This is a genomic window from Streptomyces sp. NPDC030183 (assembly GCF_055573455.1).
Window position 1 is genome coordinate 169,270 of record NZ_JBVIBK010000002.1, and the last position, 55,490, is coordinate 224,759.

General features: G+C 72.2%; 53 protein-coding genes, 1 tRNA gene and 1 pseudogene (1 of these 55 running past the window's edge). 31 read left to right on the plus strand and 24 right to left on the minus strand.

The annotated features are described in order from the left end of the window. Nucleotides 1-391 carry the 3' portion of a wHTH domain-containing protein gene (locus tag ACZ4Z2_RS03615; RefSeq protein ID WP_468071938.1) on the plus strand. Its footprint begins 3,659 nt before the window's first position, so the window shows 391 of its 4,050 coding nt (coding positions 3,660-4,050); its start codon lies beyond the left edge, outside the window; the stop codon is at nucleotides 389-391. A gap of 39 nt (nucleotides 392-430) precedes the next feature. Here the strand turns inward: ACZ4Z2_RS03615 and ACZ4Z2_RS03620 are convergent, their stop codons facing one another. Further along, nucleotides 431-949, minus strand: coding sequence for a GNAT family N-acetyltransferase (locus tag ACZ4Z2_RS03620; RefSeq protein WP_468071940.1), 519 nt, complete (start codon nucleotides 947-949; stop codon nucleotides 431-433). A gap of 191 nt (nucleotides 950-1,140) precedes the next feature. Between ACZ4Z2_RS03620 and ACZ4Z2_RS03625 the strand changes: the two genes are divergently transcribed. Then, the gene (locus tag ACZ4Z2_RS03625; RefSeq protein WP_468071942.1) at nucleotides 1,141-2,139 is read left to right on the plus strand and encodes a sigma-70 family RNA polymerase sigma factor; all 999 of its coding nucleotides are present in this window, start codon (nucleotides 1,141-1,143) and stop codon (nucleotides 2,137-2,139) included. A gap of 824 nt (nucleotides 2,140-2,963) precedes the next feature. On the opposite strand, the gene ACZ4Z2_RS03630 is transcribed toward ACZ4Z2_RS03625, so the two are convergent. Next, a complete protein-coding gene (locus ACZ4Z2_RS03630; RefSeq protein ID WP_468071944.1) occupies nucleotides 2,964-3,941 on the minus strand; it encodes a helix-turn-helix transcriptional regulator in 978 nt (325 codons plus the stop codon). Nucleotides 3,942-4,003: 62 nt separating this feature from the next. On the opposite strand from ACZ4Z2_RS03630, the gene ACZ4Z2_RS03635 reads away from it, so the two are divergent. From ACZ4Z2_RS03635 to ACZ4Z2_RS03655, 5 genes are all read left to right on the plus strand, one after another. Then, nucleotides 4,004-5,605 (plus strand): MFS transporter, encoded by a 1,602-nt coding sequence (locus tag ACZ4Z2_RS03635; protein WP_468071946.1) that lies wholly within the window; start codon nucleotides 4,004-4,006, stop codon nucleotides 5,603-5,605. 224 nt (nucleotides 5,606-5,829) lie between these two features. Next, complete coding sequence (locus ACZ4Z2_RS03640; protein ID WP_468071948.1) at nucleotides 5,830-6,621, plus strand: DeoR/GlpR family DNA-binding transcription regulator; 792 nt, start codon at nucleotides 5,830-5,832, stop codon at nucleotides 6,619-6,621. Further along, on the plus strand, nucleotides 6,618-7,565 hold the full coding sequence (gene pfkB, locus ACZ4Z2_RS03645; RefSeq protein ID WP_468071950.1) for a 1-phosphofructokinase: 948 nt from the start codon (nucleotides 6,618-6,620) through the stop codon (nucleotides 7,563-7,565). Before ACZ4Z2_RS03640 ends, pfkB begins: the two co-directional genes overlap by 4 nt. Nucleotides 7,566-7,731: 166 nt before the next feature. Beyond that, a complete protein-coding gene (locus tag ACZ4Z2_RS03650) occupies nucleotides 7,732-9,879 on the plus strand; it encodes a PTS fructose transporter subunit IIABC (RefSeq protein ID WP_468071952.1) in 2,148 nt (715 codons plus the stop codon). Nucleotides 9,880-10,065: 186 nt separating this feature from the next. Beyond that, a complete protein-coding gene (locus ACZ4Z2_RS03655) occupies nucleotides 10,066-10,344 on the plus strand; it encodes a hypothetical protein (RefSeq protein ID WP_468071954.1) in 279 nt (92 codons plus the stop codon). 68 nt (nucleotides 10,345-10,412) lie between these two features. Here the strand turns inward: ACZ4Z2_RS03655 and ACZ4Z2_RS03660 are convergent, their stop codons facing one another. The 5 genes from ACZ4Z2_RS03660 to ACZ4Z2_RS03680 all read right to left on the minus strand — a co-directional run bounded on the left by ACZ4Z2_RS03660 (nucleotide 10,413) and on the right by ACZ4Z2_RS03680 (nucleotide 15,657). Then, a complete protein-coding gene (locus tag ACZ4Z2_RS03660) occupies nucleotides 10,413-11,171 on the minus strand; it encodes a DUF6227 family protein (RefSeq protein ID WP_468071955.1) in 759 nt (252 codons plus the stop codon). Nucleotides 11,172-11,340: 169 nt separating this feature from the next. Then, nucleotides 11,341-12,561: a L,D-transpeptidase gene (locus ACZ4Z2_RS03665; protein ID WP_468071957.1), complete on the minus strand. Its 1,221-nt coding sequence runs from the start codon at nucleotides 12,559-12,561 to the stop codon at nucleotides 11,341-11,343. Between the two features lie 157 nt (nucleotides 12,562-12,718). After that, complete coding sequence (locus tag ACZ4Z2_RS03670; RefSeq protein ID WP_468071959.1) at nucleotides 12,719-13,129, minus strand: hypothetical protein; 411 nt, start codon at nucleotides 13,127-13,129, stop codon at nucleotides 12,719-12,721. 89 nt (nucleotides 13,130-13,218) lie between these two features. After that, nucleotides 13,219-14,295, minus strand: a complete 1,077-nt coding sequence (locus tag ACZ4Z2_RS03675) for a P1 family peptidase (RefSeq protein WP_468071961.1) — start codon at nucleotides 14,293-14,295, stop codon at nucleotides 13,219-13,221. Nucleotides 14,296-14,367: 72 nt separating this feature from the next. Further along, nucleotides 14,368-15,657, minus strand: coding sequence for a low temperature requirement protein A (locus ACZ4Z2_RS03680; RefSeq protein ID WP_468071963.1), 1,290 nt, complete (start codon nucleotides 15,655-15,657; stop codon nucleotides 14,368-14,370). Between the two features lie 136 nt (nucleotides 15,658-15,793). Here ACZ4Z2_RS03680 and ACZ4Z2_RS03685 point away from each other — a divergent pair, with 136 nt between their 5' ends. Beyond that, nucleotides 15,794-15,976, plus strand: coding sequence for a hypothetical protein (locus ACZ4Z2_RS03685; protein ID WP_468071964.1), 183 nt, complete (start codon nucleotides 15,794-15,796; stop codon nucleotides 15,974-15,976). A 31-nt stretch (nucleotides 15,977-16,007) separates the two neighbouring features. On the opposite strand, the gene mscL is transcribed toward ACZ4Z2_RS03685, so the two are convergent. From mscL to ACZ4Z2_RS03715, 6 genes are all read right to left on the minus strand, one after another. After that, nucleotides 16,008-16,484, minus strand: coding sequence for a large conductance mechanosensitive channel protein MscL (mscL, locus tag ACZ4Z2_RS03690; protein ID WP_468071966.1), 477 nt, complete (start codon nucleotides 16,482-16,484; stop codon nucleotides 16,008-16,010). Between the two features lie 123 nt (nucleotides 16,485-16,607). After that, nucleotides 16,608-17,192: a hypothetical protein gene (locus tag ACZ4Z2_RS03695; RefSeq protein WP_468071968.1), complete on the minus strand. Its 585-nt coding sequence runs from the start codon at nucleotides 17,190-17,192 to the stop codon at nucleotides 16,608-16,610. 402 nt (nucleotides 17,193-17,594) lie between these two features. Further along, nucleotides 17,595-18,485, minus strand: coding sequence for an S-methyl-5'-thioadenosine phosphorylase (locus ACZ4Z2_RS03700; RefSeq protein WP_468071970.1), 891 nt, complete (start codon nucleotides 18,483-18,485; stop codon nucleotides 17,595-17,597). A 98-nt stretch (nucleotides 18,486-18,583) separates the two neighbouring features. Then, nucleotides 18,584-18,907: an FmdB family zinc ribbon protein gene (locus ACZ4Z2_RS03705; RefSeq protein ID WP_468071971.1), complete on the minus strand. Its 324-nt coding sequence runs from the start codon at nucleotides 18,905-18,907 to the stop codon at nucleotides 18,584-18,586. A 69-nt stretch (nucleotides 18,908-18,976) separates the two neighbouring features. Then, complete coding sequence (locus ACZ4Z2_RS03710) at nucleotides 18,977-20,248, minus strand: MFS transporter (protein WP_468071973.1); 1,272 nt, start codon at nucleotides 20,246-20,248, stop codon at nucleotides 18,977-18,979. A gap of 276 nt (nucleotides 20,249-20,524) precedes the next feature. Further along, a complete protein-coding gene (locus tag ACZ4Z2_RS03715) occupies nucleotides 20,525-22,165 on the minus strand; it encodes a potassium/proton antiporter (RefSeq protein ID WP_468071975.1) in 1,641 nt (546 codons plus the stop codon). Between the two features lie 233 nt (nucleotides 22,166-22,398). On the opposite strand from ACZ4Z2_RS03715, the gene ACZ4Z2_RS03720 reads away from it, so the two are divergent. After that, on the plus strand, nucleotides 22,399-25,221 hold the full coding sequence (locus ACZ4Z2_RS03720) for a penicillin acylase family protein (protein ID WP_468071977.1): 2,823 nt from the start codon (nucleotides 22,399-22,401) through the stop codon (nucleotides 25,219-25,221). Nucleotides 25,222-25,288: 67 nt separating this feature from the next. Here the strand turns inward: ACZ4Z2_RS03720 and ACZ4Z2_RS03725 are convergent, their stop codons facing one another. Then, entirely contained in the window at nucleotides 25,289-25,897 is a 609-nt protein-coding gene (locus ACZ4Z2_RS03725) for a 5-formyltetrahydrofolate cyclo-ligase (RefSeq protein ID WP_468071979.1), read from the minus strand. Between the two features lie 102 nt (nucleotides 25,898-25,999). Between ACZ4Z2_RS03725 and galU the strand changes: the two genes are divergently transcribed. The 7 genes from galU (at nucleotide 26,000) to ACZ4Z2_RS03760 (ending at nucleotide 31,867) form a co-directional block, all read left to right on the plus strand. Beyond that, a complete protein-coding gene (gene galU, locus ACZ4Z2_RS03730) occupies nucleotides 26,000-26,902 on the plus strand; it encodes a UTP--glucose-1-phosphate uridylyltransferase GalU (protein WP_468071981.1) in 903 nt (300 codons plus the stop codon). A 5-nt stretch (nucleotides 26,903-26,907) separates the two neighbouring features. Continuing rightward, nucleotides 26,908-28,230: a molybdotransferase-like divisome protein Glp gene (gene glp, locus ACZ4Z2_RS03735; protein WP_468071983.1), complete on the plus strand. Its 1,323-nt coding sequence runs from the start codon at nucleotides 26,908-26,910 to the stop codon at nucleotides 28,228-28,230. A 130-nt stretch (nucleotides 28,231-28,360) separates the two neighbouring features. Then, nucleotides 28,361-28,843: a cyclic pyranopterin monophosphate synthase MoaC gene (moaC, locus tag ACZ4Z2_RS03740; RefSeq protein ID WP_468071985.1), complete on the plus strand. Its 483-nt coding sequence runs from the start codon at nucleotides 28,361-28,363 to the stop codon at nucleotides 28,841-28,843. Next, complete coding sequence (locus ACZ4Z2_RS03745) at nucleotides 28,840-29,466, plus strand: MogA/MoaB family molybdenum cofactor biosynthesis protein (RefSeq protein ID WP_468071987.1); 627 nt, start codon at nucleotides 28,840-28,842, stop codon at nucleotides 29,464-29,466. The genes moaC and ACZ4Z2_RS03745 overlap by 4 nt, the downstream gene beginning before the upstream one ends. 20 nt (nucleotides 29,467-29,486) lie before the next feature. Continuing rightward, on the plus strand, nucleotides 29,487-30,116 hold the full coding sequence (locus ACZ4Z2_RS03750; RefSeq protein WP_468071989.1) for a GNAT family N-acetyltransferase: 630 nt from the start codon (nucleotides 29,487-29,489) through the stop codon (nucleotides 30,114-30,116). Nucleotides 30,117-30,316: 200 nt separating this feature from the next. After that, nucleotides 30,317-31,669 carry a divisome protein SepX/GlpR gene (gene sepX / locus ACZ4Z2_RS03755; RefSeq protein ID WP_468071991.1) on the plus strand — a complete coding sequence of 451 codons (1,353 nt, stop codon included), beginning with the start codon at nucleotides 30,317-30,319 and terminating at the stop codon, nucleotides 31,667-31,669. A gap of 124 nt (nucleotides 31,670-31,793) precedes the next feature. Then, a tRNA-Ala gene (locus ACZ4Z2_RS03760) sits at nucleotides 31,794-31,867 on the plus strand. A gap of 177 nt (nucleotides 31,868-32,044) precedes the next feature. On the opposite strand, the gene ACZ4Z2_RS03765 is transcribed toward ACZ4Z2_RS03760, so the two are convergent. The 4 genes from ACZ4Z2_RS03765 to ACZ4Z2_RS03780 form a co-directional block, all read right to left on the minus strand. After that, nucleotides 32,045-32,452, minus strand: coding sequence for a site-specific integrase (locus ACZ4Z2_RS03765; protein ID WP_468071993.1), 408 nt, complete (start codon nucleotides 32,450-32,452; stop codon nucleotides 32,045-32,047). A 48-nt stretch (nucleotides 32,453-32,500) separates the two neighbouring features. Further along, complete coding sequence (locus ACZ4Z2_RS03770) at nucleotides 32,501-33,145, minus strand: GAP family protein (protein WP_468071995.1); 645 nt, start codon at nucleotides 33,143-33,145, stop codon at nucleotides 32,501-32,503. Nucleotides 33,146-33,529: 384 nt separating this feature from the next. Further along, nucleotides 33,530-33,922: a hypothetical protein gene (locus ACZ4Z2_RS03775; protein ID WP_468071997.1), complete on the minus strand. Its 393-nt coding sequence runs from the start codon at nucleotides 33,920-33,922 to the stop codon at nucleotides 33,530-33,532. 170 nt (nucleotides 33,923-34,092) lie between these two features. Continuing rightward, complete coding sequence (locus ACZ4Z2_RS03780; RefSeq protein ID WP_468071999.1) at nucleotides 34,093-34,569, minus strand: GNAT family N-acetyltransferase; 477 nt, start codon at nucleotides 34,567-34,569, stop codon at nucleotides 34,093-34,095. 70 nt (nucleotides 34,570-34,639) lie between these two features. Between ACZ4Z2_RS03780 and ACZ4Z2_RS03785 the strand changes: the two genes are divergently transcribed. Continuing rightward, a complete protein-coding gene (locus ACZ4Z2_RS03785; protein WP_468072001.1) occupies nucleotides 34,640-35,464 on the plus strand; it encodes an exodeoxyribonuclease III in 825 nt (274 codons plus the stop codon). A 31-nt stretch (nucleotides 35,465-35,495) separates the two neighbouring features. Here the strand turns inward: ACZ4Z2_RS03785 and ACZ4Z2_RS03790 are convergent, their stop codons facing one another. Further along, a complete protein-coding gene (locus ACZ4Z2_RS03790; protein ID WP_468072335.1) occupies nucleotides 35,496-36,158 on the minus strand; it encodes a MerR family transcriptional regulator in 663 nt (220 codons plus the stop codon). 203 nt (nucleotides 36,159-36,361) lie between these two features. Between ACZ4Z2_RS03790 and ACZ4Z2_RS03795 the strand changes: the two genes are divergently transcribed. From ACZ4Z2_RS03795 to ACZ4Z2_RS03810, 4 genes are all read left to right on the plus strand, one after another. Beyond that, the gene (locus ACZ4Z2_RS03795; protein WP_468072003.1) at nucleotides 36,362-37,981 is read left to right on the plus strand and encodes a flavin-containing monooxygenase; all 1,620 of its coding nucleotides are present in this window, start codon (nucleotides 36,362-36,364) and stop codon (nucleotides 37,979-37,981) included. Then, nucleotides 37,978-38,916 (plus strand): alpha/beta fold hydrolase, encoded by a 939-nt coding sequence (locus ACZ4Z2_RS03800; protein ID WP_468072005.1) that lies wholly within the window; start codon nucleotides 37,978-37,980, stop codon nucleotides 38,914-38,916. Before ACZ4Z2_RS03795 ends, ACZ4Z2_RS03800 begins: the two co-directional genes overlap by 4 nt. Next, a complete protein-coding gene (locus tag ACZ4Z2_RS03805; RefSeq protein WP_468072007.1) occupies nucleotides 38,913-39,818 on the plus strand; it encodes an SDR family oxidoreductase in 906 nt (301 codons plus the stop codon). Before ACZ4Z2_RS03800 ends, ACZ4Z2_RS03805 begins: the two co-directional genes overlap by 4 nt. A gap of 81 nt (nucleotides 39,819-39,899) precedes the next feature. Next, complete coding sequence (locus tag ACZ4Z2_RS03810) at nucleotides 39,900-40,139, plus strand: hypothetical protein (RefSeq protein WP_468072008.1); 240 nt, start codon at nucleotides 39,900-39,902, stop codon at nucleotides 40,137-40,139. Nucleotides 40,140-40,202: 63 nt separating this feature from the next. Here the strand turns inward: ACZ4Z2_RS03810 and ACZ4Z2_RS03815 are convergent, their stop codons facing one another. After that, nucleotides 40,203-43,496 (minus strand): S41 family peptidase, encoded by a 3,294-nt coding sequence (locus ACZ4Z2_RS03815; protein ID WP_468072010.1) that lies wholly within the window; start codon nucleotides 43,494-43,496, stop codon nucleotides 40,203-40,205. A gap of 232 nt (nucleotides 43,497-43,728) precedes the next feature. Here ACZ4Z2_RS03815 and ACZ4Z2_RS03820 point away from each other — a divergent pair, with 232 nt between their 5' ends. The 5 genes and pseudogenes from ACZ4Z2_RS03820 (at nucleotide 43,729) to ACZ4Z2_RS03840 (ending at nucleotide 48,292) form a co-directional block, all read left to right on the plus strand. Beyond that, on the plus strand, nucleotides 43,729-44,364 hold the full coding sequence (locus ACZ4Z2_RS03820; RefSeq protein ID WP_468072012.1) for a TetR/AcrR family transcriptional regulator: 636 nt from the start codon (nucleotides 43,729-43,731) through the stop codon (nucleotides 44,362-44,364). 2 nt (nucleotides 44,365-44,366) lie between these two features. Next, nucleotides 44,367-45,382, plus strand: a pseudogene (locus ACZ4Z2_RS03825) (MMPL family transporter); the annotation flags it as partial. Between the two features lie 172 nt (nucleotides 45,383-45,554). Further along, nucleotides 45,555-46,637: an epoxide hydrolase family protein gene (locus ACZ4Z2_RS03830; protein WP_468072014.1), complete on the plus strand. Its 1,083-nt coding sequence runs from the start codon at nucleotides 45,555-45,557 to the stop codon at nucleotides 46,635-46,637. A gap of 111 nt (nucleotides 46,638-46,748) precedes the next feature. After that, nucleotides 46,749-47,258, plus strand: a complete 510-nt coding sequence (locus ACZ4Z2_RS03835; protein ID WP_468072016.1) for a DinB family protein — start codon at nucleotides 46,749-46,751, stop codon at nucleotides 47,256-47,258. Between the two features lie 137 nt (nucleotides 47,259-47,395). After that, nucleotides 47,396-48,292, plus strand: coding sequence for an intradiol ring-cleavage dioxygenase (locus ACZ4Z2_RS03840; RefSeq protein WP_468072018.1), 897 nt, complete (start codon nucleotides 47,396-47,398; stop codon nucleotides 48,290-48,292). 78 nt (nucleotides 48,293-48,370) lie between these two features. Here ACZ4Z2_RS03840 and ACZ4Z2_RS03845 read toward each other — a convergent pair whose 3' ends face one another. The 4 genes from ACZ4Z2_RS03845 to ACZ4Z2_RS03860 all read right to left on the minus strand — a co-directional run bounded on the left by ACZ4Z2_RS03845 (nucleotide 48,371) and on the right by ACZ4Z2_RS03860 (nucleotide 51,412). Further along, on the minus strand, nucleotides 48,371-49,936 hold the full coding sequence (locus ACZ4Z2_RS03845; RefSeq protein ID WP_468072020.1) for a zeta toxin family protein: 1,566 nt from the start codon (nucleotides 49,934-49,936) through the stop codon (nucleotides 48,371-48,373). Beyond that, a complete protein-coding gene (locus tag ACZ4Z2_RS03850) occupies nucleotides 49,933-50,235 on the minus strand; it encodes a hypothetical protein (protein ID WP_468072021.1) in 303 nt (100 codons plus the stop codon). The genes ACZ4Z2_RS03845 and ACZ4Z2_RS03850 overlap by 4 nt, the downstream gene beginning before the upstream one ends. Nucleotides 50,236-50,321: 86 nt before the next feature. Continuing rightward, entirely contained in the window at nucleotides 50,322-51,035 is a 714-nt protein-coding gene (locus tag ACZ4Z2_RS03855) for a histidine phosphatase family protein (RefSeq protein ID WP_468072023.1), read from the minus strand. Nucleotides 51,036-51,067: 32 nt separating this feature from the next. After that, nucleotides 51,068-51,412 carry an SsgA family sporulation/cell division regulator gene (locus ACZ4Z2_RS03860; protein WP_468072025.1) on the minus strand — a complete coding sequence of 115 codons (345 nt, stop codon included), beginning with the start codon at nucleotides 51,410-51,412 and terminating at the stop codon, nucleotides 51,068-51,070. A 264-nt stretch (nucleotides 51,413-51,676) separates the two neighbouring features. Between ACZ4Z2_RS03860 and ACZ4Z2_RS03865 the strand changes: the two genes are divergently transcribed. From ACZ4Z2_RS03865 to ACZ4Z2_RS03885, 5 genes are all read left to right on the plus strand, one after another. After that, nucleotides 51,677-52,744 (plus strand): energy-coupling factor ABC transporter permease, encoded by a 1,068-nt coding sequence (locus tag ACZ4Z2_RS03865; RefSeq protein WP_468072026.1) that lies wholly within the window; start codon nucleotides 51,677-51,679, stop codon nucleotides 52,742-52,744. A 1-nt stretch (nucleotide 52,745) separates the two neighbouring features. Then, the gene (gene cbiQ, locus ACZ4Z2_RS03870; RefSeq protein ID WP_468072028.1) at nucleotides 52,746-53,507 is read left to right on the plus strand and encodes a cobalt ECF transporter T component CbiQ; all 762 of its coding nucleotides are present in this window, start codon (nucleotides 52,746-52,748) and stop codon (nucleotides 53,505-53,507) included. After that, nucleotides 53,495-54,274, plus strand: a complete 780-nt coding sequence (locus ACZ4Z2_RS03875; protein WP_468072030.1) for an energy-coupling factor ABC transporter ATP-binding protein — start codon at nucleotides 53,495-53,497, stop codon at nucleotides 54,272-54,274. The genes cbiQ and ACZ4Z2_RS03875 overlap by 13 nt, the downstream gene beginning before the upstream one ends. A gap of 14 nt (nucleotides 54,275-54,288) precedes the next feature. Further along, nucleotides 54,289-54,762, plus strand: a complete 474-nt coding sequence (locus ACZ4Z2_RS03880) for a MarR family winged helix-turn-helix transcriptional regulator (protein ID WP_468072032.1) — start codon at nucleotides 54,289-54,291, stop codon at nucleotides 54,760-54,762. Between the two features lie 182 nt (nucleotides 54,763-54,944). Beyond that, the gene (locus tag ACZ4Z2_RS03885; RefSeq protein ID WP_468072034.1) at nucleotides 54,945-55,427 is read left to right on the plus strand and encodes an organic hydroperoxide resistance protein; all 483 of its coding nucleotides are present in this window, start codon (nucleotides 54,945-54,947) and stop codon (nucleotides 55,425-55,427) included. Nucleotides 55,428-55,490 lie beyond the last annotated feature (63 nt).

Consider the following 55,490-nt stretch of genomic DNA (forward strand, 5'->3'; position numbering starts at 1 on the left):
GCTGACCACCGCGTACGAGCTGGACCGGCCCGTCACCGAGATCGAGGTCTGCCTGGAGTCGTACGGACTGCGCGTCCCCGCCTTCGCAGGGCGGCACTCGGTCGACCGGGAGGGTCTGTGGGACGACCTCAGACTGCTCACCAAGCACCTGTCCGGCCCAGATCTGGATCGCGACGCTCGATTCCCGCCGACCCCGACGTTCTGGCTGGACCCGGCGCAGCCAGTCCCCCTCGAACACCTCTGCGCCGCCTCCGCCGCGCTGGGCATCTCCCTCCCGGAGGTGGTCGCCCGCCTCCGCGGCCTCGGCTTCGACGTCCCCGACGCCGCCCACACCATCCGCGCCGCCATGGCCAAGCTGCCGCGACTGCCACGGGCACAGGGTCAGGCCTGAGCACGGGAACAGACCCCCACCATTTGAGGGAAGCCCTAGCTAGAGCTCCTTCTCGTACCAGGCCACGTCCCAGTAGCGGCCGAACTTCCGCCCGACCTCCCGGTACGTCCCCACGTGGCGGAAGCCGAAGCGTTCGTGGAGGCGGGTGGACGGCTCGTTCGGCTGGGCGATGCCGGCGTAGGCGCGGTGCACGTCCTCGGTCGCGAGCGCCTCGAACAGGGCCTTGTACAGCAGCGTGCCCACGCCCCGTCCGCCCGCGTCGGGGGCGAGGTACACGGAGACCTCGACGGACGTGTCGTACGCCGCCTTCGCACGGAACGCGCTGCTCGTGGCGTAACCGAGGATTCGCTGTGAATCCTCCGTGGTGGCAACTATCAGGCGATGCCGACCGTCTACAAGGTGGGAGAGCAGCCACGGACGGCGCTCCTCCGGAGTGAAGGCGGCGGTGTCGAATGTGATGGGCGTCTCACGGACGTAGTGGTTGTAGATGTCGGTGAGGGTGGCGAGGTCGGCCTCGACTCCTGGTCTGACCTGCACCTCTGCAGACCCCGCGGACATCACGCCTCCTCCTGTGGCCGCACAGGGTACTGCAAGATCAGAAAAATAGTGGGCCTGCTTGGGAATTCTGTCCTGATTCCAGTCGTTGTTTCCTTCGGAAGCCGGGCACTCGGGAGAGTGTCCGAGCGGCCTTGTCAAGACACGTAGGACCAGACACGACCCTGCCAGCCCACCATCGCAAGGGAGCACGCATGGCAACCCGTGCCGTCGCCGCTCGTCGTTCGCCCGCCACCGGCGGGAGCGACGCGGCAAGCAGCGTTCGCGCCTCTGGCGGCGAGATCGCCGACCGCGACCTGGTCGGCATGTACCTCGACGAGATCGCGCGCACACCGCTGCTCGACGCCGCCAAGGAAGTCGAGCTGTCCCAGATCATCGAGGCAGGTGTGTTCGCGCAGCAGATCCTCGACGGCGAGGAGGAGGCGAGGGCGGACGCCACCCGTGAGGAGCTGGAGGCCCTCGTCGCCGACAGTGAGCGGGCCAAGGACATCTTCATCCGGTCGAACCTCCGACTCGTCGTGGCCGTCGCCCGGCGGTACCCGCGCAGCGGTCTGCCCCTGCTCGACCTCATCCAGGAGGGCAACGCGGGCCTGGTCCGCGCGGTCGAGAAGTTCGACTACCGCAAGGGCTTCAAGTTCTCGACGTACGCCACCTGGTGGATCCGTCAGGCCATCACCCGCTCCATAGCCGACCAGTCGCGCACCATCCGGCTGCCCGTCCACCTGGTCGAGGAGCTGGGCCGGATCCGGCGGGTGCAGCGCGAGTTCAACCGGGAGCACGGGCGCGACCCCGAGCCCCAGGAGATCGCCGCGGAGCTGGGCTCCACCCCGGAGCGCGTCAGCGACGTCCTCGACTGGGCCCGCGACCCGGTCTCCCTGAACATGTCGGTGGACGACGAGGGCGAGACCCAGTTCGGCGACCTGCTGGAGGACACCTCCGCCGTCTCGCCCGAGCAGTCCGTGCTGACCCTGCTGCGCAGCGAGGAGCTCGACAGTCTCATCGGGCGGCTCGACCAGCGCACGGCCTCCATCATCAAGATGCGGTACGGCATCGAGGACGGCCGCGAGCGCACGCTCACCGAGGTCGGCAAGGAGCACGGGCTCACCCGTGAGCGGATCCGCCAGATCGAGAAGCACGCGCTGCTCGAACTGAAGAAGCTCGCGCGCGACACGGGCTTCGACGCGGCGGCCTGACCCGCCCGGCCGGGCCACGACGCGGCGGCCCGATCACGACGGCCGCCGCGCCCCGCCCCGCCCGTCCGCCCCCACCGCCCGCAGCCGGGACAGGCCCGGTCCCCGATGGCCCGGCGCCCCCTTCCGGTCGGCGGTCGCGCGTACCCCCGCCCCCCGTACCGGTGCGCCCGCCCCGCCCGTCCCTCCACCGCCGGCCCGGTCCCGGATGGCCCGGCGCCCCCTTCCGGCCGGCGGTCGCGCGTACCCCCCGCCCCCCCCGTACCGGTGCGCCCGCCCGGTCCGTCCGTGTCCGTCCCGCCCGAGGTCCGCCGGTGCGCCCGCCCGGTCCGTCCGGTGTCCGTCCGGCCCGAGGTCCGGCCGTGCGCCCGCCCGGCCCCACTCCGGCCCTACGTCCGCCGGTTCGACGGCCCGGTCCCTGTCCGATCCGACGTCCGCCGGTTCGACCGCCCGGTGCACGTCCGGCCCGCCGCGCTGATCGTGCCCCGGCGCACGGCCGTACGTCGGCCATCGGCCACACCTTGGCCGTACTACGTCGCTTCAACCCCCCGTTCCCGGGGCACAAGACTTGCGGGCCCACGACTCCACCGGGCCCGGAGCCGAACGGCCCGGGACCCGGAGACACAAGTTCCGGGAGCCGGGGGCGCCAGAGGTCACCTCGCCACCGAGGTCACCTCACCACCACCGAAGCCAACTGAAGCCGAGTCCCGACGCTCTCCCCCCAGTGCCGGGACTCCTCGCAGCCGGGCTTCGGCGCCTCCCCCCCCCGGCGCCGGAGCCCGGCTCCTTTTCCGCCGCGTCACCCGTCGGCTCGCTCGCCGCCCGTGTCACCCGTCCCCCGGCCCGCCCGCCGCTCGCGTCAGTCGTGCGCCCAACTCCCTCACGTACGCCGCCAGTTCCGGCGGTTCCTGGACCGTGAACTCGCAGCCCAGTACGGCGAGCCGTACCGCGAGCCACTCCACGGAGTCGCGGGCCGAGGCCCGCAACCGGCAGCTGTGCTCGTCGACAGGCTCGGGCGTGCCGAACCAGGCCGGCAACTTCGCCGCGACGACCTCCCGCGGCGCGGCGAACGTCACCTCGAACGTGTACGTCTCCTGCCGGCGGTGCATCGACTGCTTCAGATACTCCGCCGCGTTCCCCGTCGGCAGCTCGCGGGGCGCGAACCGGGCGCCGGTGGCGAAGGGGTCCTGAACGCGGTCGACGCGGAAGGTGCGCCAGTCGGCGCGGTCGAGGTCGTAGGCGACCAGGTACCAGCGACGGCCGGTGGAGACCAGCCGGTACGGCTCGCAGTGGCGCCGTGAGTCCGCGCCCTCGCCGGAACGGTAGGCGAAGCGGAGCCGCTCGTGGCCCGCCACCGCCGACGCCATCACGGTCAGCGTCTCCGGCGCCACCGTCGCCCCGTCACCGACGGTCAGGAGGGTGGTGGCGGCCTGGAGCGTGGACACCCGGTGCCGCAGCCGCGAGGGCAGTACCTGCTCCAGCTTGGCCAGCGCCCGCACGCTGGCCTCGTCCACGCCCTCCACGGCGTGTCCGGCCCCGGCCCGCAGGCCCACCGCGATCGCCACGGCCTCCTCGTCGTCCAGCACCAGCGGGGGCATGGCCTTCCCCGCCACCAGCCGGTAACCGCCGTCCGCACCCATGGACGCCTGCACGGGATAGCCCAGCTCCCGCAGCCGGTCGATGTCCCGCCGGACCGTCCGCCGGGACACCCCCAGCCGGTCGGCCAGCTCACCGCCGGGCCACTCACGGGGCGTCTGGAGCAGGGAGAGGAGCTGGAGCAGCCGGGCCGGGGTGTCTGTCGTCATGAGTTCGAGGATGCCGCACCACTAGGACACGATCTGACCTACTGGGGTCCTACCTTCATGACATGACCTCAACCACGAACGCCCTGAAGGGGCGCGACACCCGTACGGCGCCCGACGTGTCCTCCGCGTCGTCCGAGGGCGCCGACCGCAGGCGGTGGATCGCCCTCGCCATCGTCATGACCGCCGCCTTCATGGACCTCGTGGACGTCACGATCGTCAACATCGCGATCCCCTCCATCCAGCGGGGCGAGGCGGCCACGGTCAGCCAGATCCAGTGGATCACCGCCGGTTACGCCCTCGCCTTCGCCGCCGGGCTCGTCACCGGCGGCCGGCTCGGCGACATCCACGGGCGCCGGCGGATCTTCCTCCTCGGCATCGGCGGTTTCACCGTCGCCTCCGCGCTCTGCGGCCTCGCCGCGAACCCGGAGATGCTCGTCGCCGCGCGGATCGCGCAGGGCGCGACGGCCGCGCTGATGGTGCCGCAGGTGCTGTCGATCGTCCACGCCACCTTCCCCGCGCACGAACGCGGCAAGGTGTTCGGGCTGTTCGGCGCGATCGTCGGCCTCGGCGCCGTCTCCGGCCCGCTGCTCGGCGCCCTCCTCATCGAGTGGAACCCGCTCGGCCTCGAATGGCGCGCGATCTTCCTGATCAACCTTCCGGTCGGCGTCGCCGGCCTCGTCCTGGGCCGCCGCTTCATCAGCGAGTCCAAGGCCCCGCACGCCCTCAAGCTGGACCTCGTCGGCGTCGCCCTCGTCACCGGCGGTCTGCTGATGCTGCTCTACCCGCTCACCCGCGGCCACGAGCTGGACTGGCCGCTGTGGGGGTACGCCCTGATGGCGGGCTCGCTGGTGGTGTTCGCGGCGCTGGTGGCGTACGAGCGGCGCAAGGCGGCGCGCGACGGCTCGCCGCTGATCGAACTGTCGCTGTTCAAGGTGAAGAGCTTCGCGGCCGGTATCGCCGTGCAGACCGTGTTCGGCATCGCGCTCGGTGTGTTCTTCCTGGTCTGGACCCTCTACCTCCAGACCGGCCTCGGCTGGAGCGTCCTGAAGGCGGGCCTGACGGGCGTCCCGTTCTCCGTCTCCGTCTCGGTCGCGGCCGGCATGTCGGTCCAGAAGCTCGTCCCGCGCTTCGGCCGCAAGGTCCTCCAGGCGGGCGCGCTGCTGATGGCGGCCGGTGTGCTGCTCTACCTGTGGGAGTCCGAGCGGTACGGCCTCGCCATCACCCCGTGGCAGATGGCGCTCCCGCTGATCGTGATGGGCGCGGGCATGGGGCTCATCGTCGCCCCGCTGACCGACGCGATCCTCTCCGGGGTGCCGCGTGAGCACGCCGGTTCCGCGTCCGGCCTGATCAGCACGGTGCAGCAGATGGGCAACGCGCTCGGTCTCGGCCTGGTGGCCGTGGTCTTCTTCGGCGCCATGGACGACCACCTCCTTCCCGCCGAGATCCGCCCGGCCTTCGTCAACGCCTTCGAGTACGCCCTCGGCTGGGTGGCCGCGGTGCTCGTCGCGATCTTCCTGCTGATGTTCGCCCTCCCGGCCCGCCCCGGGACCGCGGACGGAGAGGCTCAGGAGGGTGAGGCCCAGGCCGAGGCCGAGGCCGAGGCCGAGGCCGAGGTCGAGCCCGGAGGCGAAGCGGCGGAGCGCGAGCCGCAGTTGGCCCACTGACCGACGAGGACGACGACCGCCGCTGAGCGGTGACGACGGCCCGGCACTCCCATGGGTGCCGGGCCGTCGTGCTGTTCCCGAGCGAGCGAGGGACCGGTGTCGACGGCGCAGCCCCTGGCCCCGTTTGTGTCCGAGTCATGCCCGGACCTGTTTACTTTTCGGACATCCGGGCGTAGCCTCCGAGCGAAACCACAGAATCGGGCATCAGTCGGAGGCGAACGGACATGTATGCACCGGAGCGGCAGCAGGAGATCCTCCGGCTCGCCCGCGACGGCGGCCGGGTGGACGTGGTGTCGCTGGCGGAGGAGTTCCAGGTCACGGCCGAGACCATCCGGCGCGATCTGAAGGCCCTGGACCGCGCCGGCCTCGTCCAGCGGGTGCACGGCGGTGCCATCCCCGTGGGACGACTGGACTTCGAGCCCGACCTCTCCGAACGCGAGGGCACCGCCGCCGACGAGAAGGACCGCATCGCGCAGGCCGCCCTCGCCGAACTGCCGGTCGACGGCACCGTCGTCCTCGACGCCGGTACGACCGTCGCCCGCCTCGCCGCCGCCATCCCGCTGGAGGCCACGCTCACCGCGGTCACGCACAGCCTGCCGATCGCTGCCCGCCTCGCCGACCACCCCGGCATCCAGCTCCACCTGGTCGGCGGCCGCGTCCGCCACCGCACCCGCGCCGCCGTGGACGCCTGGGCGCTGCGCGCCTACGGCGAGATCCGCGCCGACGTGCTCTTCGTGGCGGCCAACGGCTTCTCCACCGACCGCGGTCTGACCACCCCCGACCTCGCCGAGGCCGCGGTGAAGCGGGCCGCGATCGCCGCCGCCCGCCGGGTGGTGCTGCTCGCCGACTCCTCCAAGTGCGGTCAGGAGCACTTCGCCCGCTTCGGCGCCCTGAGCGACGTCGACCTGCTGATCACCGACACCGGCCTCAGCCCCGAGGACGCCCTCGCCATCGAACGCGACGGCACCGAAGTCCTGCGCGTCCCGGGCACGAGCACGGGGAAAGACCGCGCATGATCCTCACCGTCACCCCCAACCCGTCCCTCGACCGCACCTACGAGGTCCCCTCCCTCGACCGCGGCGAAGTCATCCGGGCCACCGGCGAACGCATGGACCCGGGCGGCAAGGGCGTCAACGTCTCCCGCGCGGTCGCCGCCGCCGGACAGCGCACCGTGGCCGTCCTGCCGCTGGGCGGCGCGCCCGGCGCCCTGGTCGCGGACCTGCTCGACGCGCAGGGCATCGAGGTGGCGCGGGTTCCCGTGGCCGGGGCGACCCGCTCCAACATCGCCCTCGCCGAGGCGGACGGCGTCCTCACCAAGATCAACGCACCGGGCCCGGAACTCTCCGCCGCCGAGCGGGAACTGCTCCTGGAGACCGTCCGCGCCCAGTCCGCCCACGCCTCCTGGATCGCCTGCTGCGGCAGCCTCCCGCGCGGCCTCGCCCCCTCCTGGTACGCCGAACTCGTCGCCCGTGCGCATGCCGCGGGCGCCCGGATCGCCCTGGACACCTCCGGCCCGGCCCTGCTCGCCGCGCTCCGCGAACGGCCCGACGTGGTCAAGCCCAACGCCGAGGAACTCGCCGAAGCCGTGGGCCGCCCGCTCGCCACCGTCGGCGACGCCGTCAAGGCCGCGGAGGAGCTGCGGGAGATGGGCGCCGGCGCGGTCCTGGCCAGCCTCGGCGCCGACGGGCAGGTCCTCGTGAACGCCTCCGGTGCCTGGTTCGGCAGCGCCCGCGTCGACGTCGTCCGCAGCAACGTCGGCGCCGGCGACTCCTCCCTCGCCGGCTTCCTCGTCGCCGGTGGCGACGGCTCCGACGCCCTCGCCTCCGCCGTCGCCCACGGAGCCGCCGCCGTCCAGCTCCCCGGCAGTGTCATGCCGACCCCGGCCGACCTCGACCCCTCCGCGGTGACGGTGACGGCCGAGGTGCCGGTGGACCGCGTCCTGAAGGAGCCGGTGTCATGAGCGTGGTCCTGCCGCTCCCGGCGGCGTCGAGCCGTGACGGAATCGGGTTATCGTCCGCCACTCCACTCCCTCTCCCCACCCTCCTCCCTCTCCCCACCCCCCACACTTCCGTCCCCACCCCCGCCCACCGCACCCCCCGGGCGATACGCGTGCGAAGGAGCCCGCGATGAGCGAGATGATCACCGCGGACCTGGTCGACCTCGACCTGTCCGCCGAGACGAAGGAAGCGGCGGCGCGTGCCCTCGCCGAGCGCATGGTGGCCAAGGGCCGGGTCACCGACCTGGACGGCTTCCTCGCCGACGTGGCCGCCCGCGAGGCGCAGATGCCGACCGGTCTCGACGGCGGCATCGGCATCCCCCACTGCCGTAGCGAGCACGTCACCGAGCCCACCCTGGCCTTCGGGCGCAGCGCCACCGGTATCGACTTCGGTGCCGCCGACGGCCCCGCCGACCTGATCTTCCTGATCGCCGCCCCGGCGGGCGCGGACGACGCCCACCTCACGATCCTCTCCTCCCTCGCCCGTCAGCTCATGAACGCCGAGTTCACCGACGCCCTGCGCGCGGTGGACGACGCGGCCCGCGCCGCCGCCCTCATCCGGGGCGACGCGGAGACCGAGGGCACCGATGACTCCGCGGCGGCGTCGGGCGGAACGGCCTCCCCCGACGCCGCCGCGGGCAGCACCACCCAGGCGGCGACGACCACGTCCACGGCGGCGCCCGTGGCCTCGCCCGAGCCCGAGCCCGAGCCGCAGGCGCCCGTGGCCTCGCCCGAGCCCGAGCCGCAGGCGCCCGCGGCCTCTCCCGAGCCCGCCCCCGCCGGCCGCCCCTTCCGGATCGTCGCCGTCACCTCCTGCCCCACCGGCATCGCGCACACCTACATGGCCGCCGAGTCGCTGGAGAACGCGGGCCGGGACGCCGACGGCGTCGAGATCGTCGTCGAGACTCAGGGCTCGGCCGGCTTCACCCGGCTCGACCCGGCGGTCATCGCCGCCGCCGACGGCGTGATCTTCGCCCATGACGTCCCCGTACGGGAGAAGGAGCGGTTCGCCGGGAAGCCCACCGTGGACACCGGTGTGAAGGCCGCCATCAACCGCCCCGCCGAACTGATCGCCGAGGTCCGCGGCAAGGCCGAGCGTGGCGAGGTCACCGCCGCCGCCCGCCCCGGCACCCCCGTGGAACGCGCGGGCGAACCCGGCGAGGGCTACGGCACCAAGCTGCGCAAGTGGCTGATGACGGGCGTGAGCTACATGGTTCCGTTCGTCGCGGCGGGCGGTCTGCTGATCGCCCTCGGCTTCGCGATCGGCGGCTACCAGATCAACGAGGCCAAGTCGGTCACCGAGCACTTCGACTGGGGCCAGGTCGACAGCTGGGGCGCCCTGCTCTTCCAGATCGGTGCCGCCGCCTTCGGCTTCCTCGTCCCGGTCCTCGCCGGGTACATCGCCTACGGCATGGCCGACCGGCCCGGTCTCGTGCCCGGTTTCGTCGGCGGCGCGATCTCCGTGACGATCGGCGCGGGCTTCCTCGGCGGTCTCGTCGCCGGTCTGATCGCCGGTGGTGTGGTCCTCGCGATCCAGCGGATCGAGATCCCGCGGGTGCTGCGCGGCATCATGCCGGTGGTGGTGATCCCGCTGGTGTCGACGGCGGTGGTCGGATTCCTGATGTTCGTGGTGATCGGCAAGCCGATCTCCGAGGCGCAGAAGGGTCTGACCGACTGGCTGAACGGCCTCTCCGGCACCAACGCCGTCCTCCTCGGTGTCCTGCTCGGCCTGATGATGTGCTTCGACCTCGGCGGCCCGGTCAACAAGGTGGCCTACGCCTTCGCCACCGCCGGTATCGCCGTCCAGGACCCCAGCGACTCCGCGATGAAGATCATGGCCGCGGTCATGGCCGCCGGCATGGTCCCGCCGCTCGGCATGGCCCTGGCCACCACCGTCCGCAAGAAGCTGTTCACCAGCGCCGAACGCGAGAACGGCAAGGCGGCCTGGGTGCTGGGCGCCTCGTTCATCTCCGAGGGCGCCATCCCGTTCGCGGCGGCCGACCCGCTGCGCGTCATCCCGGCCTCCATGGCGGGCGGCGCGGTCACCGGCGCGCTGACCATGGCCTTCGGTTCGACCCTGCGCGCCCCGCACGGCGGCATCTGGGTCACCTTCCTGATCGGCAACCCGTTCCTGTACCTGCTGGCCATCGCGGTCGGTACGGCGGTCACGGCCGGCCTGGTCATCGTCCTGAAGGGCATGCGCAAGACCGGGCCGGGCGCGGCCGCCGAGGCCGCTCCCGCCGCCGAGACGCAGACGAAGGAGCCGGTCGCGGCCTGAGCCCCGCGACCTTCCGCCGGCCGCAGTCCCCTCGGGGGCTGCGGCCGGTCGCGTTCGGCCGCGAGCCCGGTGAGCCCCGTGCGCCCCATTGGGCGCCTTTACGACCCCTGTGACTTGTACGCCGTACCTGCGAGATACGTCACCATCCGGGCTCAAAGTCCCGTCTGGTGGTGTCTACTGGAGGGCATGCCTGAGCACGTGTCGATCCTCCAGTTGGTGGGCGTGGCCACCCTCGCCGTCGCGGCGGTCATCTGGGTCGCCGTGCTGGCCCGCGTTCTGCGCCGGGACGGCGAGGCGCATCGCGCCCGCTTCAGGGAGTTGGCCCGGCGCCGTGGTGGGCGCCTTCGCGGCCTGCCCCACCAGCGCCGCAAGGGCCCGCACGTCGAGCATGTGGAGCTGACCCCGGCCGAACAGGACGCCTTCGCGTTCCTGGCCCGCCAGTTCAGCGATGACCGCATGGCCTGAACGACCGCACGGCCTGAACAACCGCGTCCGGCCCGTCACGGCCGGGGCCGACGCCGGCCGCGGCGGCCCTACCCGAGTAACCCCGCCCGGCGCTCCATCGCGTCCCGGGCCGCGTCCTCCGTCGTGTAGACCTCGCACATATGGCGACCGTCCGGGGTGGCCGTGTGCTCCACCTCCCACAGGGAGATCTCCTGCCCGTCCGTGAGCAGGAACGCGTGCTCGTACAGCGAGAAGCTCAACCCGGGCCGACTGCCCCGGCGGGACCGGTCGGGGCGGCCGAATGCCTGGGTGATCTCGTGCGCGAACGCGGTCCGCAGCAGCAGGGTGGCGATCTCGTCGCCCGGAGGGTCAGGGTTCTCCGCCCGCCGCAGCAGCCGCCGCGCATGGTCCGCGGAGTCGTCCGGTGTGTACGCGTGGCGCGGTTCGGGGAACGCCGCCAGCTCCACGATCGCGGGCAGTTCGAAGTCCGGGGCGTCCGGGGGTAGCGGCAGCCGCGCGGTGGCGGCCCGCAACTCCTCCTCGTCCGTGTACACCTCGTGCTGGGTGTCACTGCCGGGTGTCGTGTTGTGCACCAGCTCCCACAGGGTGACCGCGGAGCCGTCGGCGAGCAGCCACGTGTGCCGGTACGTCGCCCGGTGCAGCCCCGAGCTGTAGTGCGCGGAGTGCAGTGAGCTGTCGTGCGCGAGGGCGCAGTCGAGCTGCCGCAGCGTCTCGTCGGGCAGTTCGAAGGAGTTCAGGGCGCGGCCGAGGAGCCGCGCGAGGTGCTCCTCCGGAGACTCGGGCGACTCGGCTGGTTCGTACGCTGCCGTCTCGTACGGAACGCTCAAGGTTTCTCCCGGCGTTGCTGCATGTCACCTTGTGGGTGCATACCGTAGCCCCTCGGTCGGACATCATGTCCGGGAACCGAGAAAACGTACGCACCCAAAACGACCGGGCCGCGCGGTTGGTTCCCGCGCGGCCCGGCGAACTCCCTGACGGAGCCTCGGAACTCCGAGGTCAGAGGACGCTTCCGGCCTTCCAGTCGCTCCACGACATGTTCCAGCCGTTGAGGCCGTTGTCCGGCGCGACCGTGTCGTCGGGGGAGTTCTTGACGATCACCACGTCACCGGTGAGCGAGTTGTCGAAGAACCACTTGGCGATCGTGTCGCCGTTCGCGCCCCGGACGTCCGCCAGGCCGACGCAGCCGTGGCTGGTGCCCTGCCGGCCGAAGGGCGGGTTGCCCCGGTTGTACCAGTAGTTGCCGTGGAGGAAGGTGCCCGACGAGGTCAGGCGCATCGCGTGCGGCACGTCAGGGATGTCGTACTCCCCGCCGAAGCCGACCGTCGAGCCGTTCATCCGCGTCTGCTTGAACTTCTCCGAGATCACCATCTGCCCGTTGTACGTCGGGTTGTCGGCGCTGCCTGCCGAGATCGGCACGGTCTTGATCGTCTTGCCGTCCCGAACGACCTTCATCGTCTGGGTGTTGACGTCGACCGTGGAGACCTGCGAGCGCCCGACGGTGAAGGTCACCGTCTTGTCCTGCACCCCGTACAGCCCGTTCGCGCCCTCGACGCCGTCCAGGTCGATCTTCATCGTGACCTTGGAACCGGCCTTCCAGTACTCCTCGGGCCGGAAGTCGAGCCGCTGCGCCCCGAACCAGTGCCCGACGACCTCCTGCCCGCTGCTCGACGTCACCTTGATGTGCGACTGCACGGCCTTCTTGTCCGTGATCGCCTTGTCGAACGTGAACGACACCGGCATGCCCACGCCGACCGTGGTCCCGCTGTCCGGCGTGTAGGTGCCTATGAAGCTGTTGGCGGTCGAGACGGTCGTGAAGATGGAGTTGGCGGCCGACGTCTTCCCCGCCCCGTTCTTCGCCGTCGCGGAGATCTGGTACTTCGTGCCCCGCTCCAACTGCCCCTTCGGCTTCCATGAACGCCCGTCGGCCGCGATCTCGCCCGGAACCTCCGTGCCGGCCTCCGTCGCGGTCATCTTCACCTCGGTCAGCTTGCCGCCGCTGACCTTCACACCGGTCGAGTTGATCGACGCGCCCGTCGAACCGTCCTTCGCCGAGATCGTGATCCGCGCCGCCGAGTCCTCGGCCGACGTCTTCTTGTCGCCCCCGCCCTTGTTGTCGGCCTGGGCGTCCCCGCCACAGCCGGTCAGGGTCAGCGCGCCGGCCACCAGCACGGCACAGGCCCCCATCACACGCCGCACAGCAATCTTCGGCCTCGTCACGATCTGCTCCACCTTCTACGCGTCCACGTGATCTACGTCATCCGCTCCCGTACGCGGAGAAAGAGCGACCGGCGGCCGAGAGGGTTCCCCACTTCCGCCCCGCACGGCATCACGTGACAGAACCGGGACAATCACCCTCCCGCGCGAACGCGAACCTCTACGCTCCCCTCACCACCCTGTCCCGGTACGCCCGCCACGCCTCGAACGACGACCGCCCCGACTCCGCGGTGAGAAAGCCCCCCGACCCGGTCTCGACGGCCCTCGCCCCCAACACGTCCGTCACCGCCAGCGCCGCGCGCACCGCCCCCTCCCCACCGCCGTGGAAGATCAGCCCGACGCCGGTGACCGGAGTGTCATCGGCTGCGGTGGTCGTGGTGGAGAGCGAGAACCCCGGTCCCTCGTACTCTCCCCACCCGTCCTCCCCGAACGTGATCCCCGGCAACACCCCGGCCAGGGCCGCCCGGACCTCCCGCCCCGTGCCGATGACCGGCGGCTCCCAGCCGGCCTCGATGTCGGCCGGTGACCCGGCCTCGGGCGGGAACCGATAGACGTAGACATCCCAACTCATGGCCGCAACCTGGCCACCCCCACTGCCAATCCGGCCGACCGCCCTCCGCGACGGTGCTCCCACCTCCCACCCGCGGACGCCCCCTACGCCTACTCGCTCCCGTACAACTCCCCGTACGACGGCCACGTCCCGCCCGGGCCATCCACCGACTCGGCCGCCCGCACCGCCCGGACGATCGCCCGCGTCACCAAGTCCGCGCTCGCCGCCAGGAGTTCGTTCAGGGCGAGTGGACCGGAGTCCGGGGCGAGCGGGCGGGCGCCGGTGGCCAGGGTGAGCACCGTGTCGCCGTCGTTCAGCAGATGCACGGGCCGCACCGCGCGGGCGATGCCGTCGTGCGCCGTGCCGGCCAGCTTCTGGGCCTGCGCGCGGGTCAGTTCGGCGTCGGTCGCGACGACCGCCAACGTCGTGTTCAGCGGGGGAGGCGGGCTCTTCGCCGCGGCCTCGGCGATCCTGCGGCGCGCCCCCTCGTGCACCTCCGCCGCCGGATACACCACCCGCCCCTGGAACAACTCCCCGTACAACACCCCCGTCTCCGGATCCATCACCGACCCCGCGGCATTGGCCACCACCAGCGCGGCCACCGTGATCCCCGAGCCGAGCACGGTGCTCGCGGTGCCCACACCGCCCTTCAGCAGCCCGACCGTCGCCCCCGTCCCGGCGCCCACGCACCCCTCCGCCACCGGGGCACCCAGCCCGCTCGCGGCCGCAGCCTCCACCGCGGCCCGGCCGGTCGCCGCGTCCGGTCTGGCCCGGAAGTCGCCGCCCCGGCCCAGGTCGAAGACACAGGCCGCCGGCACGACCGGCACGACATGCGCCGGATCGGGGCCGACCCGCACCCCGCGCCGACGCTCCTCCAGCCAGGCCATCACACCCGACGCCGAGTCCAGCCCGTACGCGCTGCCGCCGGTCAGCACCACCGCCTCGACCTTCTGCACCAGGTTGCGCGGGTCGAGCGCGTCCGTCTCCTTGGTGCCGGGCCCGCCACCGCGCACATCCACGGCCGCCACCGCCCCGCCCTCCGGAGCCAGGACGACGGTGGTACCGGTCAGCCACCCGCCACCGGCCCGGGTCGCGTGCCCGACCCGCAGCCCGAGCACATCGGTGAGGGCGTCCACGGGACGGGGGCGGTCGCCGGTGCGGTGTATGCCAGGGGTCTCAGATGTCATGCGTGTCCTCGTCCGCAACCAGGGGCGCGGGATCGTCGGTGGCCGTGCGGCCCGGCCGTGGCTCGGGTGTCCTCACCGCCGGTCCGGCGCGGCCGTCCTCGCCCCCTCCGCACCGGCCGCGCGTGCGCTGAGAGTCACTCCGATCGCCACCGTCCCGGCCGCCACGAGCCCCGCCGCCAGGACCGCCCAGCGACCCAGGAACGTGCACAGCACCACCGCCAGCGCGGCCAGCGGCAGCACGGCCTGCTGGGCTCTGCCCACCTTGGAGTGGCGGGCGTGCAGCGCCCACACCGAGAGGAGGTACAGCGCCGTCGGCAGCGTCACCGCGGCGGCCGCCGCCGGCGTCGAGAGGTGCGCCTTGTGGACCGCCTCCTCCACCGCGACCTCCAGACCGGCGCCGATCGCGGCCGCCGACGCGAAGATCAGATAGTGGCCGTAACCCCACAGGAAGCTCTCCTTGTTGGAGCGCAGATGGCCGTGGATCGGCACCGTGAAGTAGATCCACCACGCGGAGAACACGATCAGCAGCCCGCCCAGGGCGATCGGCAGCAGCTCGCCCAGCGCGTCGTTCTCGTCCGCGGCCGACTTCACGGCGACCGTGGCGGCCAGGATCGTCTCGCCGAGCACGATGATGGTGAACAGGCCGTACCGCTCGGCGATGTGATGCGGATGCCAGGACGTGCTGAAGTCCTTCTCCGCGTACACCGGGACGCACAGCTCCACGACCGCCATCCCCAGGAACAGCCACGGTCTGGCCGGTTCCGGCAGGACGAGCAGACCCAGCCAGCCGACCTGGCACAGCGCCACGCCGGCCGCGTACCGCAGGGCCATGACCCGTTCGCCGCCCTCCGCCGACCGGGCCACCCGCAGCCACTGCGCGGTCATCGCCAGCCGCATGATCGCGTAACCGAGCCAGACCAGCAGGAAGTCGTGGTCCTCGAAGGCTCGGGCGATCCCCGCGGCGAGCACCAGCACACCGAATATCTGGACGAGGGTCACGACCCGGTAGAGCACGTCGTCGTTGTCGTACGCCGAGGCGAACCAGGTGAAGTTCATCCAGGCCCACCAGATCGCGAAGAACACCATCGCGTAGTCGACGATGCCCTCGGTCACATGCGCCTCGGCGACGGCGTGCACCAGTTGGACGCCCGCCTGGGCGACTGCGACGACGAAGCACAGGTCGAAGAAGAGCTCCAGCGGTGACGCGACGCGGTGCTCCTCCCCGCGCCCCCGGGCGACGAGCCGGCGCAACGGGGGCCGGCCGGTCCCGGCGGGGGAGACGGATGCCGGGGCCGGGGCAGAGCCGGGGCCGGGGCCGGGTTCCCGCGCTGGGGGCGTCGCGGGCGTGGAACTGGACGTCATGGCGCCAAGCACACCAGAAAACCCGGGGGAATTCTCGCTCGGATGTTCATGAGTGCGTGTGCGGGCCGGGAGAGTGCGCCCAGAGGTCGGGGGACTGCCCTGGGGCTGTTCACCCCCGCGCCCGTACCCTGGAGGCATGAGTAACGCTCCCGCCCCCGAACCGCGTGACCCCAAGGCCGCGCTGGTCTTCGACGACCCGCTCAGCCGGCCCTCGTCCGACGACACGGACCACGGCTGGGGCGAGCGGCCCGGCGACGGCGGCGACAGCGCGGCCGACCTCAAGCGGTTCCTCGACGAGAAGCCGCCCCACCACCTCTGACACCGCCGGGCGGACGCCGCCGCCCGTGGGGTCACTCGCGGTCGTGGCCCGAGCCGCGCTGCGCCACCAGGGCGTCGCGGATCTCCTTGAGGACCTCCAGCTCCGTCACCTCGATGACCTCGTGGGTGCCCTCCTTCGCCTTCCGGCGGGCCTCCTGCCGGGCCAGGTACTTGGCCATGGGCAGGACCATCAGGAAGTAGACGACGGCCGCGGTGATGACGAAGGTCAGCGTGGCACCGAGCACCGAACCCCAGGCGATCTGGATGCCGCTCGTCACGGTGCCGTCCTTGGCGACCACACAAGGGGCCTTCAGACAGCTGGCGTAGCTGTCGAGGTTCTTGGTGCCGAACGCCCCCACCAAGGGGTTGATGATGCCCTTCACCACGGAGTTGACGATGTTCGTGAAGGCCGCGCCGATGACCACGGCGACGGCCAGGTCGACGACGTTCCCCCGCATCAGGAAGGCCTTGAAGCCCTCCCAGACGCTCGGCTCCTTCTTCTCGCTCACCACGGGGCCTCTCTGCGCTGGTTGTGGAGCAAACGACTCCGCAACCTACGCCAGCGCCCACTCCGACTGTCCCATGGGGTCCCACCAACGAGGGACTTGACCTGAGAGCAGGATCCGGGTGCCTCACCACAGGGTCACCGCCAGGCGGGAGGTCGCGCCCGCACCGGCCAGGCGGGCCGCCGTGGAGCGGGGCACGGACAGAACGATCAGGGCGCCGCTCTCCGTGGCGCTCGCCGCCGGAACCTTGGTGACGCGGGCGCCCCGCGCGACCACCCGGGCGTCGGCGCGGCCGGTGGCGGACTCCTCCGCGGCGATCACGTCGACGCGGTCGCCGGGGCGCAGCAGCCGTACTGTCGCGCCGTCGGCGATGCGTACCGGTGCGGTGACCGTGCCGGTGGTGGTCCGCCGCTCGGGGACGGGGTCGGCCACCGGGTGCCCCCTGACGCGTTCCGCCTCCCTCGGTCCGGCTCCGGTCGCCAGCAGGGCGGCGGCGGTCACCGCCAGGCCGGCCGCCACGGCTCGCCGCCGGCACCGGGCGAGGCGCCGCAGCCGCTGGGCGCCGCCGGGCACCCGCAGCGGGGCGAAGTGCGGGACCTCGCAGGTGGGCGGCGCGTCGGTGCCGGGCGGCCCGGCGGCCCAGGAGGGAACCCCCACCGAGGCCGAGCGGGGCGAGTGCGCGGAGGAGTACGTGGACGAAGGGAGGGACATGGGGCACCACCTGCTGTGTGGGATCGGCTTGCGGTCCCACGATGAGGCTTCGCCGCCGAGCCCGCCGGAGCCTGTGGATCATCCACCGCCTGTGGAAAACCCCGTCACCCGAACGAGGCGTTCCAACAGCGCCCCCTCGCCTTCAACCTCAGCCGCGCCCCAGCTTCAGCCCCCGCCCCGGTCTCCAACCCGATCGGACTTCGACCCGCCCCGGTCTTCGACCCGCTCCGGTCTTCGACCCGCCCCGGTCTTCGACCCGCGCGCCAGTCTTCAGCCAGCGCCCCGATCACAGCCCGCGCCCCCAACCCCAGCCGTCCCCCCAACCCCAGCCGACAGCCCCCCAACCCCAGCCGACAGCCGTCCCCCCAACCCCAGCCGCGCCCCCGGCCCCCGCCACCCCCGTCACGGCAGCTCGAACCCGGGGTCCATTCCGCCCAGCCCCGTCGTGCACAGGCAGTCGCGCGTGTCGGTCGGCGGCAGTGCGGTGATCGTGTCGAAGAGGACGCCGCGGAGGCGGTCGATGTTCGCGGCGAAGACCTCCAGGACCTCCTCGTGGGAGACGCCCTCGCCGGTCTCGGCGCCGGCGTCGAGGTCGGTGACGAGGGTCAGGGACGTGTAGCAGAGCTCCAGCTCGCGGGCGAGGATCGCCTCGGGGTGGCCGGTCATGCCGACGACGGACCAGCCCTGGGCCTGGTGCCAGAGGGACTCGGCGCGGGTGGAGAAGCGGGGGCCCTCGACGACGACGAGCGTGCCGCCGTCCACCGGCTCCCAGTCACGGCCGCGGGCCGCTTCGAGGGCCGCCTTGCGCCCGGCGGGGCAGTACGGGTCGGCGAGCGAGACGTGGACGACGTTCGGGATCGTGCCGTCGGGACGGGGCAGGCCGTCGAAGTAGGTCTGCTCCCGGGACTTCGTGCGGTCCACCAGCTGGTCCGGCACCAGGAGCGTGCCGGGCCCGTAGTCGGGGCGCAGCCCGCCCACCGCGCACGGGCCGAGCACCTGGCGCGCCCCCACCGACCGCAGCGCCCACAGGTTGGCGCGGTAGTTGATCCGGTGCGGCGGCAGATGGTGGTCGCGGCCGTGGCGCGGGAGGAAGGCGACCCGGCGGCCGGCGACCTCGCCGAGGAAGAGCGAGTCGCTCGGCGGCCCGTAGGGGGTGTCCACCTGTATCTCGGTCACGTCGTCGAGGAAGGAGTAGAACCCCGACCCGCCGATGACACCGATCTCTGCTCGGCCGGACCCCGGCTCTCCCGCCGACGTGGCCACCGCGTTACCCAGTTGCTCCGTGTTCGCCATGCCCGCACCCTAACCGGGCAGGGGGACGCCGAAGACCCTGCCGTCGGCGAACGACGGCAGGGCCCGGAAGGAGGCACCGCGCGAGTACCGCGCGCGTACTACGCGGCGGAGGTGCTGCTGGAGCTGCTGGTCGAGGACGAGCCGGAGGACGACGACTTCGCGTCGGACGACGACGTCGAGGACGCGGCCTTCGAGTCCGAGGAGGACGACGACTTCGACGACGCCGGGCTGCTGCTCGACGACGAGCCGCGGCTGTCGTTGCGGTAGAAGCCGGAGCCCTTGAAGACGATGCCGACCGCGGAGAACACCTTCTTGAGGCGGCCGTTGCAGCTGGGGCACTCGGTCAGGGCGTCGTCGGTGAACTTCTGCACCGCTTCGAGGCCCTCACCGCATTCGGTGCACTGGTACTGGTACGTCGGCACTGGTCTTCCTCCTGGCACTCTCACTCGATGAGTGCTAACGACGGTCCATAGTGACCTATTCCCCCGCCGTCAGTCCACTGTCACCGGCACTCGGTGACCGACGACACGTGCGACGGTACGGCTCCGGGGCCGTGCCACCAGCCGTGACCGCAGCGCCAGCAGGGTCACCAGTGCCAGTGCCGTACCGGCCATCGGCACCAGGAACCCGGCGCCGCCCCACAGCCGGTCCTCCAGCTGTCCGGCGGCCGTGACGGCGGCCGCCTGACCGAGCGCGACCGCGCCGGTCAGCCAGGTGAACGCCTCCGTGCGGGCGCCCGCCGGGACCAGGCTCTCGACGAGGGTGTAGCCGGTGATCAGCGCGGGCGCGATGCACATGCCGACCAGGAGCCCCAGGGCGGCGAGCAGGATCACCGAGTCGGCGGTCCACAGGGCGGAGGCCACGAGCGCGAGGGCGGCGTACCCGGCGATCAGGCGTCGCCGGGGGGACGCCTTCCAGGCGATCGCGCCGCAGACGATGCCGGAGAGCATGTTGCCGGCGGCGAAGACGCCGTAGAGGACGCCGTTCATGCCGGGTTGGCCGATCGACTCGCTGAAGGCGGCGAGCGAGACCTGCATACCTCCGAAGACGGAACCGATGCCCAGGAAGGCGACGATCAGGACGCGCACACCGGGGACGGACAGCGCGGAGACGTGCTCCACGCGCGCGTGGGACGCGGGTACGACCGTGGGCTGTGTGCCCCGCTGCGCGGCGAACAGCAGTCCGCCGATCAGCGTGAGCGTGGCCTCGGTGACCAGACCGGCGGCCGGGTGCACGGCCGTGCACAGCGCGGTCGCCAGCAGCGGGCCGAGCACGAAGGTCAGCTCGTCCGTGACGGACTCGAAGGCCGCCGCCGTGGACATCAGGGGCGAGTCCCCCAGCCTGACGCCCCAGCGGGCCCGCACCATGGGCCCGATCTGCGGCACCGAGGCACCGGTCGGCACGGCGGCCGCGAACAGCGCCCACAGGGGGGCGTGGGCGAGCGCCAGCGCCGTCAGGGAGAGGGCCGCCGCGCCGTGGACGAGGATGCCCGGAAGCAGGACCGCGCGCTGGCCGTAGCGGTCGGCGAGCCGGCCGCTGTACGGGGCGAACAGCGCCATGGAGACACCGGTCACGGCGGCGACGGCGCCCGCCGCCCCGTACGAACCGGTGGTGTGCTGCACCAGCAGCACGATGGAGAGGGTCAGCATCGCGAACGGCTGGCGTGCCGCGAAGCCGGGGAGGAGAAACGTCCAGGCGCCGCGGGTGCGCAGCAGCTGCCCGTATCCCGGGCGGGACGTCTTCGAGGTGACCGTGGATGCCACGGCCCGTGCCTTTCCGCCGCCTGGTAGCGCGGCCCCCAGGTCGCGGGGGCCGGGCGCCGAGAGCTGTCCTCTTGCGCTACTGCGGTAGATGCCGACGCCCACGGAAGGGGGCGATCCGGCCGCCATACGGTCGCGCCAGCTCTGCGTCAGGCAGAGTTGGTCCGATCAAGTGCGCCTTCATCGTACAGGGCGAACCGGCGGCTCACCTGTGAAAATGAGCACTTTCGGCGGCCGGACCTCCGAATCAGGACGGTGTGAACGGTTCGAAATCTGTTCTCAACGCCCCGTCGAGCGACCGGATCGGCCGCCGCCGCCACCGGCGTTGCCGTTGCCGTTGCCGTTTCCCGTGCCCAGCCATCCGGCCAGCTTGCCGCCCTGGCCCACGGCCCGCAGGCGGCGCTCCGCGCTGTCGCGGACGGGGTCGGTGGCGACGACGAGGAGCTCGTCCCCGCGGCGCAGCACCGTGGACGGCAGCGGCACGAAGGACGTGCCGTCGCGGACGACGAGGGTGACGGCCGAGCCCTTGGGCAGCCGCAGCTCGTTGACCTCGACGCCGTGCATCCGGGACTTCTCCGGGATGGCGACCGACAGCAGGTGGCCGCGCAGCCGCTCCAGGGGCGCCGACTCGATGCCGAGGTCGGCGGCCTCGTCACCGCTGCCGCCGAGCCGCAGCTTGCGGGCCAGCCAGGGCAGGGTCGGGCCCTGGACCAGGGTGTAGACCACGACCAGCACGAAGACGATGTTGAATATCCGGCGGCTGCCCTCGACGCCGTTCACCATGGGGATGGTCGCCAGGATGATGGGCACAGCGCCGCGCAGCCCGGCCCATGACAGCAGTGCCTGCTCCCGCCAGGGCACCCGGAACGGCACCAGGGCGACGACGACGCTGAGCGGACGCGCCACCATGGTGAGCACCAGGCCGATGACGAGCGCGGGCCAGATGTCGTCGACCATCTCGTGCGGGGTGACGAGCAGGCCGAGCAGGACGAACATCCCGATCTGGGCGATCCAGCCGACGCCCTCGGCGAAGCCTCGGGTGGCGGGCCAGTGCGGCAGCTTGGAGTTGCCGAGCACCATGGCGGCCAGGTAGACGGCGAGGAAGCCGCTGCCGTGGGCGAGCGCGCCGGCCGCGTAGGCGGCTACGGCGATGGCCATGACGGCGATCGGGTAGAGACCGGAGGCGGGCAGGGCCACGTGCCGCAGGCCCCACGAGCCGAGCCAGCCCACCGCGAGGCCGATGGCGGCGCCGATCGCCAGCTCCAGGGCTATCGTGCCGATCAGTACGTACCAGTGCTCCACCGGTCCTGCCGTGGAGAGCGCGGCGACGAGGATGACCACCGGGGCGTCGTTGAAGCCGGACTCGGCCTCCAGCGTGCCCGTCACGCGCGCGGGGAGGGGGATCTTGCGCAGCACGGAGAAGACGGCCGCCGCGTCCGTGGAGGACACGACCGCGCCGATGATGAGCGACTGCCGCCACTCCAGCCCGATCAGGTAGTGCGCGCCCGCCGCCGTCACCCCGACGCTCACCGCGACCCCGACCAGCGCCAGTGTGCTGGCGGCCGACAGGGCCGGCTTGATCTCCTTCCACTTCGTGCCGAGGCCGCCCTCCGCGAGGATCACGACGAGGGCCGCGTAGCCGATGACCTGGGTCAGTTCGGCGTTGTCGAAGTGGATGTCCCCGATGCCGTCCTGGCCCATGGCGATGCCGATGCCCAGGTAGACGAGCAGGCTGGGGAGCCCGCTGCGCGACGAGATCCGGACCGCGGCGACGGCGACCAGGAGGACGAGCGAGCAGACGAGCAGGAGCTGGTTGAGGTCATGGACAGTCAGAGGGTCGTACCTTTCTCGCCGAACCGCACGTGGTTCCAGGTGGTGGGCTGCCGAGCACCTGAAGCGGGCACGTGCGCGTGAGGGCATACGAAGCCGATCACGGGAACCGTGCTGCCGGGGTTACTTCAGTGCAAGTACTTCGTTACCTTACCTAACTCTTGACGATTTCTTGACGCTTCCGAGTGCATGATCGAACGTCCGTCTGCGCCAGTTCCCGACTCCGCGTCAAGTCGTGTCGGGCCCTGCGCCTATGGTTGCTCCAGCGTTCAGTACAAAGCACAGCCCGACCTGCCGCTCGTGTTAGGACAGCAAGGACAGCGATGCCCCCCAACACCACCGCCTCCTCCGGCCAGCAGTCCGGCAAGTCCGGCAGGAAGAAGGGGCGCAAAGTACGCCTTCTGCTGATCGTCCTGGTCCTGGCCCTCATCGGCGGCGTCGGCTTCGGGGCGTTCTGGTCCATCAGCACGGTCCGCGCCTCGTTCCCGCAGACCAAGGGCTCCATAACCCTGGAGGGCCTGTCCGGCCCGGTCGACGTCAAACGCGACGGCTACGGGATCCCGCAGATCTACGCCTCCACCGACGAGGACCTGTTCATGGCGCAGGGCTACGTCCAGGCGCAGGACCGGTTCTACGAGATGGACGTGCGCCGCCACATGACGGCCGGCCGCCTCTCGGAGATGTTCGGCGAGGGCCAGGTCGACAACGACGAGTTCCTGCGCACCCTCGGCTGGCACCGCGTCGCCGAGGAGGAGTACAAGTCCACGATCTCGGCCGAGACGAAGAAGTACCTCGACGCGTACGCCAAGGGGGTCAACGCCTACCTCGCCGGCAAGGACGGGGACGAGATCTCCCTGGAGTACGCGGCCCTCGGCTTCGCCAACGACTACAAGCCCGAGCAGTGGACCCCGGTCGACTCCCTGGCCTGGCTGAAGGCCATGGCCTGGGACCTGCGCGGCAACATGCAGGACGAGATCGACCGCGCCCTGATGACGAGCCGCCTCGGCCCCAAGCAGATCGCCGACCTGTACCCGCAGTACCCGTACGACCGCAACAAGGCGATCGTCCAGGAGGGCACGTACGACGAGCTCACCAAGACCTGGACCGACGGCTCGGGGACCTCGCAGAACGCCGGTGGCGCCACGCAGGGCACGGGCGGCACGGGCACCGGCACAGGCACGGGCGCCGGTGGCACGGGCGGCACGGGCACCGGCACCGCGGGCACCTCCGCGGGCACGTCCTCCGGCTCCTCGGCCGTCCAGACCCAGCTGACGGGCCTCTACGAGGTCCTGGAGGACCTGCCCGAGGCCGTCGGCGTGAACGGCAACGGCATCGGCTCCAACTCCTGGGTCGTCGCCGGCAGCCACACCATCACCGGCAAGCCGCTGCTCGCCAACGACCCGCACCTGTCGGCCTCGCTGCCGTCCGTCTGGTACCAGATGGGCCTGCACTGCAAGTCGGTCTCGCAGAAGTGCCAGTACGACGTCGCCGGCTACACCTTCGCCGGGATGCCCGGCGTGGTCATCGGCCACAACCGGGACATCTCCTGGGGCATGACCAACTCCGGCGTCGACGTCACCGACCTGTACCTGGAGAAGCTCACCGGCGACGGCTACCAGTACGGCAGCAAGGTGCTGCCCTTCGAGTCCCGCGAGGAGACCATCCAGGTCGCCGGCGGCTCCGACAAGAAGATCGTCGTCCGCACCACCAACAACGGGCCCCTGCTGTCCGACCGCAGCAGCGAACTCGTCCAGGTCGGCAAGAAGGCCACCGTCGACCGGGACGCCCCGGACCGCGGTGACGGCTACGGCATCGCCCTGCGCTGGACCGCGCTGGAGCCCGGCACCACCATGGACGCCGTCTTCGCCATGAACAAGGCCGCCGACTGGAACGGCTTCCGCAAGGCCGCCGCCCTGTTCGACGTGCCCTCGCAGAACCTGATCTACGCCGACACCAAGGGCCACATCGGCTACCAGCTGCCCGGCAAGATCCCCACCCGCGGCAAGGGCGACGGCTCGATCCCCGCGCCGGGCTGGGACACGAGGTACCGCTGGAACGGCTACATCGACCAGGACGAACTGCCCTACGAGTACGACCCGAAGCGCGGCTACATCGTCACCGCCAACCAGGCCGTCGTCGACAAGAAGTACCCCTACACCCTCACCACCGACTGGGGCTACGGCACGCGCGCGCAGCGCATCACCAGCCTGATCGAGTCGAAGATCAAGGGCGGCGGGAAGATCTCCACCGAGGACATGCGCCAGATGCAGATGGACAACAGCAGCGAGATCGCCAAGCTGCTGGTGCCGCTGCTGCTGAAGATCGACGTCAAGGACAAGCACGTCCGCGAGGCGCAGAAGCTCCTGGAGGGCTGGGACTACACCCAGGACGCCGACTCGGCGGCCGCCGCGTACTTCAACTCGGTCTGGCGCAACATCCTCAAGCTCGCCTTCGGCAACAAGCTGCCCAAGGAGCTGCGGGTCAAGGGCCAGTGCCTGTCGGTCGAGCCGGTCGACAGTACCGGGCCCGCCGACGAGGACCGCCGGGTCCGCGAGTGCGGCAGGCGCGACGCCGACCAGGCGCAGCCGGACGGCGGCGACCGCTGGTTCGAGGTGGTCCGCCGGATCATCGACGACCAGGACAACGACTGGTGGTCCACGCCGAAGCTGCGCAACCAGGACGCCGCCGACACCCGCGACGAGCTGTTCGCGCGGGCCATGCGCGACGCCCGCTGGGAGCTGACCGCCAAGCTCGGCAAGGACATCGACACCTGGAGCTGGGGCCGGCTGCACCGGCTGTTCCTGAAGAACCAGACGCTCGGCACCGAAGGCCCCGGCTTCCTGAAGTACATGCTCAACCGCGGCCCCTGGAAGCTCGGCGGCGGCGAGGCCACGGTCAACGCCACCGGCTGGAACGCGGCGGGCGGCTACGAGGTCGTGTGGGTGCCGTCGATGCGGATGATCGTGAACCTCGGGAACCTCGACAAGTCCAAGTGGATCAACCTCACCGGCGCGTCCGGGCACGCGTACAACGCGCACTACACCGACCAGACCGGCAAGTGGGTCAAGGGCGAACTGCTCACCTGGTCCTTCTCGGACAAGGCCGTCCAGGGAAGCACGAGCGACACGCTGCTGCTGAAGCCGTGACCGGCTGACCGAGCGGAACAGAAGAGCGGCCCCCACGCACGCGTGGGGGCCGCTTCTTCATGTCAGGTCATCGGAAGCGGCGCACCCCCGAAGGGGTCACCGCCGCGTGCACCGGGCGGTCGTGGGGCTCCTCCGGGACCCGGTCCACGACCTCCGTGTCGTACAGCAGCACCACCAGCGCCGGGTCGGCCCCCGCGCGCTCCAGTCGGGCGAGGACACGGTCGTAGGAGCCGCCGCCCCTGCCCAGCCGCATCCCGCGCGCGTCCACCGCGAGCCCGGGCAGGAGGACCACGTCGGCGGTGGTCACGGCGTCGGGGCCGAGGTGCTCGCCGGTGGGCTCCAGGAGGGCCATGCGACCGCCGCCGTGCCGCACGCGCGCGAGGGAGCCCTCGCCCTCGTACACGCCCCAGTCGAGGTCGTTGTCCGGCAGAAGGGCCGGAAGCAGGACGCGCGCCCCGCGTGCGCGGAGCGCGTCGAGGAGCGCGAGGGTGCCGGGTTCGCGCCCTACGGAGACATACGCCGCGACCGTGCGCGCGTGCGCCAGCTCGGGCAGGTCGAGGGCCCGACCGGCCAGGGCCTGGGCCGTTTTCCTGACGTCATCGTCCGTCAACCCGTTCCTCACCGCGAGGAGCTCTCTGCGCAACGTTCGCTTGGGAGGCTCCGCTTCGCGACCCATCTGACTCACAGGTTGCCCCAGTACCCTTCTAATCTGCTCATATGAGAGCGAATTAACCGGAGCCACAGAATCTTCCTAAAGGCACCGGATATGGTTGCGGACATGACTGAGGCGAACCCCAGGATCAGTAAGGCTGTCATTCCCGCCGCGGGTCTCGGTACTCGCTTTCTTCCCGCCACCAAAGCCACTCCGAAGGAGATGCTGCCGGTCGTGGACAAGCCGGCGATCCAGTACGTGGTCGAAGAGGCCGCGGCAGCAGGGCTCGACGACGTACTGATGATCACCGGCCGCAACAAGCGCCCCCTCGAGGACCACTTCGACCGCAACCACGAGCTCGAGTCGGCCCTGGAGAGGAAGGGCGACGGCAGCAAGCTCGCCAAGGTCCAGGAGTCCAGCGACCTCGCGACCATCCACTACGTCCGCCAGGGCGACCCCAAGGGCCTCGGCCACGCCGTCCTGTGCGCCGCCCCCCACGTCGGCAACGAGCCCTTCGCGGTCCTCCTCGGCGACGACCTGATCGACCCCCGTGACCCCCTCCTCCAGCGCATGGTCGAGACCCAGGAACAGCACGGCGGCAGCGTCGTCGCGCTCATGGAGGTCGCCCCCGAGCAGATCCACCTCTACGGCTGCGCCGCCGTCGAGGGCACCGACGAGGGCGACGTCGTCAAGGTGACGGGCCTGGTCGAGAAGCCCGACCCGGCCGACGCCCCGTCGAACTACGCGATCATCGGCCGCTATGTCCTCGCCCCGCAGATCTTCGACGTCCTGCGCAAGACGGAGCCCGGCCGCGGTGGCGAGATCCAGCTCACCGACGCCCTCCAGCAGCTCGCCGCGGACGAGAAGGTCGGCGGGCCCGTGCACGGCGTGGTCTTCAAGGGCCGCCGCTATGACACCGGCGACCGTGGCGACTATCTGCGTGCCATTGTCAGACTCGCGTGCGAACGTGAAGACCTGGGCCCGGACTTCCGGACCTGGCTTCGTAGTTTCGTAGCCGAGGAGATGTAGCCACTTTGAGCAGCGCCGCGACCCGCGCCACCGGCCGGGACCACCTGTGGTCGGTGACCGAACACCTGGAGGACGTCCTCGCCACCGTCCGCCCCCTGGAACCCATCGAGCTGCAGCTCCTCGACGCCCAGGGCTGCGTCCTGGTCGAGGACGTCACGGTGCCGGTGTCGCTGCCGCCGTTCGACAACAGCTCCATGGACGGGTACGCGGTGCGGGTCGCGGACATCGCGGGCGCGAGCGAGGAGTTCCCGGCCGTGCTCACGGTCGTCGGGGACGTGGCGGCGGGCGCGGCCGAGCAGCCCCATGTGGGGCCCGGCGAGGCCGCCCGCATCATGACCGGCGCCCCCCTGCCGCCCGGCGCCGAGACCGTCGTCCCCGTGGAGTGGACCGACGGCGGCCTCGGCGAGGGCCCCGTCTCGGGGATGCGCGCCCGCGGCGCGAGCCCCGACGACGCCACCGGCCAGGTCGCCGTCCACCGCGCCGCCGAGGCGCGCGCGCACGTACGCGCGAAGGGCAGCGACGTGAAGGCCGGGGAGCGCGCCCTAGCCGCGGGCACCGTCCTCGGCCCTCCGCAGCTCGGACTGCTGGCCGCCATCGGCCGGGCGTCGGTACGTGTACGCCCGCGCCCGCGCGTGGTGGTGATCTCCACCGGCAGCGAACTGATCCCCCCGGGCGGGCAGTTGGGCACCGGCCAGATCTACGACTCCAACAGCTTCGCCCTCACCGCAGCCGCCCGCGACGCCGGCGCGATCGCCTACCGCGTCGGCGCCGTCGCCGACGACGCCGAGACCCTCCGCTCCACCATCGACGACCAGCTCGTCCGCGCCGACCTCGTGGTCACCACCGGCGGGGTCAGCGTCGGGGCGTACGACGTCGTCAAGGAGGCCCTGGAGTCCGTCGCCGACGAGGACGAGGAGGGCGCCGGCATCGAGTTCCGCAAGCTCGCCATGCAGCCCGGCAAGCCCCAGGGCTTCGGCACCATCGGCCCCGACCACACCCCGCTGCTGGCCCTCCCGGGCAACCCGGTGTCGTCGTACGTCTCCTTCGAACTGTTCGTGCGGCCCGCCATCCGCACCCTGATGGGCCTGGAGGACGTGCACCGTCCGACCACCACGGCGACCCTCCGGGCACCCAAGGCGCTGACCTCGCCCGCCGGGCGCCGGCAGTTCCTGCGCGGCACGTACGCCGAGGGACAGGTCACCCCCGTCGGGGGCGCCGGATCGCACCTGGTCGCGGCCCTGGCGCAGGCCGACGCGCTGATCGTGGTCCCCGAGGACACCGAGTCCGTCGAGCCCGGCACGGAGGTCGAGGTCGTCCTGCTGGGCTGAGGTCCCGCGGAGGCGATCCGCGGCCCCAGCGGTCCTGCTCGGCCGAACCGCCGGGGGTGGCGTACCGTGTCGCGCACAACAGGCCGCGCGCCGCACCGCGACGGGCCCCGACCGGGAGCGCCACACCACGATGAGTACGCCGCAGGACCGACTGACCCACATCGACGAGGCGGGCGCCGCACGCATGGTCGACGTCTCCGGGAAGGACGTGACCGCGCGCACCGCCCGCGCCAGCGGCCGGGTCCTGGTCTCGCCGAAGGTGGTCGAACTGCTGCGTGGCGAGGGCGTCCCCAAGGGCGACGCCCTCGCCACCGCCCGTATCGCCGGGATCATGGGCGCCAAGCGCACGCCCGACCTCATCCCGCTCTGCCACCCGTTGTCCGTGTCCGGGGTCGAGCTCGATCTGTCGGTCGCGGACGACGCCGTCGAGATCCTGGCCACCGTGAAGACAACGGACCGCACGGGCGTCGAGATGGAGGCCCTCACCGCCGTCTCCGTGGCCGCGCTCACCGTGATCGACATGGTCAAGGCCGTCGACAAGGGGGCGGTCATCACGGACGTGCGCGTCGAGGAGAAGACGGGCGGCAAGTCGGGCGACTGGAGCCGGTCATGAGCGACACCCCGCACCCGGCGTCGGGCCCCGCCTCGGCCTCCGCCTCCGCCGGGGGCCCTCCCGCCCCGTACCGCGCGCTCGTCGTGACCGCCTCCAACCGGGCCTCCGCCGGGGTCTACGAGGACAAGGGCGGACCGCTGATCGCCGAAGGGCTGGCCCGGTTCGGGTTCGCCGTGGAGGGGCCGCAGGTCGTGCCCGACGGGGACCCCGTGGAGGCGGCGCTGCGCGCGGGCGTGGACGCCGGGTACGACGTCATCGTGACGACCGGCGGCACGGGCCTCTCGCCCACCGACCGCACCCCCGAGGCCACCCGCGCGGTCCTCGACCACGAGGTGCCCGGCATCCCCGAGGCGATCCGCGCCCACGGCCGGGACAAGGTGCCCACCGCAGCGCTCTCCCGGGGCCTCGCCGGTGTCGCCGACCGCACCCTGATCGTGAACCTGCCGGGTTCCACGGGCGGCGTACGGGACGGTCTGGCCGTCCTGGAACCGCTGCTGACCCACGCAGTCGACCAGATCCGTGGCGGGGACCACCCGAGGCCGGCCGGCGACGGGGACGCCCCCACCGCCCTCGCGGCCGAGGACCACGGGCGGCCCGCCGGACCCCGTGGGGGTGCGAGCTGAACAGCCCATCCTGGCCCGTAGTGCTGGTGGACGGCGATGTGGTCCTCCGGCCCATAAGGATGCGCGACCAGCGGGCCTGGCGCGAGGTCAACCGGCGCAACCGGGACTGGCTGCGCCCCTGGGAGGCGACCATCCCGCCGCCCACCCCGAGCGGGCCCATCGCGCACCGGCCGACCTACCGTCAGATGGTCCGCAATCTGCGGGCGGAGGCGAACGCGGGCCGGATGCTGCCGTTCGTCATCGAGTACCAGGGGCGGCTCGTCGGGCAGTTGACGGTCGCGGGGATCACCTGGGGCTCGATGTGCTCCGGGCACGTCGGCTACTGGATCGACGAGTCGGTGGCCGGGCGCGGGGTGATGCCGACGGCGGTGGCACTCGTCGTCGACCACTGCTTCAGAACCGTCGGACTGCACCGCCTCGAGGTCTGCATTCGCCCCGAGAACCGGCCCAGCCGACGGGTCGTGGAGAAACTCGGATTCCGCGAGGAAGGGCTTCGTCCACGCTATCTTCACATCGACGGTGCCTGGCGTGACCATCTGGTCTTCGCCCTCACCGCCGAAGAGGTCCCCGAGGGGCTGCTCGGCCGCTGGCAGCGCGAACGGGCGCGGAACGCCGGATCCGAGGCGGGCAAGCCAGGGCCGACGCAATAAATGAAATACATGTTCGAAAAAAGATGATCGGCCGACGATCGAGTTGAACGGGTCGAAGCGTTCTCGGTGCGTGAAATTCCCGCTCTCGGCGGCCAGCTGATCGGATCGGTCACAAAAAAAGCTCGAAATATCAGCCAGATCGTGCGACACACCGGCCCAATTGGCAGATGGCCCCATGCAAACCCCTCTACGGTGTGAGCGTGAGCAGCAGCGGCCTCATCTACGCAGTCATCGTCGGGGCCTGGGCCGCCTACTTGGTGCCGATGTGGCTCCGTAGGCAGGACGAGCTGAACGAAGCCCGTCCGACGGAACGCTTCAGCACCGCCATCCGGCTGCTTTCCGGACGGGCGGGCATGGAGCGCCGATACGCCAAGGACCTGCGGGCGCGCTCCACCGAGGAGGGGGAGCCGGACGCCGACCCGGACGCCGTCACCGACTCGGTGGACGTCCGGGCCTTCGCCATGCCCCCGCACCGGGCGCACACGAAGGCCCAACTCCCGGTGGAGCGGGGTGAGTCACCGCACCCCCCGAAGCAGGCGCAGCAGCCGGCGAAACCGGCACCCCAGGGCAAGGCCGCGCCGCAGGGCAGGCCGGTGCCCCAGCAGGGCGGCGCGGGCACACCCACGGCCCCGCCGGCGGCGGCCGGAGCGCCGGGCGCCCCCCGCGCGAAGACAGCGGCAGCCGCCGCGTCCCCCGCATCGCCCCCCTCCTCGCCGTCGGACAAGCGCAAGGCGGCCGCACGCAAGGCAGCCGCACGCAAGGCGGGCTCGGCGGAAGCCCTGGCACGGGCCCGGCGCTCGAAGGTGCTCGCGCGGCGACGGCGTACGACCGTGCTGCTCTTCCTCGCCTTCACCCTCGGCGCGGTGGTCGCCGCGGTCGGCGGACTCACCTTCCTCTGGGCGCCCGCCGTACCCGCCATACTGCTGAGCGCCTACATCGCGCATCTGCGCCGCCAGGAGCGGAAGCGGTTCGCGTACGTCATGGACCGCAGGCGGGCCGAGGTGGCGGCGCAGCAGCTGCGGGAGCGGCAGCCCAGGCGGCGGCCGGTGACCGAGCCGGTGGACGCCGACGAGCCGGAGGACGGGCCAGAGAACGAGGAGACCAGGCCCGACCTGAACGCCCTCGCGGCCGACCGCCGGGCCCTCGTCGAGCAGACCGACCACGCCGAGTGGATCGACCAGCAGCGCGAGCGGCAGCGCAAGCCCGGCCAGGGCGAGAGCTGGGACCCCGTCCCCGTTCCGCTCCCCACCTACGTCACCGCGCCGGTCGCCCCCCGGGCCACCTCCGGGGTCGACCTCGGCGCACCCGACGCCTGGAGCTCCGCGCGCTCCAGCGCGGCCGACCCGCACGCCGGGACGCGGGAGGCGGAGTCGGAGTCCGCCGCCGACGAGGACCCTGCCGGTGCCGGGCCGCCCGAGGCTGCGGACACCCCCGGCGGCGGCCGCTCCGACGCCCGCCGCGCCGCGTCCGCGCGCCGCTCCCGCGAGCGGGGCCGCACGCCTCTCTTCGACCAGTACGAGGAGGGCGACCGCCCCCGGGCGGCCAACGAGTGACTCCCGGCCTTCTGGTCCGCCCGCTCCCTGACCAGCCACGAGCCCGTCGGAGGCGGATCGGCGGCCCGCCCGGAACGGATTTCCAAGCAGCCGGATGGGGATGCTAGAGTTTCACTCGTTGCAAGGGCCTGTGGCGCAGTCCGGTAGCGCACCTCGTTCGCATCGAGGGGGCCAGGGGTTCAAATCCCCTCAGGTCCACGCAGCTCAAAGCCCCGGTAGGGATCTCCCGACCGGGGCTTTGGCATGCCGTGCAGCGCGAAGTACGGCAACTACTCCGGATCTTGTTCCCGAGGTACTTGCCGAGCTTGCGCAGAGCCCGGCGGGTGGCTTCCGACGGGACGTGCGTGCCGAGGTCACCCCGGAACACCTCCATGGTCACCGCGATCTCGCCGACGAAGTCGGAGTCCCCCACAGCTCGCCGGCCGCCCGCTTCGCCAACTCCCGTCCCTTCTGCCTGCGCTGATGGGCGGCGACGCAGATCTCTGCGCGCGGCAGTGTGGCCGACCACGCTTCGGTCCTGGTCTCGTCGTGGACCAAGCGCCGGTTGATCCGTTGTAGCTGCATCTGCGCTGTGATCTCCCCGGCGTCCAGGTTGACGTTTGCCCAGGTGAGCCCCACCACCTCGCCGCGTCGGAAGCCGAGGACCAGGATCAGTACGTACGCCGCGTACAGCGGGTCATGTGCAGCGCCGGCCGCTTCGAGGAACTGCCGCGCTTCTTCGACCGGCCAAGGATGCCGCTTCGGGGCCCCCGGCATCTCCCCGGAGGGCTCCTTGTCCACCACTGTCAAGTCCGCCGACGAGAGTGGTGAACGCGGCAGGGGGTTCCTGCCTCAGGTGACCAGCTCATAGATGCTCACGGCCGTCAACCACAGGCCGGTGAGGAGGGAGAGCGTGACAACCAACTGCTCCTGGTGCTGGCCCAGCCAGTTCCGCAGGGCGTTCAGCCGGGCTTCCGCGGTCGCCGGTGCCCAGACCGCGTACATCTCCATGATGATGAGACTGAGCGTGGCCAGTAGACAGTAGCCGGTCAGCGCGAGCCAGTCGCCGGCGGTGGAGAGGTTCGCCTCCAGGACCGTCGCAGCACCGGCGCCGACCAGCGCCCAGGGCTGCACCAGCCAGGCCAGACCGGCGGCCGCGACCGGAGAGGCGTTGTCGATCAGGGCGGCCCAGCGTGGTGGGCCGTGCGGGCGGGGCGGCCTGTGCCGCCGGTACGCGCCGTACAGCACCAGTGCCACGCCGATGACGAGTTTTGCGGTGATCGCGGCGGTCGAGGGCGTGCTGTGGCGGGCCGGGGGCTGACCGCCGGTCAGCAGCACCACGACGGCGATCACGGCGATCAGGTTGGCCAACCACGACAGCAGGAACGCCAGCCCCTGACGGACGCCGCGCTGCGAGGAGAGCAGCAGGATGAAGGCGCTGTTGTGCAAGGGCCCAAGGGTGATGGCCGTACCGATCACCACCAGGTCGAGGACCATCGGACCAGGCACTCCTGGGTATCAGGGCCGTCCGCCACCCCTGGTTGGGGACCGGTCGGCAGAGGGAGGCGGCGCTGCCACGGTGCAGCATCCCGACTGTGCAGGCGGCGGGCCGGCGGGTCAAGCAGGCCACGCCCATGCCCGCGCGTCGGACGAAGGTGGGCCGTCTCTGCGCCGTCCGAGGTCGCTCGACACCGGCCGACGACGAAGCACGAGCAGCGGCAGCGGGTGAGTGGCTGACCGCGTGACAACGCCAACGAACGCCGGCGGACGGCACGGACACCACCGGGCCCACCAGCGCAGGTGAGAAGCACACCAGGTGGAGGTGCAGCAGCGAAGTACCGCAACCGCCCCGACCGCACGAGACGGCAGGCTGACGTGTTGTCAGGCGGGTGTCGTGGGGGCGGCGGGCGTCACGGCGGTGATCGTGTCGAAGTGGGGCCAGCCGTCCAGTTCGACCGTGTGGGCGGACGGGGAGCGGTCCAGGGCGGGGGACGCGGCGTCCAGGAGGCGGCGGACCGTGGCGGGTTCGTAGAGGTTGAGCCAGGTGTGGTCCGGCAGACGGACCAGGTCGCCGGCCGCGAAGTAGCAGCTGGAGACGACCCGGTTCTCGGCCGGCGCGAAGACCAGGACCAGGCGGCGGCGCCGGGGGCCCTCCGGGTGGAGCGTGAGCTTCAGCAAGCAGTGGCCGTGAGCGCGGTGGGAGCGGCGGCGGACCGTCCAGAGCCAGGTCGTGTCACCCACGACCATGCGGCGCAGGCGGCGGTTCTCTTTCACGGGGTCACGGTAGGGGGCGGGGGTGACGGCGGCATGGGAGTTTTCCCGCCGCCGGGCTGACCGGCCTCGACCGCCCCTCGCTGCCGCGCCGTGCCGCCGTGCCGTCGTGCCGTCGTGCCGTCGTGCCGTCGTGCCGTCGTGCCGTCGTGCCGCCGTGCAGGCGTGTCGCGTCAGAGCGGCTTCGCGAAGCAGAGGCTCAGTTCGTGGAAGCGGTAGTAGCCGAACTTGGCGCAGGGCTCGTAGCCGCTGGAGGCGTAGAGGGCGACGGCCTCCGGCTGCTTGGTACCGGTCTCCAGGACCATGCGCCTACGGCCCGCCGCACGGGCGTCGGCCTCCAGCTCGCCCAGGATGCGGCGGGCCAAGCCCAGGCCGCGGGCGGCCGGGGTGACGTACATGCGCTTGATCTCGGCGTCCCCGTCCAGATAGCCCTCGTCGCTCGCGTCCTGGGAGCGCCAGCCGCCCGTCGCGACCGGTCTGTCCTGGCCGTCGTAGGCGATCAGATACAGCCCGACCGGCGGCATGAAGTGCGCGGGGTCGACATGGGTGGCGTCCCCGCCGTCGCCGTAGCGGACGGCGTACTCGGCCTGGACCTCGTCGTTCAGCTTGACGGCGTCGGGATGGTCGAAGCGTACGGGGCGGATAATCATGTGGGGGATCGTACAACTATGCATGCGGAGGGGTGGGTGAGCGGTCCCGTCGGAATCTGGACCCAGTCCAATGTACGGGTATCGTGCAGCGGTGCTCACTGTGACCTCTGTGAATGTGAACGGGCTTCGGGCCGCCGCGAAGAAGGGCTTCGTGGAATGGCTCGGCGGGACCTCCGCGGACGTGCTGTGCCTCCAGGAGGTGCGCGCCGAGCCCGGGCAACTGCCCGAGACGGTGCGGGAGCCCGACGGGTGGTACGTCGTGCACGCTCCGGCCGCCGCCAAGGGGCGCGCGGGGGTGTCGCTGTACAGCCGGCGTGAACCCGACCGGGTGCGGGTGGGGTTCGGGTCGGCCGAGTTCGACGGCACCGGACGCTATGTCGAGGCCGACCTGCCCGGCGTCACCGTGGCCAGCCTCTATCTGCCGTCCGGCGAGGTCGGGACGGAGCGGCAGGACGAGAAGGTGCGGTTCATGGGGGAGTTCCTCCCCTATCTCAAGGAGCTGCGCGAGCGGGCCGCCGCCGACGGGCGTGAGGTCGTCGTGTGCGGCGACTGGAACATCGCCCACCGCGAGGCCGACCTCAAGAACTGGCGCGGCAACGTCAAGAACTCCGGGTTCCTCCCGGAGGAGCGCGCGTGGCTCGGCCGCGTCCTCGACGAGACGGACGGCGGCTACGTCGACGTCGTGCGCGCCCTGCACCCGGACGTCGAGGGCCCGTACACCTGGTGGTCGTACCGGGGGAGGGCTTTCGACAACGACAGCGGATGGCGTATCGACTACCAGGTGGCCACCGCCCGGCTCGCCGGCAAGGCGGTCAAGGGGTTCGTGGAGCGGGCCGCCACGCACGGGGAGCGGTGGTCGGACCACGCCCCGGTGACCGTCGTCTACGACCTCTGATCCCGCGGCGGTCACCAAGCCGGCCGGGCGGCTACGGCTGCTCGTCGGTCGGTGGCCGCTCGTCCGCCCGTCCGGCGTGCCGCAGGCGGCGGTCCAGTGCCATCGACAGTTCTGCCTCCGTCACGCTCTTTGCCAGGGGGCGGAGGCGTTCGAGGTCCTCGGGGCTGTGGTCGGGGTGGTTGAGGATGAGGTCGGTGAAGAGGGTGGCCAGGGCCTCGGCGTGGGTGCGGACGCGGCGGCCGGTGGCGAGGACGTCGGCCAGGGGGATGCCCTCGCGGACCAGGGCCGCGGAGGCGTCGAGGAGGCGGCGGCTGATGTGGACGATCTCGCCGCCGTCGGTGGCGAGGTAGCCGAGGTCGAGGGCGGCGGAGAGGTTCTCGGGGGTCGCCTGGTCGCCGAAGTGGTCGGCGAGGGCCTCGGGGGTGAGGCGGACCGGGGTCTCCTCGGTGGGTGCGCCTAGGCCGAGCAGTTCGCCCACGTCGCGGCCCTGGTCGAAGGCCTCGGCGAGTTCGGCGATGCCGTTCAGGGTGTGGCCGCGCTCCAGCAGGGCCGAGATCGTGCGCAGCCGGGCCAGGTGTGTGTCGTCGTACCAGGCGATGCGGCCCTCGCGGCGGGGCGGCGGGATCAGTCTGCGCTCCCGGTAGAAGCGCAGGGTGCGTACGGTGATGCCGGCCTCCCTGGCCAGCTCCTCCATGCGGTACTCGCGTCGCTCGCCGTCTGCTGCCACGTGGGAAGCCTATGTTGTACCGGCGGTAACTCGGCAGCGCCCGACCCCTACCCATCGGTACGGTCCTGCCCTACTCTCGCCATTGCGCCAGTGATTACTGGCGTGGACGTGAGGTGCGGACGCAGGGTGCGGACGCGGAGTGCGCACGCGATGAGGCGTGGAGGTACCGGATGGCCGAGCAGGGGCAGGGACAGGGGCACGACGACGGGGGCGGGGGTGAGTCCTCGTATCCGCACGTGCGGGTCGCGGTGATCGGGGCCGGGTTCGGCGGGCTGGGCGCCGCCGTGCGGCTGCGGCGGGAAGGGATCACCGACTTCGTCGTGCTGGAGCGGGGCGGCTCGGTCGGCGGCACCTGGCGGGACAACGACTACCCGGGATGCGCCTGCGACGTGCCGTCGCACCTGTACTCGTTCTCCTTCGCGCCCAACCCGGACTGGCCGCGCACCTTCTCCGGGCAGGAGCACATCCGGGCGTATCTGGAGCACGTCGCCGATGTCTTCCGGCTCCGGCCGCACCTGCGGCTGAACTGCGAGGTCAAGCGGATGAGCTGGGACGCGGAGGGGCTGCGCTGGGAGATCGAGACCAGTGGCGGGCGGTTCTCCGCCGACGTCGTCGTCTCCGCCACCGGGCCGCTCTCCGACCCCAAGATCCCCGAGGTCCCCGGGATCGACTCGTTCCCCGGCGAGGTGTTCCACTCCGCGCGCTGGAACCACGACTACGACCTGCGCGGCAAGCGGGTCGCGATGGTCGGCACGGGAGCCTCGGCGATCCAGATCGTGCCCGCGATCCAGCCCGACGTCGGCCGGCTGACCCTGTTCCAGCGGACCCCGCCGTGGGTGCTGCCCCGTGTCGACCGCGACATCAGCCGGGCCGAGCGGTGGCTGCACCGGCAGCTGCCCTTCACCACGCAGGCCCGGCGGGGGCTGCTGTGGGGCATCCGGGAGCTCCAGGTGCAGGCGTTCACCAAGCGGCCCGACCAGCTGGGCCTGGTGGAGCGGATGGCCCGGCGGAACATGGCGCGGGCGGTTAGGGACCCCGCCCTGCGTGCCAGGCTCACGCCCGACTACCGCATCGGCTGCAAGCGGATCCTGCTGTCGAACACCTACTATCCGGCGCTCACCCGGCCGAACGTGGACGTGGTCGCCTCCGGGCTCGCCCGTGTCGAGGGCTCCACGCTCGTCGCCGCCGACGGGACCACCGCCGAGGCCGACGCGATCGTGTTCGGCACCGGGTTCCATGTCACCGACATGCCCATCGCCGACCGGGTCGTGGGCGCCGACGGCCGGACCCTCGCGGAGTCCTGGGCGGACGGCGGGATGCGGGCGCTGCGCGGGGCGTCGGCCGCCGGGTTCCCGAACTGGATGACGATCATCGGGCCCAACACGGGCCTGGGGAACTCCAGCATGATCCTGATGATCGAGTCCCAGCTGAACTACATGGCGGACTTCCTCCGGCAGTTGGGCGTGCTGGGCGGCCGGGTCGCCCTCGACGCCCGGGCCGACGCCGTGGACGCCTGGAACCTGCGCGTGCAGAAGCGCATGGAGCGGACCGTCTGGAACACCGGCGGCTGCACCAGCTGGTACCTCGACGCGCACGGCCGCAACACCACCATCTGGCCCGGCACGACCACGGAGTTCCGCGGCGCCACCCGGCGGGTGGATCTCGCCGAGTACGAGGTGCTGCGGGTGCCGCGGCCCGGGGCGGGGAAGACCGGGGCGGGGAAGACCGCTGCGGGGGAGGTCGGTGGGGCGACCGCGACCGAGGCGACGAGGGTGGAGGCCGGAGCGTGACCCGGCTTACCCATGTGAAGCACGGGCCCTACGCCCCGCCCGTCGCCGTACGGGAGTTGACGGCCGTGTCCGCCGACGGCGCCCGGTTGCACGTGGAGACGCATGGGCCGGACGACGCGCCCGCGGTGGTGCTGGTGCACGGCTGGACCTGCTCGACGGCGTTCTGGGCGGCGCAGATCCGGGACCTCGCCGTCGACCACCGGGTGATCGCCTACGACCAGCGGGGCCACGGGCGTAGTCCCGCCGCCGCCCTGTGCAGCGCGGACGCCCTCGCCGACGACCTGGAGGCGGTGCTCGCGGTGACGCTCGCGCCCGGTGAGAAGGCGGTGCTCGTCGGGCACTCCATGGGCGGTATGACGCTGATGGCCGCCGCGGGGCGGGCCGGTGTCCGGGAGCACGCGGCGGCGGTGCTGCTGTGCAGCACCGGCAGTTCGAAGCTGGTGTCCGAGGCGCTCGTCGTGCCCGGCCGGCCCGGACGGGTGCGTACCTGGCTCACCCGCAAGGTGCTCGGGTCACGGGCGCCGCTCGGGCCGGTCACGCCGGTCGCCCGGCGGATCCTGAAGTACGCCACCATGGGTCCTGGTTCGTCGCCGGTGATGGTCGAGGCGTGCGCGCGGATCGTGCACGCGTGTCCGGCGCGGGTGCGGCACGCCTGGTCGCACGTCCTCGACACGCTGGACCTCGACCACGGCGTACGGGAGTTGACGGTGCCGGTCGCCGTCCTCGTGGGTACGGCGGACCGGATGACGCCGCCGGTGCACGCGCGGACGCTGGCCGCCGCGCTGCCGGACTGCGTGGGCGTGACGGAGCTGACGGGTGTGGGGCACATGTCGCCGGTGGAGGCACCGGAGGCGGTCACCGCCCGGATACGCGGGCTGGTGACGGCGTACGGACCACGGACCGAGCGGGACGAGCTGGAGGAGGCGGGCGCATGAGCAGGGGCGGCAGCAGGGGCAACGTCCTGGAGGGGCGGGTCGCGGTGGTCACCGGGGCCGCGCGGGGCGTGGGGGAACTCCTCGCCCGCAAGCTCTCGGTGCGGGGGGTGAAGGTCGCGCTCGTCGGGCTGGAGCCGGACGAGCTGAAGGGGGTCGGTGAACGCCTCTACGGCGAGAGCGAGTTCTGGCACGCCGACGTCACCGACCACGAGGCGATGGCGCGGGTCGCCGCCGAGGTGAAGGAGCGCTTCGGCCGGGTGGACGTCGTGGTCGCCAACGCGGGTGTCGCCAACGGCGGCCCGTTCGTCGACTCCGACCCGGACGCCTGGCGGCGGGTCATCGAGGTCAACCTCGTCGGATCGGCCGTGACCGGGCGGGCGTTCCTGCCCGCGCTGGTGGAGAGCCGGGGGTATCTGCTGCAGATCGCCTCCCTCGCCGCGATCACTCCGGCGCCGATGATGACGGCGTACTGCGCGTCCAAGGCGGGTGTCGAGGCGTACGCGCACAGCCTGCGGGCCGAGGTGGGGCACAAGGGTGTCGGGGTCGGGGTCGCCTATCTGTCGTGGACGGACACGGACATGGTGCGCGGGGCCGACCAGGCGGACGCCATGCGGGAGTTGAGGCAGCGGCTGCCGTGGCCGGCGGGCAAGACGTATCCGCTGGGCCCGGCCGTCGACCGGATCGTCGCCGGGATCGAGCGGCGGTCCGGGCATGTCTACGGGCAGTGGTGGCTGCGCGGCATGCAGGGCGTGCGGGGGTATCTGCCGGGCCTGATCGGAGCTTTCGGGCCGCGGGAGGTGCGGCGGTTCGAGGGGCGGCTGCGGGGGGTGCCGACCGGGCTCGTGGGGGCGGGCGGTGCCGCCGACGAACGGGAGCGCCAGGGGGTCGGTAACCGTGAGTGAGTGATCGAAATGCGTTGGATGTCCGCCCGTGTTTGTCTGGTCGAGGCCCGATCCCCTCACCCACATTGGGAGTGAAACCACATGGGCATGAAGGACCAGTTCCAGGAGAAGACCGAGCAGCTCAAGCACCAGGCGCGGCAGAAGGCCGGGGCGGGGCGTGCTCCGCAGGAGTCGGAGCGGCTGTCCCCCGAGGAGCGTGCGCGTCAGGAGCGTGAGCGTGCTCAGCAGCAGCCTGGGCAGCGCGGCCGGCAGCCGCAGGGCGAGCGTGAGCGCGACCTGCGTGACGCCGAGGACCGGTTCCAGCAGGACTACGACATCTGAGTCGAGCGTCCGCTGAGTTCCCGAGCGGGGCGCCCTCTTCACCGGGGGCGCCCCGTTCCCGTGTCAGCCGCCGTTCCTCGGCGGCAGCTTCGGGCGGGACCTGTCGGGGACGTTGCCGTAGTCCGGGGGGTTCGCGGCGGGGTGGGCCTTCAGGAGGTCCAGGGCGAGGGTGACCGCGGCGCCGAGCTGGGAGTGGCGGCCCTCGGCCCAGTCGAGGGGGGTGCGGTGGACCTCGACGTCGGGCAGGACGCCCCGGTTCTCGATGGACCAGCCGTACGCGTCGAACCAGGCGGCGTTCATGGGGACCGTGATGACGGTGCCGTCGCCGAGCTGGTGGCGGCCGGTCATGCCGACGACGCCGCCCCAGGTGCGCAGGCCCACCACCGGGCCCAGTTCGAGGAGTTTGAAGGCGGCCGTGATCATGTCGCCGTCGGACGAGGTCGCCTCGTCGGCCAGTGCGACCACCGGTCCGCGGGGGGCGTTGGAGGCGTACGACACCGGCTGCGCGCCCCGGGTGAGGTCCCAGCCGAGGATCCTGCGGGTGAGTTTCTCCACCACCAGTTCGCTGATGTGGCCGCCCGCGTTGCCCCGTACGTCGACGATCAGGGCCGGGCGGGAGACCTCCATGCGCAGGTCGCGGTTGAACTGGGCCCAGCCGGAGCCGCCCATGTCGGGGATGTGGAGGTAGCCGCAGTGGCCGCCGCTGAGTTCATGGACGACCTCGCGGCGTTTGGCGACCCAGTCCTGGTAGCGCAGGGGGCGCTCGTCGAGCAGCGGCACCACGGCCACCCGGCGGGCGCGGCCCTCGCCCTCGGCCGGGGTGAACGTCAGCTCCACCGTCGTACCGCCCGCGGCCGCCAGCAGCGGGAAGGGGCCCGTCGTCGGGTCCACCGGGCGGCCGTCGACGTGGGTGAGGACGGCGCCCTCGCGGATGCCGGTGCCGGCGAGCGGGGAGCGGGCCTTGGAGTCCGAGGAGTCGCCGGGCAGGACCCGGCGGATCTGCCAGCCGTCGTCCCGGCGCACGAAGTTGGCGCCGAGAAGGCCCTGGCGGCGCTGGTAGTGGGGCGGGCCCTCGTTGCGGCGGGAGGCGGACACATACGCGTGGGAGGTGCCCAGTTCGCCGAGGACCTCGCGCAGGAGGTCGGCGAACTCGTCGGGGGAGGCGACCCGTTCGACGAGGGGCCGGTACTGGTCGAGGACTCCGTCCCAGTCGATGCCGCTCATGTCCGGGTCCCAGAAGTAGGCGCGGATCAGCCGGCCCGCCTCGGCGTAGGACTGGCGCCACTCGGCGGCCGGGTCGACCTCGTGCATGATGCGCCGCAGGTCGATCCAGACGGTGCTGTCGCTGTCGCCGGACTCGGTGGAGGGCACGGCCCGCAGGTCGCCCTCGTCGACGACCACGAGACGGGTGCCGTCGCCGCTGATGGCGAACCAGTCGAGGTGGGAGACGAGTTCGCTCTTCTTCGCCTTGCTGATGTTGAAGTACTCCAGGGTCGGGCGCCCGGTCATGTCGTCGGGGTTGGCGAAGGTCTCGCCGAGGGCGCCGGAGATCGGCCAGCGCAGCCAGACCAGACCGCCGCCGTTCACCGGGCAGAGCGCCGAGTACTTGGAGGCGGTGACCGGGAAGGGCGTGACGCGGCTCTCCAGGCCCTCGACCTCCACGGTGACCGTCCCGCCGGCCTCCTCGTCCTCGCCGGGGTCCATGCCGCCGGCGACCGGGCGGCCGTCGGGGTTCAGGGCGAACGGGGAGGGCGTGGCGGAGGAGAGCGGGACCAGGTAGGGGCGGCAGCCGAGCGGGAAGGACAGATCGCCGGTGTGGACGTCGTAGACCGGGTCGAAGCCGCGCCAGGACAGGAAGGCCAGATAGCGGCCGTCGCCGGTGAACACGGGGTTCTCGTCCTCGAAGCGGCCGCCGGTGACGTCGACGATCAGCCGGTCCTTCAGCCGGGCCATCTTGATCTGGCGCAGGCTGCGGCCGATGCCCGGGTGGGACCAGGCCAGCCAGCTGCCGTCGGGGGAGAAGGCGAGGTCGCGGACCGGGCCGTTGATCGAGGTGATGATCTCGGTGACCTCGCCGTTGGACTCCTCCGTCGCGTCGAGCAGCAGCAGCCGCCCGTCGTGCGCGGCGATGGCGAGGCGTTCGCCGGCCGGGTCCGCGACCAGTTCGAGGACGCGGCCCACCGCGCCGGAGGCGAGGCGGCGGGGTTCGCGGTCGCCGGTGGCCCGGGGGAGGTAGGCGATCTCGATCGCGTCCTCGCCGTCGGCGTCCGTCACGTACGCCACCTGGCCGCCGGAGCCCAGCATCTCGGGCAGCCGGACGCGGACGCCGGGGGTGTCGGTGATGGTCCGGGCGGGTCCGTCGCGGTGGGTCAGCCAGTACAGGCTGCCGCGGACGACGACGGCGCTGGCCCGGCCCGTCTCGTCGACCGAGAGGCCGTCGATGTGCTGGGCCGCCGGCACCTGGTGGCGCCGCCGCCCGGTGAGCGATCCGCCGAGGCGGATGTCGAGCCTGCCGGGGACGGAGTCGGGGGCGAGGTCGTCGACGAGCCACAGGTCGCCCGCGCACTGGTACACCACCCGGCTGCCGTCGCTCGCCGCGTGCCGGGCGTAGAAGGTGTCGTGATCGGTGTGGCGGCGCAGGTCGGAGCCGTCGTATGCGCAGGAGTAGAGGTTGCCGACGCCCTCGTGGTCGGAGAGGAAGGCGATACGGCCGCCGACGAACATGGGGGAGTGCAGATGCCCTTCGAGGTCGGGCAGCAGTCGCTCGCCGTGCAGCCAGAGGCGGCCCATGGCACCGCCCCGGTAGCGCTTCCACGAGGCCGGTTCGTGCGGGGGCGTGCCGGTGAGCAGCAGGGTGCGGCGCTCCCCGTCGATCTCGGCGACCTGGATGGCGGAGACGGGGCCCCAGGGGAGCTTGCGGCCGGGGTCGCCGTCGAGGCGGACCTTGTAGGCCCAGGTGTAGTAGGAGAAGGGCTCGCCGTGCGAGGCGACGGCCAGGATGTCGGAGCGGCCCCCCGCGTCGGGGTCCGGGGGTGTCCAGCCGCAGACCTCGGTGTCGGGGCTGCCCCAGTGGGTGAGGCGGCGTGCGGGGCCGCCGCCGTCGACCGGGACCAGGTGGATCTCCGGGACGATGCTGCGCCAGCTCGTGTACGCGATGTGGCGTCCGTCGGGCGAGAAGCGCGGGGTGGCGGCCTTCGTCCGGTCGACGGTGAGCCGCCAGGCGCGGTCGGAGCCGTCGAGCGGGGCCAGCCATAGATCGTCCTCGGCGACGAAGCAGACGCGATCGCCGCCGACATGGGGAAAGCGCAGGTAGCCGGGGGTTCCCCGGTCGCTTCCGGTCTCGTATGAGTCGCTCACCTCCCCATGCTTTTCCGGGTCCGGGGGCGCGGCAACTCGTGCGTGGCCGGGGTGCGGGGAGGGCGCGTGACCCAGAACACGAACGAAACGGTTTCGTTTCGCTGAGGCTGGGGGTAGCGTCGTAAGCGTACGAAACAGTTTCGTTCGAGAAGGTGGGGTGTCCGGCCCGTGCCCCGGCATGTGACCGGTAGCCTTGTCGTCCCGAACGTCCAGTGGGAGTGGGGAGAGTGGGATGGCTGAGACCGCGACGGCGCGCCGCAGTCGACTCACGCCCGAGCGCGAGGCCGAGCTGTACGCGGCCGTGCTCGACTTGCTCCGGGAGGTCGGCTACGACGCCCTCACCATGGACGCCGTGGCCGCCCGCACCAGGTCCAGCAAGGCCACCCTCTACCGCCAGTGGGGCGGCAAGGCCGAGCTGGTCGCGAAGGCGATCGGCAAGGAGAAGTCGATGGGCGCCCTCGCCGTCGACACCGGATCCCTCCGCGGCGACCTGCACGCCCTGGCGCGGCGGGAGGACGACTGCGCCATGGAGCAGAACTCCGCGCTCATGCGCGGCCTGGCCATGGCGGTGCACACGCATCCCGAGCTGCTCGCGGCGTTCCGGGAGTTCCTCGTCGAACCGCAGGTCGCCGAGTTCCAGCGGCTGCTGGGGCGCGCGGTCGAGCGTGGTGAGGTCCGGCCGGACAACCCGGCGCTCGACTTCGTGATGCACATGATGCTCGGTGCCTTCGTCACCCGGACGCTGCTCGAAGAGCTGCCTCCGACCCAGGCCTTCCTCGTTTCGTACATCGACGCCGTGGTCCTCCCCGCCCTCGGTGTACCGACCGCCTGCCCCACCCCGAGCCACCGCCGCGTGACACGCGGCTGAGCCGGACCCCGTCCGGCGGGGACGGGGCGGCGGAGAAGCCCAACATGGGCACGCGCTGGGCCCGTTTCGTGGTCCGCAGGCCCGTGATGTGCTGCTCGTGGCCGTGATCGGCCTCGGCGCCGCCGCGATCCCGGCGAGCTCCCTCGAACTCGGCCTGCCCGACGACGGCTCCCAGCCGACGTCCACCACCCAGCGCCGCGCCTACGACCTGCTCTCGGAGGGCTTCGGCCCCGGCTCCAACGGCCCGCTGATGGTCGTGGTCGACGTGAAGTCCGCCGACGACCCGAAGGTCGCCGTCAAGGACGTCTCCGACGAGGTCAAGGAGATGAAGGGCGTCGTCACGGTCACCCCGGCGACGTACAACAAGGCCGGTGACACGGCGATGATCACCGTGGTCCTGGTGCTGGGCCTCGCCTTCCTGCTGCTGATCGTGGTCTTCCGCTCCGTCCTCGTCCCGCTGAAGGCGGCCCTCGGCTTCCTCCTGAGCGTGATGGCGGCGCTCGGCGCGGTGGTCGCGGTCTTCCAGTGGGGCTGGCTGGCGGACGTGGTGGGCGTCGAGGAGACCGGCCCGGTCATGTCGATGATGCCGCTCTTCATGGTGGGCGTCGTCTTCGGTCTCGCCATGGACTACGAGGTCTTCCTGGTGACCCGGATGCGTGAGGCGTACGTCCACGGCGAGCGTCCGGGGCAGGCCGTGGTCACCGGCTTCCGGCACGGGGCGCGGGTGGTGACGGCCGCCGCGGTCATCATGATGGCCGTCTTCGCCGGCTTCATCGGCTCCAGCGAGTCGATGGTCAAGATGATCGGCTTCGGTCTCGCCGTCGCCGTCCTCTTCGACGCCTTCGTCGTGCGGATGGCCATCGTCCCGGCGGTCCTCGCCCTGCTCGGCGACCGGGCCTGGTGGCTGCCGAGGTGGCTGGACCGGGCACTGCCCGACGTCGACGTCGAGGGCGAGGGCCTGCGCACCGGCGACGGCCCGAAGGGCACGGACCGGGACGGGGAACTCGTGCGCGCCTGACGCGACGGCCACGGCCACGGTCACGGCGACGCCGACGGTCACGGTAACGCCGACGGTCACGGCGACCGCTCCGGACCGGCCGGGAGACGCGCGGGGCGATAGAGGACAGCATCTGGCCTACATCGCCCCTAGCGTGGCCGTACCAGCCGACGCCGAGGCAACCGGAGCGATCATGGACACGCAGGTCCGCCCCTTCCGCATCGACATCCCGCAGGCCGAACTGGACGATCTGAACGGCCGGTTGGCGCGCACACGGTGGCCGCGGCAGCTGCCCGGCGAGGGCGCGGACCGGGGAGTCCCGGTGGCAGAGGTGAAGGAGATGGCCGAGTACTGGCGCACGGCCTACGACTGGCGGACCCACGAACGCCGCCTCAACGCGTTCCCCCAGTACCTCACCACGATCGACGGCCTCGACGTCCACTTCCTGCACGTCCGCTCCCCCCGGCCGGACGCCGTGCCCCTGCTCCTGTCCCACGGCTGGCCCAACTCCGTCGTCGAGTTCACACGGCTGATCGGTCCGCTGACCGAGCGCGGGTTCCATGTCGTCGCCCCGTCCGTCCCGGGCTTCGGCTTCTCCGAGGGGCCGCGCGAGACCGGCTTCGGCGTCGACCGGGTGGCCGCGATGTGGGCCGAGCTGATGAGCCGCCTCGGCTACGACCGCTACGGCACCCAGGGCGGCGACCTGGGCGCGTACCTGGCGCCCGCGGTGGCCCGCGCGGCACCCGAGCAGGTCATCGGCGTCCACATCAACGGCGGTTTCGGCTTCCCGACCGAGAAGGACCTGCCCGAACTGACGCCGGACGAGCGGGCGTTGTACGACATGATCCAGCAGTGGTCGCAGGGCGGCGCCGACCACCACACCCTGCTCCGGCACACCCCGCAGACCTTCGCGTACGGCTGGCACGACTCCCCGGTGGCCCAGCTCTCCTGGATGATGCAGAAGTTCCGGGACTTCGGCGTCCGGGACATGGACCGCGACCTGTTCCTCACCAACGTCACGCTCTACTGGTTGACCGGGACGTCCGGCACCTCGTCCTGGTTCATGTACGAGCGGGACGAGTTCACCTGGCCGGAGGGGCAACGGCACGTTCCGACCGGCGTGTACTGCGGGCCGCCCGCCGTCCGCCGCCTCGCCGAGCGCGACAACCGGATCGTGCACTGGCCCGAGTCCAATCCGGGCCACCACTTCGTGGGGATGGACGAGCCGGAGACCCTGGCGGCCGACATCCGCGCGTTCTTCGACAAGATTGTCTGACGAGGCCGGCCCGAACCGGGGCCGGACGACGGTGGGGCCGGACGACGGTGGGGCCGGACGACCGCGCGGCCGGGCGGCCCCCGGGGCACCGGAGGACGGGGAGGGCGGCCGATGGCCGAGGACAAGCGTGTGGGGCCGCCCCACGTCGGCAGCGAACGGGAGACGCTGAGGGCCTTCCTCGACTACCACCGCGCGACCCTCGCCATGAAGTGCGAAGGCCTCACCGACGCCGAACTGCGCCGGCGGTCGATGCCGCCGTCGACGCTGTCGCTGCTCGCGCTGGTCCGTCACATGGCCGAGGTGGAACGGGCCTGGTTCCGCCGGGTGTTCGAGGACCCCGGCGCGCCCATGGTCTGGTCGGACGAGATCGACTTCCAGGCCGCCTACGACGACAGCGCCTCGACGCGGGCCGAGGCGTTCGGGGCGTGGGAGGCGGAGGTCGAGAACTCCCGCCGTATCGAACGCGAGGCGCCCTCCCTCGACCTGGTCGGCCACCAGCCGCGCTGGGACGAGGAGGTCTCCCTGCGGATGGTCATGGTCCACGTCCTGCTGGAGTACGGCCGCCACAACGGCCACGCCGACCTCCTGCGGGAGGGTGTGGACGGGACGGTCGGGGCCTGAGTGTCCGCCTGGCGCGGTAGGGCCGGGCGCGGTACGTCATGGGCTCGTCATGGGAGAAGCTTGAAGTTTCCACAGGTTGGGCTCGTAGCATCTCGCGCAATCCATGACGGGACGATCAGAGAGCGCGCAGGCCCCACATGAGCGAGAAACCGCACGTCCACAGTCACCGCCACGGGCACGGCCACGACCATGACGACGAGTTCGACAGAGGGCTCTCCCACGATCTGCCGGTGCTGGCGCGGCGGCGCATGATCCGGCTGCTGGCCGGGGCGGGCATGGTGCCGCTGGTGGCGGCGTGTTCCTCGGACGAGTCGGGTGGTACGTCGTCGGGGTCCTCGTCGTCGGCGTCCGCGTCCGGCTCGTCCTCCAGCTCCGGCTCCTCCTCGGCCTCCTCCTCCGGCGCGGACTGCGAGACCATCCCCGCGGAGACGGCCGGCCCGTACCCCGGGGACGGCTCCAACGGGCCCGACGTCCTCACGGAGAGCGGTGTCGTCCGCCGGGACATCACCAAGAGCTTCGGCTCGGCGAGCGGTGTCGCCGAGGGCGTACCGCTGACGGTGACCCTCACCGTCGTCGGCACGGACTCCGGGTGCGAGACGCCGAAGGGGGGCGCGGCCGTCTACCTCTGGCACTGCGACCGCGAGGGCCGCTACTCCCTCTACTCCGAGGGCGCGAGCGACGAGAACTACCTGCGCGGCGTCCAGGAGACCGACGCGAAGGGCCAGGTCACCTTCACGTCGATCTTCCCCGGCTGTTACACCGGCCGCTGGCCGCACATCCACTTCGAGGTGTACGACAGCCTGGACGACGCCACCGCTGCGCGGGACATCGCGGCCACCTCGCAGCTCGCCTTCCCGAAGGACGTCTGCGACACCGTCTACGCCACGGACGGCTACAGCGCGAGCGTCACCCACCTGAGCCGGCTGTCGCTGGAGACCGACAACATCTTCAGTGACGGCTACGACCGGCAACTGGCCACCCTGAAGGGCAGCGTGGAGAAGGGGTACACCGCGACCCTCACGGTCGCCGTGTAGGACCGCTCCGGCGCAGGACCTCTCCGCGACTCAGGCACCCTCCGGCTGCGGTCAGCGGCCGAGCCCGGCCGCCTTCGGTCAGCGGCCGCGTCCGGCCGGTGGCTGCGCGGGGCGGGCGGCCGGGAGGGCTGCCGGGAGGGCGCGGGGAGCGGTGACGGGCGGGTGCCCGCCGTTCGTCGGTGGCCGGGGAGCGGTCGCCGACCGGCTGCGCGCTGCCGCGGCCGCCGCGGTGGGATTGCCCCCGGGGCCCGCGCCCGCACCGGCGGTCGCACCCGCGCCCGCACCGGCGGTCGCACCCGCGCCCGCACCGGCGGTCGCACCCGCGCCCGCACCGGCGGTCGCACCCGCGCCGACTCCGCTCCCGGGTCCCGACCCGGGGGCCGGGGCCGTCCGCAGGGCCCGGCGGTGGGCCTCCTCCGTGGCGCGTGCCTCCGGGGACAGGGCGGAGCGGCGGGCCAGTTCGCCGAGCAGCCGGTCGGTGGTGTGCTCGTGGCGCGCGGCGGTCGCCGGGTTGCTGTCGCCCCGGGAGAGGGCGGTGTGCCGCTCGGCGAGGTTGTGGGCGAGGAGGTCGATTACCTCGTGGTCGCCGCGGGCCAGGAGTGTGGGCTCCGGATGCCGCGGTGGTTCCGACGCGCGCACGGCCGCCGCGCGGTCGGCGACGGCGCGCCAGGGGGCCTCGGGCGCCGGCAGGATCGGCGCGGCGGAGCGGGCTATGCGCTCCAGTTCCGGCAGCACGTAGTCCGGGGCGGTCACGACCGCCGCCGCGTGCCGCGCCGCGAACTGCGACGCCTCGGCGGTCGTCTGCACGCGCGCGTGCTCCCGCTCGACGGCCGCCGCCAGCGATGTGCCGGTCCCCCTCGTCTCCGTGGCGCCGTAAGCCAGGCCACCGGGGGCGATGTGCTGGGTGTGCACGGTCTCCCCGCCCCGGCGCAGCACCGCGGCGAAGTCCCCGAGCCCCTCGCGCTCCAGGGCGGCGGCGCCCCGGACCACGCCGCGCAGCGCCGCGTCATGGATGTCGGGGTCGACCAGGCGGCCGTGGCCGTGGCGCTGGAGTTCGTCGAGGTAGCGGGTCAGGACGCCGAGCCGGCTGACGGGACCGGGGACGGCCACGAACGCGGTCTCGATGCGGTACGGCGCCACGCCCTCGGGGAGCTGCGCGGAGCGGATGCGGCGGCAGATGTCCTCGTACTCGGCCGGGGTGACCATCGCGGATTCGAGCAGGATGTTGTAGCCGCGGGAGAGGGCGAGGTCCTGGGCCTGCTCCCACCAGCGGTCGCCGTCCGGACGGACCAGCGCGTCCGCCTCCTGGGGGCGCTCGGCCTGCCAGCGGGCGTACTCCGGGTGGTGCGGGTTGTAGAAGTCCATGTTGATCCAGGCCGCGGGGCCGCCCCGGTCCAGCGCGTCCTTGACCATACGGGTCACGGCGGTCTTCCCCGCGCCGGTCTGCCCCGCCACGATGACGGCGACCGGGGCCCGTTGCGGTGCGCAGCCGTCGAGGAAGACGGGGGCGATCTCCTCGCGGAAGATCCGCTGGTTCTCGGCGAGGGGCAGCCGCCCTTCGAGGGTCGGCCCCTTCGGCGTCCCCGTCGGCGCTCCCGTCGGCGTCCCCGTCGATGTCGCGGGGTCGTGCGGCGACCGGTTCACGCGTCGCCGCCCGGCAGTCGGGCCAGTTCCGCGCGGACCCGGCGGCACAGGGCGTGCGCGTCGGCCAGGGCGTCCGGGTCGTCGGGGCGCAGGCGCAACTGGAGCCGGTTCAGTTCCCGTTGGCGTTCGAGCAGGTGCTCGCGGGTGGCTCCGGTGGCGCCGCGCAGGGCGGCCGAGACCTCGCCGACGGCCTTGCGCAGGTCGCCGAGGGCCGCCTCGTAGGGCTGGTCGGCGTACAGACCGCCGTTCAGCGGTTCCACATGGGAGAGCACGGGCTCGGCATCGGGCTGCTCCGTCATGGGGTGTCCCTCCGTGGTAAGCGTGGTCGCCGTCTGAGACGTGGGCCGAGGGGTCCGTGGTTCAGGAGAGGTGCGCGGTCGGTGGTTCAGGCGAGGTGCGCGGTGTCGCCCCACCGGACCAGACGCAGCCGTCCGTCGGTGCCGTTCCACCACGAGACCGAGGCGTTGGGGACCGGCGGCAGCGTGGCGGGGGAGGGCGAGCCCAGACCGGCCAGGACGAAGCGGAGGGTGATGACGATCGCGTCGTGCGCCACCAGCAGCACCCGCCGGCCCGGCGCGGCCCGGTCCAGCTCCGTCGCGAAGTCCCGTACGCGCAGCGCGACATCGGCCATGGCCTCACCGCCCGGCGGTCGGTACGCCCACTCGCCGAGGAGGGCCCGTCGCGCGGCCTCCTCGGGGGCGCGGGTCCGCAGCGCGCCCGGTGGATGCAGTTCGAAGACGCCCATCTCCCGGTCCCGCAGCCGCTCGTCGACGAGCAGGGGAGGCGGTGTCACCCGCGGGTGCGCGGCCATGACCTCCCAGGTCTCCCGGGCCCGCGTGTACGGCGAACAGACCACCAGGTCCGGTCCCGCGCCCTCCTCCAGCCCGGCGAGCCAGTCGCCCAGCGACCCGGCCTGCGCCCGGCCCAGCGGCGACAGCGGGACGTCCGTGTCCCGTCCGGCGACCGGCAGTTCCGCCGAGCCGCTCCGCTCGGCCTCGGCGAAGGCGACGTTCGCGGTGCTCTGCCCGTGCCGTACCGCCCACAGCGCACGGAGTGAACTGGGCGCCGTCAGCCCGCCCTTGTGCATCTCATCGGCCATCCGGTCATTCTGCTCGACCGGAGCACCAGCGGTCAGTGCGCCACCGGCGCGGCCGTGTAGGTACGGCGGAGGAAGCGGATCAGCGCCTTGGTGTCGAACTGCATCACCGCGACCCCGTGGGCGGAGTGGAACTCCATCACGGCCTGCACCCGGCCGCAGGGCCAGATACGGACCGGGCCGGCGGTGGCGGGGGCGCGCAGACCGCGTTCGAGGAGGTCGCGGGGGAAGGTCCACTCGTGGGGACCGGGCAGCCCGACGCGGACGGCGGAGGGACCGCCGTCGGGGTCGTAGCGGAGGATCACGGGGACCGTGTCCCGGTCCATGGGGGAGTCCGTGACGACATGAGCCCGTGCGTACTGCTCGACGGTGACAGACATCGGGCGGCTCCTCACGCTGAGTGATCCAAGCAGAAGCTGTCGATCCGCTCTCCGTGCCTCTCCAATGTCGCACATTTTTCGCCATTCGCCCGCGGAGGGGGAGGCGGGGCGGAGGCGGGGCGGAGCTGGGGCGGCGATGCGTTCGCTATTCGAAGGTGAGGCGCTCTTGCAAGAACCTCGCAATAAGGCCCTATCATCGTAAGGTTCCAGCCACGCGCAGCCGGATGCGATCGCCGCCGGGCGGTCCGGAGAGCGAGCCCTCGCATGCATGTCCCCGACGGATTCATCAACGCCCCCGTCTCGGCGGTCGCCGGTGTCGTCGCCGCAGGCGCCGTCGCCGTCAGCCTGCGCGGGGCCCGGCGCGAGCTGGACGAGCGGACGGCACCGCTCGCCGGACTGGTCGCCGCGTTCATCTTCGCCGTGCAGATGCTGAACTTCCCGGTCGCGGCCGGCACCAGCGGACATCTGCTCGGCGGCGCGCTCGCCGCGATACTCGTGGGCCCCTACACAGGGGTCCTGTGCGTGTCCGTGGTGCTCCTCATGCAGGGCATCCTCTTCGCCGACGGCGGCCTGACCGCGCTCGGCGTGAACATCACCATCATGGCCGTCGTCACCACCGTCGTGGCGTACGTCGTCTTCCGCGGGCTGGTCAAGGTCCTGCCGAGGAAGCGACGCTCCGTGACCGTCTCCGCCTTCGTCGCCGCGCTCGTCTCGGTGCCCGCCGCGGCCGCCGCGTTCACCTTCGTCTACGCGATCGGCGGCACCACGGACGTGCCGCTCGGCTCCGTCCTGACGGCCATGGTCGGCGTGCACACCCTCATCGGCATCGGCGAGGCCGCGATCACCGCCGCCACGGTCGGCGCCGTCATCGCCGTACGCCCGGACCTGGTGCACGGCGCCCGCGGGCTGAGCGCCCCGCTGAAGCTCCGGGTGAACGGCGAACTCGTCGACGCCGCCCCCGCCGCCGGTCCCGCGCCCGTGCCGGTGGCCGCCCGGTCGCCCCGCAAGCTCATCCTCGCCGGGCTCGGCACCTCCCTCCTCCTCGCCGGTGTCGTCAGCTTCTACGCCTCCGCGAACCCGGACGGGCTGGAGAAGGTCGCCGCCGACAAGGGCATCGACGCCAAGGTCGAGGACCACGCCGCCGCCGACTCCCCGCTCGCCGACTACGGCGTCCAGGGCCTCACCGACGCCCGGCTCTCCGGCGGTCTCGCCGGTGTGATCGGCGTCGGTGTCACCGTCGTCGCCGGCACCGGGATCTTCTGGGCCGTGCGCAGGCGCCGGGCCGGCGAGGCCGAGGCGACCTCCCCGTCCTCCGTGCCCGAGAGCGTCTGACATGGGCGCCGGCCACGCCCACAAGCTCTACCGGCACGCGCACTCGCCGGTGCACGCCCTGCCTCCGCACACCAAACTCGCCGCCGTCTTCGCCTTCGTGGTCGTCGTCGTGTCGACCCCGCGCGAGGCGATGTGGGCGTTCGCGCTGTACGCCGTGCTCCTCGCCACGGTCGCGGGCGTCGCCCGGGTGCCTGCCGGGTTCCTGCTGCGGCGGCTGCTGATCGAGGTCCCCTTCGTCGCCTTCGCCCTGCTCATGCCGTTCGTGGCGCAGGGCGAACGGGTCGAGGTGCTCGGCATGTCGCTGAGCGTCGGCGGACTGTGGGGCGCCTGGAACGTCCTCGCCAAGGGCACCCTCGGCGTCGCCGCGTCCGTGCTCCTCGCCGCCACCACCGAACTGCGCGAACTCCTCCTCGGGCTGCAACGCCTCAAGCTGCCGCCGCTGCTCGTCCAGATCGCGTCCTTCATGATCCGTTACGGCGACGTCATCACCGACGAGATGCGCCGGATGCGGATCGCCCGCGAGTCACGCGGCTTCGAGGCGAGCGGCGTCCGCCACTGGGGGGTGCTCGCCAAGTCCGCCGGGGCGCTGTTCATCCGCTCCTACGAACGCGGGGAACGCGTCCACCTCGCCATGATCAGCCGGGGGTACGCCGGCACCATGCCCGTGATCGACGAGGTGACCGCCTCGCGGGCGCAGTGGTCGTACGCCTTCGCCCTCCCGTTCGCCGCGCTCGTCGTCTGTCTGCTGGGATGGACCCTGTGACCGTGTCCAAGGAATCCGCACCCCCCTCCCTCGAAGTCGCCGGGCTCGCCTTCGCCTACCCCGACGGCCACCAGGCCCTCTTCGGCGTCGACTTCACCATCGGCCGGGGCGAACGGGTCGCGCTGCTCGGGCCGAACGGCGCCGGCAAGACCACGCTCGTCCTGCACCTCAACGGCATCCTCACCGGCGGCGCCGGCACGGTCACCGTCGCCGGACTGCCGGTCGGCAAGCGGCACATGGCGGAGATCCGGCGCAAGGTCGGCATCGTCTTCCAGGACCCCGACGACCAGCTGTTCATGCCGACCGTGCGGGAGGACGTCGCGTTCGGCCCGGCCGCCGCCGGGATGAAGGGCCCCGAACTGGAGGCCCGCGTCGACCGCGCGCTCGCCCGGGTCGGCATGGCCGAGTTCAAGGACCGGCCCCCGCACCACCTCTCCTTCGGTCAGCGCCGCCGGGTCGCCGTCGCCACCGTGCTCGCCATGGAGCCGGAGATCCTCGTCCTCGACGAGCCGTCGTCCAACCTCGACCCCGCCTCGCGCCGCGAACTCGCCGACATCCTGCGTTCCTTGGACGTCACCGTCCTCATGGTCACCCACGACCTGCCGTACGCCCTGGAGCTGTGCCCGCGTTCGCTGGTACTCAGCGAGGGCGTCATCGCGGCGGACGGACCCACCGGTGAACTCCTCGCGGACGACGCCCTGATGCGGGCCCACCGCCTGGAGTTGCCCTTCGGCTTCGACCCGAGGTCGGTCGCCGCGGGGAGCTGAGGACAATGGGGCGCGTGACGAATCAAGAGGACGCCGCGTGGCCCGGGTCGCTGCTCCTCGACGAGCAGCTGTGCTTCGCGCTGTACGCGGCCCAGCGCGCGGTCACGGCCGCGTACCGCCCGCTGCTCGACGAACTCGGTCTCACCTACCCGCAGTACCTGGTCATGCTCTGCCTGTGGGAGCGGCGTGAGACCACGGTCAAGGAGCTGGCCGGCGCCCTGCGGCTGGACTACGGCACGGTCTCGCCGCTGCTGAAGCGGCTGGAGGCGGCGGGACTGCTGAGCCGGCGCCGCTCCGCCCGCGACGAGCGCTCGGTCCGGATCACGCTCACCGGGCGCGGCGAGCAGCTCCGCGACCGGGCGGAGGCCGTCCCCGAGACGCTGGCCGCCGCCACGGGCCTGCGGGGCGGCGACGTGGCCCGCCTGCGGGCGGAACTCTGGGAGCTGGCGGCACGGGCGGAGCGGTCGGCACGGGAGACGGCCACCTGACGAGGGCGGACGCGGCCCCGCAACACCGCTCACCGCGCCCCCGCAACACCGCTCACCGCGCCCCGCCTCCAACGCACCCGTTGTTACCCCTGGTTACTACCCCCTGGTAACCGCTGTCACCTACCAGCCGGTACCTTGTGCACGATGTACTTGTGCGCGCTTTTCCTGGGGGAGGCACATCCATGACCGACGGCGCCGCTGTCGAGACCCGCTCCGACAGTTCTGCTCAGGCCCGTCCGGACACCCGTCCGGCGAAGATCATGTACGTGGCCGAGGCCACCGCGCACGGCGGCCGGGACGGCTACATCACCAGCCAGGACGGCCACATCGACCTGAGGGTCGCCATGCCCCCCGAGCTGGGCGGCGACGGCAACGGCACCAACCCCGAGCAGCTGTTCGCGGCCGGCTACAGCTCCTGCTTCCACAACGCGCTGGTCCTCGTCGGCCGCCGCGAGGGCTACGACCTCACCGGCTCCACGGTCGCCGCGAAGGTGGGCATCGGCCCCAACAAGCAGCGCGGCTACGGCCTCGCCGTCGCCCTCAGCGTCTCCCTGCCCGTCCTCGACCAGGACGTCGCGGCCAAGCTCGTGGACGCGGCCCACCAGGTCTGCCCCTACTCCAACGCCACCCGCGGCAACATCGACGTGACGATCGTGCTCGGCTGAGGCCCCACGGGGGCACGGGGCACGGGGGCACGGGGCACGGGGGAGCCCGGCACGGCATCCCGA

Coding starts and splice junctions, on each gene's coding strand:
- ACZ4Z2_RS03620 (WP_468071940.1), bottom strand. CDS start 949: ATGTCCGCGGGGTCTGCAGAGGTGCAGGTCAGACCAGGAGTCGAGGCC.
- ACZ4Z2_RS03625 (WP_468071942.1), top strand. CDS start 1,141: ATGGCAACCCGTGCCGTCGCCGCTCGTCGTTCGCCCGCCACCGGCGGG.
- ACZ4Z2_RS03630 (WP_468071944.1), bottom strand. CDS start 3,941: ATGACGACAGACACCCCGGCCCGGCTGCTCCAGCTCCTCTCCCTGCTC.
- ACZ4Z2_RS03635 (WP_468071946.1), top strand. CDS start 4,004: ATGACCTCAACCACGAACGCCCTGAAGGGGCGCGACACCCGTACGGCG.
- ACZ4Z2_RS03640 (WP_468071948.1), top strand. CDS start 5,830: ATGTATGCACCGGAGCGGCAGCAGGAGATCCTCCGGCTCGCCCGCGAC.
- pfkB (WP_468071950.1), top strand. CDS start 6,618: ATGATCCTCACCGTCACCCCCAACCCGTCCCTCGACCGCACCTACGAG.
- ACZ4Z2_RS03650 (WP_468071952.1), top strand. CDS start 7,732: ATGAGCGAGATGATCACCGCGGACCTGGTCGACCTCGACCTGTCCGCC.
- ACZ4Z2_RS03655 (WP_468071954.1), top strand. CDS start 10,066: ATGCCTGAGCACGTGTCGATCCTCCAGTTGGTGGGCGTGGCCACCCTC.
- ACZ4Z2_RS03670 (WP_468071959.1), bottom strand. CDS start 13,129: ATGAGTTGGGATGTCTACGTCTATCGGTTCCCGCCCGAGGCCGGGTCA.
- ACZ4Z2_RS03675 (WP_468071961.1), bottom strand. CDS start 14,295: ATGACATCTGAGACCCCTGGCATACACCGCACCGGCGACCGCCCCCGT.
- ACZ4Z2_RS03680 (WP_468071963.1), bottom strand. CDS start 15,657: ATGACGTCCAGTTCCACGCCCGCGACGCCCCCAGCGCGGGAACCCGGC.
- ACZ4Z2_RS03685 (WP_468071964.1), top strand. CDS start 15,794: ATGAGTAACGCTCCCGCCCCCGAACCGCGTGACCCCAAGGCCGCGCTG.
- ACZ4Z2_RS03695 (WP_468071968.1), bottom strand. CDS start 17,192: ATGTCCCTCCCTTCGTCCACGTACTCCTCCGCGCACTCGCCCCGCTCG.
- ACZ4Z2_RS03700 (WP_468071970.1), bottom strand. CDS start 18,485: ATGGCGAACACGGAGCAACTGGGTAACGCGGTGGCCACGTCGGCGGGA.
- ACZ4Z2_RS03715 (WP_468071975.1), bottom strand. CDS start 22,165: ATGCCCTCACGCGCACGTGCCCGCTTCAGGTGCTCGGCAGCCCACCAC.
- ACZ4Z2_RS03720 (WP_468071977.1), top strand. CDS start 22,399: ATGCCCCCCAACACCACCGCCTCCTCCGGCCAGCAGTCCGGCAAGTCC.
- ACZ4Z2_RS03725 (WP_468071979.1), bottom strand. CDS start 25,897: ATGGGTCGCGAAGCGGAGCCTCCCAAGCGAACGTTGCGCAGAGAGCTC.
- galU (WP_468071981.1), top strand. CDS start 26,000: ATGACTGAGGCGAACCCCAGGATCAGTAAGGCTGTCATTCCCGCCGCG.
- moaC (WP_468071985.1), top strand. CDS start 28,361: ATGAGTACGCCGCAGGACCGACTGACCCACATCGACGAGGCGGGCGCC.
- ACZ4Z2_RS03745 (WP_468071987.1), top strand. CDS start 28,840: ATGAGCGACACCCCGCACCCGGCGTCGGGCCCCGCCTCGGCCTCCGCC.
- ACZ4Z2_RS03770 (WP_468071995.1), bottom strand. CDS start 33,145: ATGGTCCTCGACCTGGTGGTGATCGGTACGGCCATCACCCTTGGGCCC.
- ACZ4Z2_RS03780 (WP_468071999.1), bottom strand. CDS start 34,569: ATGATTATCCGCCCCGTACGCTTCGACCATCCCGACGCCGTCAAGCTG.
- ACZ4Z2_RS03785 (WP_468072001.1), top strand. CDS start 34,640: ATGTACGGGTATCGTGCAGCGGTGCTCACTGTGACCTCTGTGAATGTG.
- ACZ4Z2_RS03790 (WP_468072335.1), bottom strand. CDS start 36,158: ATGGAGGAGCTGGCCAGGGAGGCCGGCATCACCGTACGCACCCTGCGC.
- ACZ4Z2_RS03795 (WP_468072003.1), top strand. CDS start 36,362: ATGGCCGAGCAGGGGCAGGGACAGGGGCACGACGACGGGGGCGGGGGT.
- ACZ4Z2_RS03805 (WP_468072007.1), top strand. CDS start 38,913: ATGAGCAGGGGCGGCAGCAGGGGCAACGTCCTGGAGGGGCGGGTCGCG.
- ACZ4Z2_RS03810 (WP_468072008.1), top strand. CDS start 39,900: ATGGGCATGAAGGACCAGTTCCAGGAGAAGACCGAGCAGCTCAAGCAC.
- ACZ4Z2_RS03820 (WP_468072012.1), top strand. CDS start 43,729: ATGGCTGAGACCGCGACGGCGCGCCGCAGTCGACTCACGCCCGAGCGC.
- ACZ4Z2_RS03830 (WP_468072014.1), top strand. CDS start 45,555: ATGGACACGCAGGTCCGCCCCTTCCGCATCGACATCCCGCAGGCCGAA.
- ACZ4Z2_RS03835 (WP_468072016.1), top strand. CDS start 46,749: ATGGCCGAGGACAAGCGTGTGGGGCCGCCCCACGTCGGCAGCGAACGG.
- ACZ4Z2_RS03840 (WP_468072018.1), top strand. CDS start 47,396: ATGAGCGAGAAACCGCACGTCCACAGTCACCGCCACGGGCACGGCCAC.
- ACZ4Z2_RS03850 (WP_468072021.1), bottom strand. CDS start 50,235: ATGACGGAGCAGCCCGATGCCGAGCCCGTGCTCTCCCATGTGGAACCG.
- ACZ4Z2_RS03855 (WP_468072023.1), bottom strand. CDS start 51,035: ATGGCCGATGAGATGCACAAGGGCGGGCTGACGGCGCCCAGTTCACTC.
- ACZ4Z2_RS03860 (WP_468072025.1), bottom strand. CDS start 51,412: ATGTCTGTCACCGTCGAGCAGTACGCACGGGCTCATGTCGTCACGGAC.
- ACZ4Z2_RS03865 (WP_468072026.1), top strand. CDS start 51,677: ATGCATGTCCCCGACGGATTCATCAACGCCCCCGTCTCGGCGGTCGCC.
- cbiQ (WP_468072028.1), top strand. CDS start 52,746: ATGGGCGCCGGCCACGCCCACAAGCTCTACCGGCACGCGCACTCGCCG.
- ACZ4Z2_RS03875 (WP_468072030.1), top strand. CDS start 53,495: ATGGACCCTGTGACCGTGTCCAAGGAATCCGCACCCCCCTCCCTCGAA.
- ACZ4Z2_RS03885 (WP_468072034.1), top strand. CDS start 54,945: ATGACCGACGGCGCCGCTGTCGAGACCCGCTCCGACAGTTCTGCTCAG.